Origin of the sequence: Hymenobacter setariae, from assembly GCF_007713685.1 — a bacterium.
Lineage (GTDB): Bacteria > Bacteroidota > Bacteroidia > Cytophagales > Hymenobacteraceae > Hymenobacter > Hymenobacter setariae.
On record NZ_VMRJ01000001.1, the window covers coordinates 478,129 to 535,799 of the forward strand.

The window sequence follows — 57,671 nt, forward strand, 5'->3', positions numbered from 1 at the left end:
CGGCTTCCTGCTTAGCTTGCAGGGCTCATTCCTACCCTTTTCTTTTCCTCCCGTGTCCTCCGTTACCCTGAAGCAGCTGGCTCAGCAGCTAGGTTTGGCTTCTTCTACCGTGTCGCGCGCGCTGCGCAACGGCGCCGACATCAGTGCCGAAACTAAGCGCCGCGTGCAGGCGATGGCGGCCGAGCTACACTTGCTTGGGGCGCGTGGGCGCGAGCTGGCCCAATACTAGGTCAGTTTGGCTAGCGCACGGGCACTGCGTAGCTAGCTCAGGGTGCGCTGCCTGACCTGATTGCGGCCTCGCAGCCACCAAGCAAGTCTGCGTAGCGCTGAGTCGGAGGTCTTTCCTAGTCAACAAACTTACGAGAGTAGCTGAAAAGAAGCGTAAGTCTAAGAGCGTGTTTGAATTTTGTAAAAACGGCCTCTTAAGCGTCGTGCTGAGCTTGTCAAAACATTTCTATCGCTTCTTTAAACAGCTCCAGATGCAGCGGTAGAGCTGCTTCGACAAGCTCAGCACGACAGTTTTATAAAATCCAGGCACGCTCTTAGACCTAGTAGCTCTAGCTTGCTGGCACATGCTCGCCTGCTACTACCTCCCTTTCCCAGAATAAGCAAGCTCTGCGCGTTACTCAAGCCGCAACGGGGAACATATACCTTCTAATTACGACTGGCTACGGCCATTGTTAAAAAAGATGCGTCAAAAATATTTATTCAAAAAACACAAATTAAGGACAGAACAAACCGATATTTAGGATTTTTACAAGATAAGTAGTGTATGAAATCGATTGCAGTGCATGCAGCGAAAGCAATGCTTAATGAAGAAAAGATTAAGTAAATTATGAAGTTATTAAAGTTATGCTCTTTATTAGCGGTCGTAAGTGCAAAGAATCTAACTGATACCAAAGAGTGCATGAGGAAACATTACACCCCTTTTTATGTGCAGAGCCTGCACAATCATAAGGCTGCTACAAACCCAGAGGTGGGATAATACCGATAGCGTAGGAGAGGATGCCGAAGGTTCGGCGTGCCCACTGATATTTAGGGGAATGTACTCGACTGCTACATGATAGCAGCAGGTACACGTGTGCTTCTTATGAGCAGAAGAGTAGCTACTGAGAAATAATCAGCTAGCAAGACCAACCTAGGCTATTCTTTCTCAGCTTTTTGCGGATATATTCAGCGCGCCCGCCCAGCTAAGCCATTAGCGATGGGCGACTCAAGTAGCTGCAGCAGAAGGAGAAGTGTAGGATAGCCAATGAGAAAGGGCTAGGCAGGAAAAAAGAAAGGGTGCGGTAATCAACACCTTATTTATTCAATAAATCACATTTCATATGAAGCACGCTTTACTATCCAGCGTTGTTTTGGTGTCAGCCCTCTCTACGCAGGCTTGGGCACAGAACAAGGCTCTGACAGGCCGAGTGACCGACGCCGCTACCGGTGAAGGATTGCCCGGGGTAACCGTCCGCCTCAAGGAAACGGCCACGGCGGCGCCAACCGATGAGCAGGGCAACTACCGCATCAGCGTGCCGGCTAGCGGAGGAACCCTGGTATTCTCTTTCATTGGCTACACCAATAAGGAGGTGACCGTGGGTAGCCAGTCCACTATCAACGTGAGCCTGGCAAGCGACGCCAAAAGCCTGAACGAAGTAGTGGTAGTGGCCTACGGTACAGCCGACCCCGCCACGTTCACCGGCTCTGTGGCCCAGATTGGAGCCGAGAAGCTCGCGCAACGGCCCGTCACCAACATCACCAATGCCATTGCCGGTCAAGCCCCTGGTGTGCAGGTGTCGGCGGGTTCCGGGCAGCCGGGCTCCGGCCCAGATATCCGCATCCGGGGGTTCAGTTCTGTGAACTACGCCAACGACCCACTGTATGTAGTGGACGGGGTGCCGTACACGGCCGGCTTATCGAACCTGAACGCGGAAGATATCGCGAGCATCTCGATTCTAAAAGACGCCGCTTCTACTGCTCTCTACGGCTCCCGGGCCACCAACGGGGTGGTGATGATTACCACCAAGCGGGGCAAAAAAGACCGGGTGCAGGTCAACGTCAGGGCGTTGCAGGGCGTTTCCTCACGCGCAATTCCCGAGTATGACCGCGTGAATGCGTATGAGTATTACCCGCTAATGTGGGAAGCCTACCGGAACAGCCTGATTAGCTCGACCGTGACCAGCGCGCAGGCGAGCCAACGGGCAACTGCTGACATCAAAGGACTATTGGGCTACAACCCATTCAATGTAGCGGACAACCAGATTGTCCGACCGGATGGCACCCTGAACCCGGATGCGCAGTTGCTGTGGGGAGATGACCTAGACTGGGAGAAGGCGTTGACCAGAAGCGGCTCCCGCTCCGATTATACCGTGAGCTTCAACGGAGGGTCCGAGAAGAGCGACTACTACGTATCGCTGGGCTACCTGAACGAGAAAGGCTATGTGATTAAGTCGGACTTCGAGCGATTTGCGGGCCGCATGAACGTCAATACCAACCTAACCAAGTGGTTCAAGGCGGGCGTGAACCTGAACTACACCCTCACCAATTCCAATCAGGCGAACACGGGCAGCGCCACGGGCTTTGTAAATCCGTTCTTCTTCAGCCGCGGCGTGGGTCCTATCTACCCCATCTACCAGCACGACCCCACCACGGGCGCCTACGTGCTCGACGCGAATGGCGAGCGGATATATGACCTAGGTGGCTCCTCCCCGACCATGACGCGCCCGGTGTACCCGGGCCGGCACATTGTGGCCGAAACCAATTGGAACAACTATCTCTACCGCCGCAATGTACTGGGTGGTAGAACCTACGGGGAAATCACTTTCTTGAAAGACTTCAAGTTTACGGCCAACTTCGCCGCGGACATCACCAACTACGAAGAGCAGACTTACGAAAACACCGTGGTGGGAGATGGCGCTCCAGCCGGGCGGGCGGGCCGCATTCTGTACAACCTGACGAGCTACACGGCCAACCAGCTGCTTAATTACACCCGGACGCTAGCCAACGTGCACGCTATAGATGTGCTGGTGGGCCACGAAAACTACAGCCGGAGCCGTGACTACCTGAACGGCACCAAGTCGGGGGAGATAGTGGCCGACAACACACAGCTGCAGAACTTTACCACCATCAATAGCTTCAACACCTATCTGCAGGAGCACAAGATAGAGTCTTATTTTGGGCGGGCGAACTATACGTACAACAACAAATACACTGTTTCCGCGTCGTACCGACGAGATGGCTCTTCGCGGTTCTATAAGGATGTACGTTGGGGAAGCTTCTGGTCGGTCGGGGGGTCCTGGCGCTTAGACCAAGAAACTTTCTTCACCAAGCCCAACTGGGTTGACATGGTGAAGCTTCGGTCGTCGTACGGGCAAGTGGGCAACGAAAACCTCGAAAACGCGGACGGCAGCCAATTCTATGCGTGGCAAGCGCTGTACACGCTAGGCCAGAACAACGCCGCCGAGCCCGGTTTTTCGCAGGCTACCCTAGGCAACCGGGGGCTGGTGTGGGAGAAAAACAACAGCCTCGACGCGGGGCTTGAATTCTCGTTGTTCAAAAACCGACTGAACGGTTCGGTAGAGTATTTCAAGCGGACATCAAAGGACCTGCTGTTTGAGGTGCAGTTGCCGCTTTCCAGCGGGGTAGCCAACCGGATTGAAAACGTAGGCGAGATGTACAACAAAGGCATCGAGGTCCGGCTGGCCGGTGATATCATCAGAACTAACGCCTTCACTTGGAACCTAGACGTAAACTGGACTACCTACAAAAACCAAATAACCCGCCTGCCTTATCCAGAGCTGGTATCGGGCACCAAAAAGCTGAAAGAAGGTGAAGATTTGCAGGCGTTCTGGCTACGCGAGTACTACGGTGTTGACCCAGACAACGGCAATGCCCTCTATCGCGCCATCAACTATACGGAGGCCAACAGCAAAATCATCGGGGCCGATACCGTGACCTGGAATGCTAACAACGCCCGATACCACTACGCCGGCTCGGCTATTCCTAAGTTCTCGGGCGGCTTCACTAATACCTTCTCCTTCAAAGGGTTCACCTTGTCGGCCCTGGTCACCTACTCGGTAGGCGGCAAGTTCTATGACAGCCAGTACGCGACCCTTATGAACCACGGCACCTACGGCGGCGCCATGCACAAGGACATGCTGAACCGGTGGCAGAACCCCGGGGATATCACGGATGTACCGAAGCTGCAAGTAGGCAACACGGCCAACCTGGCGGCCGCTTCCGACCGCTGGCTGATAGATGCCTCTTACCTGAACTTCCGGTCGGTGAGCCTGAGCTACAATATCCCGGCTCCGCTCACCACTAAGCTGAAGTTGCGCAACGTGAACATCTTCGCCACCGGCGAAAACCTGGCGCTGGTTTCCAAGCGCAAAGGCATGAACGTGGCGCAAGCCTTCTCCGGCACCACGTCGGCGGTGTACCTGCCCGCCCGGGTGCTTTCACTAGGAGTAAATCTTTCTTTGTAGCAACTGATTGGTCATGAAAAAGACGATATACAGCGCGTTGCTAGTCAGCGCAATGATTTTTTCCTCCTGCAAAAAGGAGTACCTGGAAACGACGCCCACTACTGCCGTGACGGAGGGCGACGTGCTGTCCAGCACCAAAAACGGGATGGCGGCGCTGAACGGCATCCACCGGATGCTGTATACCCAGCACAACGGGAGCCAGAACCAAGGCGGCGAAGGGTCCATGAAGATTATGATGGACGCCCTAGGAGAGGATTGGGTGCAGACGATAGGAACCAGTTGGTGGTCTGGGGAGCATAACTGGATTTCACACCGGAATGCTACCTCTACGACTACCTATAACCACGCCTGGTACTATTTCTACTACCGCATCATCGCTAATGCCAACGTGCTCATCAATGGGCTAGGCAACGCCACCGGCCCGGAAGCTGAAAAGCAGATGGTGATTGGGGAGGCCTTGGTGTACAGGGCCTGGGCTCATTTTCAATTGGTGCAGGCCTTCGGAGAGCGGTACGACGCTAGCAAAACCAACAGCCAGCTAGGGGTACCCCTAATGGTTACCAGTACCACGGAAGGCCAGCCGCGCGCCACCGTGGAAGCGGTCTATACCCAAATCAACGCGGATTTGGACGCGGCCATCGGGATGCTCACCGGCGCGGCCAACCGCCCGGCAAAATCGCATTTTAATGCGGCAGTGGCCAAAGGCATCAAAGCCCGGGTAGCCCTCACGATGCAAAACTGGCCCGTGGCCGCACGGCTTGCGCAGGAAGCCATCCAGCAGAGCGGCGCTACCCTCATGAGCCGGACGCAGTACACGAGCGGGTTCAACAGCGTAGACAACCCGGAGTGGCTGTGGGGCAGCAAGATGCAAGCTGACCAGACTAGCTATTTCTACTCCTTTTTTGCCTACATGTCGGCCAACTACAGCTCGACGGCCATCCGGCAAAACCCGAAGAAGATTAATTCGGTGCTCTACAACCAAATCCCCACCACTGATATTCGCAAGTCGCTCTGGGACCCGACTGGCGCCAGCATCCCGGCCCCGGCCACAGGCGTGAAAGCGCCGTATGGGCAGAAGAAATTTTTGGTGGCGGACCCCAATCTGAGCATTGGGGACGTGCCGCACATGCGCTTGGCCGAGCTGTATTTGATTCAGGCCGAAGCCGAAGCCCGGCAAGGGCTGACCTCCGCCGCGGGCAGTTTGTTTACGTTAGTGAGTGCACGAGACCCACAATACGTCCGGTCCACCCGCACGGGCCAAGCCTTGGTAGACGAAATCCTGATTCAGCGCCGGATAGAGCTGTGGGGCGAAGGCTTCCGGTTCCTGGATTTAAAACGCACTAACAGCGCGTTGGATAGAACGGGCAAAAACCACATTACGCAGTGGGCGTGGGCCCTCACGGGTGGCAACTTACAGGTTGCCCCAGGAGTCAAGGAGTGGCAGTTCCTTTTCCCGCAGGCCGAGCTCAATGTCAATAAAGCCATTGTGCAGAACCCACTGTAGAAACAAGGGTAGAAAAAACAAAGCAGAGAAAGGCCTGGTCTTTCTCTGCTTTGTTTTTTCTACCCTCTATTGTTGAGGGTAGTTGAAACCTACGGCGAACTATCATTTGATGCTCGTGCTGGAACTGGTGCTCGCACTTCAACACGAGATTCTGGACCTTAATACCTGCAGTATTTGCTGCTGCAAGAGCAGCTGGCGGCGAGTGGCATCAAAATGGGGCGCGACAAACGCCATCATCGCGTGCAAACGCACTCCTTTCTTATCTCTACCGAACCTGTGTATTGCAACAAGACCAGGGCTGCGGCTAGGGTAGATAAGCTAGTCCCATGCTAGTCAGTCAAGCTATACCCAACCTAGGCAGCGTACAAGTTTATCCCGGCTTCCTGCTTAGCTTGCAGGGCTCATTCCTACCCTTTTCTTTTCCTCCCGTGTCCTCCGTTACCCTGAAGCAGCTGGCTCAGCAGCTAGGTTTGGCTTCTTCTACCGTGTCGCGCGCGCTGCGCAACGGCGCCGACATCAGTGCCGAAACTAAGCGCCGCGTGCAGGCGATGGCGGCCGAGCTACACTACCAGCCCCACGCCTACGCCAGCGGGCTGCGCAACCAGCTTAGCCACACCATCGGCGTGGTAGTACCGGAGGTAAACGACCGTTTTTTCTCGCTGGCTATTGATGGCATTGAGGAAGTAGCCCGCCAAAACGGCTACCACATGCTCATTTGCCTCACCCATGACAGCTACGACCTCGAAGCCCAGGTAACGCGGCAGCTCACCCGGGGCCGGGTCGATGGCGTGCTCATCTCGCTGGCTGGCGAAACCCAGGGTCCCGCCCACTTCGAGCAGCTGAGCAGCCGGGGGGTGCCGCTGGTATTCTTCGACCGCGTGAGCGACGCCCTAGGTACGGCCACGGTCACGACCAATGACTTCGACGCGGCTTACCAGGCCACCGAGCACCTACTCAGCTCTGGCTGCCGCCGCGTGGCTTATTTGCTCATGTCGGGCAAACTCTCTATCGGCAACCAGCGGCAGCGGGGCTATGAGGCTGCCCTAGGGGCCCACGGCCTGAGCCTCGACCCCGACCTGCTGCTCGAAAGCAGCGGCTCGAACGATGAGAACACCGCGGCCATTAAGACCCTGCTGCAGCGGCGGCCCGATATCGATGGCTTATTTGCCTCCACGGGGCGGCTAGCCCTCAGCGCCTACCAAGCCTGCCAAGAGCTAGGCCGGGTCATCCCGCAGGATATCAAAGTCATTGGTTTTTCAAACCTAGAAATAGCCTCGCTACTGGCGCCGCCGCTGTCCACCGTCACGCAGCCGGCCTATGAGATTGGCCGCGAGGCCGCCCGCTTGCTTTTCAGCGCCATTATTGAGAAAAAGCCCTTGCTAGCCACGCAAAGCATGGAGCTGCCGGCCGAGCTTATCGTGCGGGGCTCTACGATGGGCAGCCCAGTGGTAAGCAAGACGGCCCCAGCTCAGCAGCTGGCCACCCCCTAGGGCTACTGCACCACGGCCATCGTGGCCGAGGCCTTGGCCACAAGTACGTCGTCGCACCACACTTCGGCTTCGCAGAAGTGCAGGCGCCGCCCGGCTTTTAGTACCCAGCCAATGGCCTTGAGGCGGGTGCCCACGCCGGGATTCAGGTAGCTCACTTTCAGGTCGGAAGTAACCACGCCCACTTCGTCGGGCACGAGAGTGACGGCCGCAAAGCCCGCCGCTAGGTCGGCCATAGTAGCCACTAAGCCGCCGTGGGCAAAGCCCCGCTGCTGCTGGTGCTGCTGCCCTAGGGCCAGCTCGGCCTCGATGCGGCCTGGCTCGATGCGGGTAAGGTCGGCCCCAATGAGGTGCATAAAGTGCTGGCGCTCCAGCTTGCGCCGAATACGGGTTTCTAGGTCAGCGGCGGGAGGCAGGGAAGAGTCGGACACGAACAACTAAAGAGAAATTATTTTGTGGCAAGCGGCTTAGCAGCCGGGCCGGTGATTTCATACAGGGTGCAGCTCTCGCGCTCGTCGACGAGGCGCACGGCATAGCGCTGCAACAAGCGCGTGCGCAGGTCGGGCAGGCACACTAGTACCTGAGCGCCGGGGGCGAGCCGCTGCGGCAGGCTGTCGGGGCCGCAGCAGCGCAGGTGCAGCCCGCGCGCGCCCAGCGTTTGCTGATAAAAGTGCAGGCTGCCAAAATAATTATCGTCGTAGTAAGCCAGGATATGCGCCGGGGTTTTGGCCGGGCGATAGTCGCGCACGTAGGCGCTGTAGGCCCGGTATTCGCCCCACACCTGGTAGCCCGAGCGCTCTTGCTTTATCCAGTAAAACGCCCGACCTATCGGAATGGCGACTAGGCCCATGGCTAGCGCGCCGCCCAGCAGCGGGCGCCACCAGGCGCGCTGCACCCAAGCTGGTAGCCAGCTTTGGGCCTTAGCGTAGGCTGCCCCCACCCCTAGGGCCAGCAACAAGGCCAGCGCCGGCAGCATAGGAGCCGTGTACCACTCAAACTTGGTCACGGAAAACGTGATAACGGCCAGCCACTCCACCAAAAACAGCCCGAGCAATACACCTAGCCGGCGGCTTGGCGAAGTGGGCCCTACGGCCAAAAAACCCACCAGTGGCAGTAGTGGCAGCCAGTAGCGGCACTGGTATTTCACAAGGTTAGTGACGTGAAATAGCAGCGGATGCGGGCCATATGACAAGTCGTGGGCGTAGCGCCCGCCTAGCTCGTTTTCCCACACCGCGGCGAGGTAGCCCGGCAGTGCCAGCTCACGCAGCAGGTAGTAGCCCACTGGGCCCGCCAGGCCCACCGCTACGGCCCCCCAAAAGGCAGGACGACGCAACGTAGCCACTAGCTTTTTTTCTACCAGCAGATACAGCGCCAAGCTAGGCAGGCCCAGCACCCCCGCCACGCCCTTGGTGAGCACGGCCCCGCCCACGGCCCCCGCCGCCCAGAATAGGTAGCGCCGCCGCCCAGTTTCGGTGTAGGCGAAGGTGGCTAGTAGCTGCCCCAGCACCCAGAAGCACAGCAGGGCGTCGTAGTCGCCGCTGCGAGCCAGGTGCGGACCACGGTAGCCGGGCATAGTCACGAGCAGTGCCCCGGCTAGCAGGCCCAGGCCTGGGCGGCCCATCCGGCGGCCCGCTAGGTATAGCAGCACCACTACTCCTAAGGAGGCCAGCAGCGATGGTATCCGCACTGCCACTTCAGTAGGCCCTAGCAAGCCTATACTCGTAGCTTGCAGCCAGATAAGCAATGGAGGCTTGGTATTCCAGAGGTCGGGGCGGTGGTCGAAGGTGGTAATGAGCCACTGCCCGCCCGAGCGCAGCATTTCTAAGGAATTAACCGCTTGGCGGGCTTCATCCCAGCTCTGAATGGGCAGGGCACCTAGGTCGAAAGCCAATGGCGACCCGATGAGCAGTAGGGCCAGGACAGTTAAAATTATCTCGTATTTTTTTAGCATAAATGCTTACGCACCAACCAGGCACCGGGCAAAGATAGCCGCCGCCTAGGGCGCCGGCCGGCCTATAGGCAAACCGCTAAGCCTCCCTACACGTTAGGGCAGGGCTACGCTTCCTGTCCTAGGCTTCGATAAGAAGCTTGGCCTGACTACAACTATGGTACAAACTGATGACTTACTGCGCCCCTACGCCGGGCAGGTGCGGGTGCGGGTAGGTGGCGTGCTGCTGCGCGAAGGCACGCTGCTGCTGGCTGCCCACCGCGGGCTACTGGCCAATGGCGCCCCTTTTTGGTCGCCGCCCGGCGGAGGTTGGGTATTTGGCGAATCGCTACGCGAGGCGGTGCGCCGCGAATTCTTAGAAGAAACCGGGCTGGCCGTACATGTGGGCCGGCTGCTGCACCTGCACGAGTTTAGGCAAGGTGAGCTGCAAGCCTTGGAAATCTTTTTTGAAGTGCAGCCCGACGACCCCACCGCTGTACCTCAGCTGGGCCACGACCCTGAGCATGGGTCCGAGCGCCAGCTACTCACAGAATTGGCTTGGTTTAGCCCACGCCAGCTACTGGCCTTGCCACCCGCGCAGGTGCACCCGGTGCTGCGTGGCCTGCTGAGCGTCGACGATGTTTTTGTGCCTCAGCAGCTGCTTAATTAGCTGTAGCTTAGCACCTAGCTAGTGCAGCACTTGTGACCAAGGCGGCACGCTGCGCGTATTGGTCGGGCCTGCATGCTACTTTTACCCTCGGCAGCCGCTAGCGGCTGCCGCTTTTGCCTGTGCCTGCTACCGCTATTCTTCCACCTTCATCGGCCTTGCCGCCCGCCCCTGTGGCGCAGCTGCATGATGAGGCTTTCGACCCTTCTCGCCTAGGTGCCTATCACCTCGATATACTGCTCACTGAGGGCCACTGCCGCCTAACCGTGCGTGAGGCAGCCCGCCAAAAAGTAGTGGTATTGGAAGACTGGACCTTGGCTGCCGCCTCGGCCCTACCAGCTCTGGCAGCCGGCCACGAGTTGCTAGGCCGCGCTGGCTGGGCCGGCGTGCGGCTGGCGGTGGGCGGCGGAGCTTTCACACTGCTGCCCGCTCCCTTGTTTCGGCCCGGCGACGAGGCTGCGTACCTAGGATTACACTACACCTTGGGTGCCACTGAGCAGGCCCTGGCTTATGCGCTGCCGCCCGGCTCGCCCGCCCACGAGCTAGTGAGCATTTTTGGTACCGAGGCGGCAGTGGCCGAGTGGCTGCAAGCTACCCACGGCCCCACGGCGCGCCTGCTGCACCACACCAGCGCGCTGGTAGCTGGCCTGCTGCACCAGCGCGGCCCAGCGGCTCCTACCCGGCAGCTCTACCTGCACCTAGCCGGCCCCGAGCTCACGCTGGTAGTGTTGGGCACCCAACTGGAGTTTTGCAACGTCTTCGCCATCAGCACGCCCGAAGATGCGGTGTACTACACTATTCTGGTGATGCAGGAGTTGGGGCTCAATCCCGACCAGGACACAGTAACTATTTGGGGCGACCTCACCAGCGAGTCAGCCATCTTCACGCTGCTGCGCACCTACGTGCGGCACCTGCGCTTTGGCAGTCGCCCCTTCGGCTTGCAATACAGCTACCGCCTCAACGAGCTAGCCGAGTGCCGCCACTTCGAGCTGTTTAGCCTGGCATTCTGCGATTAAGAGCTTATAACTAAGCACTATCATATTGCCTAATAGCTTGTGAGCCTAAGCAATACCGCACCTGCCGCTTGCTAATTAGTTACTATCAGGTCAAACAGACTGCTAAATGCTAGCCGCCAAATGAAAAAGATTGCCCTTTTTCCCGGTTCTTTCGACCCGTTTACCAACGGCCACCTCGATGTGGTGCGACGGGGTGCCGAGCTATTCGATGAAATTATCATCGCCATCGGCAACAATAGCAGCAAGCAGCGCTACCTACCCGTGGAGTGGATGGAGCAGCAGATAACCGAGCTATTTCGAGATGAGCCGCGCGTATCGGTGCGCAGCTACCGCGGCCTCACCGCCGATTTTGCCCGCGACACGGGAGCCCGCTACCTGCTACGCGGCTTGCGCAACACCACTGATTTTGAATACGAAAACACCATTGCTCAGGCCAATCGCCACGTCAACCCGGCCCTGGAAACAGTGTTTCTCATTACCTCGCCGCTACTGGCGGCTATTAGCAGCACCATCATTCGCGAGATTCATCGTTTCGGCGGCGACGTAAATCAGTTTGTGCCGTTTGCCCTACCTAGGGCGCAAGGATGAGGCTGATATAACTAAAAAGGCCCTGCTTTCTTGAAAGAAAGCAGGGCCTTTGCTATTGGACAATTGTGATATCCTAGCTCTCTTCCAGCATTTGCAGTGGGTTCGATACTTGTACTTTGTAGTACTGCATGGCCACTAGCGCGGTGATAACTCCGGTCATAGCACCCATCAGCACAATGGCGAGTAGGGCTACTACTACCGACAAATCGAAACCAAACAGATTTTCTACCTGCGTAAGGTCCATAGAGTTAGGCATTACTACCGTCAGGATTACGAAGAACAGACCTAAGACGATAGAGGCCACCAGTGCTGTGATAATGCCGGTGCCGTAGCCACCGAGGTAGGGCATATGGTCGCCGCGCACGTTGCGGAAATTGCGAATAGCCAGTACTGAGCCAATAATGAGAATCAGTACGTCGAGCGAGCCGGCCTCGATGCGCGAGAAAAAGCCTAGCAGCGCGGCCACTAGCGTGTAAGCGCAGAGCACAGCCGCCGTGATGAGGCCGTAGCGGAAACCGTTTCGTTCGGGGGTCAGAACAGGAGCAATGGAAGTGGAATGGGCAGCCATAAAAAGACAACTACATGAGGTGAGGAAGCAGCCAAGCCAGCTAGTGCGGCGGCCTAAGTTGCTATACTGCATTTAAGGGCTTGGCGTTGTGCCTAGGCTGCTTAAAAACTGTCAACTAATACCCTAAGCTGAACCATAGCAGTAGGCTGGTGGTCACTGCTAGCGGGCACAAATTGGCGGGCGGGGTTGTTAGATAACTTAAGGCTCAGAGGCACCCGTTCGGCAAACCCGAGGGGCGCTGTATTTTTGCAGGGCTATTTGTAGTTTTTATTCTGGCTTAGATGATTTCGACCACCAACGTGAGCTTGCGCTATGGCAAGCGGGTACTGTTTGAAGACGTAACGGTGAAGTTTCTGCCGGGCAACGTGTACGGCCTCATCGGGGCCAACGGGGCCGGCAAATCCACCTTTCTAAAAATCCTCTCGGGCGAGATTGAGCCTAACACGGGCTCGGTCGAAATGCCGGCTGGCCAGCGCTTGGCCGTGCTTAAGCAGAACCAGTTTGCTTACGACGACCAAGAAGTACTGAAAACCGTCATTCAGGGCCACCAGAAGCTGGCTGATGTGATGCGCGAGAAAGACGCGCTCTACGCCAAGTACGACGTGGGTACTGCCACCGACGCCGACGGCGAGCGCCTAGGTGTGCTGGAGGGCGAGTTTGCCGATATGGAAGGCTGGGATGCCGAGTATAAGGCAGCCGAATTGCTGAGCGGCCTCGGCATTACAGAAGACAAGCACTACTCGCTGATGTCCGACCTAGGGGCCAGTGAAAAGGTGCGCGTACTGCTGGCGCAGGCCTTATTTGGCAACCCCGACGTACTGCTGCTCGACGAACCGACCAACAACCTCGACGCTGAGAGTGTGCTTTGGCTCGAAAACTTCCTTGACAATTTCGAGAACACCGTTATCGTTGTCAGCCACGACCGGCACTTCTTGGACGCCGTGTGTAACTACATGGCCGACCTCGACTTCTCGAAAATCACGATGTACCCTGGCAACTACACTTTCTGGTATGAGAGCAGCCAGCTCGCGCTGCGCCAGCGCCAGGAAGTGAATAAGAAGACCGAGGACAAGCGTAAAGAACTCGAAGAGTTTGTGCGCCGCTTCTCGGCCAACGCCTCGAAGAGCAAGCAGGCCACCAGCCGCCAAAAGCTGCTGCAAAAGCTGACGCTAGAGGAAATTAAGCCTTCGTCGCGCCGCTACCCCTACATCGCCTTCAAGCCTGAGCGCGAAGCCGGCAACCAGCTACTAAGTGTGGAAGGCATCAGCAAATCGGTAGACGGCCACCCGGTGCTAAAAAATGTATCGTTCTCGCTTGACAAGGGCGATAAAGTAGCCATCGTGGGCCGCGACGACCGGGCTGCTTCTCTCCTATTCGACATCATCTTTGGCGAAGCCAAGGCCGACAAAGGTGACTACAAGTGGGGCACCACCATCACGCCGAGCTACTTCCCGAAGGAAAACAGTGCCTATTTCCAGGCCGATAATATGAACCTCGTGGACTGGCTGCGCCAGTACTCGATAGAAAAAGACGAGAGCTTTGTGCGCGGCTGGCTGGGCCGCATGCTGTTCTCGGGCGAGGAAAGCCAAAAGAAGCCTAACGTGCTGAGTGGCGGCGAGAAAGTGCGCTGCATGCTGAGCAAAATGATGCTCGAAAGCGGCAACGTACTGGTGCTCGACGACCCCACGAACCATTTGGATTTGGAAAGCATTCAGGCTCTAAACAACGGCCTCAAGGACTTCACGGGCTCGCTTATCTTCGCCTCGCACGACTTGCAGTTTATTGACACGGTCGCCAACCGCATTATCGAGCTCACGCCCGATGGCATCATTGACCGCCGCATGAACTACGAAGAGTACCTAGCCGACGAAACCCTGAAGGCGCAGCGCCAGAAGATGTATCAACTGGCGTAGTCGATTAAAAATTAGGAATTAAAAATAAAAATTGCTTCTTGACTAAGCCCGAGGAGCAATTTTTAGTCACTCCATTTTTAACCGCTGATTTCTAATTCTTAATTTTTAATTCTCTTCATGAAGCGCTTGCTTTTTTCGTCGCTGCTAGGTGCAGTGGCACTGCTGGCTCCTGGCCGCAGCTGGGCCCAAGACAAACCGGTGCTGAACACGGCCCCCGTAGTGGTGCCCGCTCCGGTCCCGGTGGTGCCGCCGGCCCCCGTGCCCGTGCCGCCCGCTACGCCGGTCGAGACCCCAGCCACCACCACGCCTACCCCTGCGCCCACTACCCCAGCCAACACTGACCTACCCCAGCCCGATACTTACAGCCCATCGGGCCTAGAGCTGCCCGAGCGCGAACAGAAGCGCAAGGCGCTGGAGCAGCACGCCGAGCAATACACCAAGATGTTTGTCTACTCGGGTATCGGGCTAGGCTACAGCTCGTACTACGGCCTAAGCAACTTTAACTTCAGCATATCGCCGGCCATCGGCTACCGTGTCAGCGACCGGTTCTCTATCGGCCCAGGCATCAGCTACGCCTACAACTACTACGGGGCCGACAACGGCTACGGTGGCACCACTAGCTTTAATACTAGCAGCTTAGGGGTTAAAGGGTTTGCCCAGTTTATGGTGTACAACCAGTTCTTCGTGCACGCCGAATATGAAGTAACCCGCGCCGAGCTACTGGCCGTTGACAACAACGGCTACCTCACTGGGGGCAAGGTAATTCGTTCGGTTCAGACGCCGCTGCTTGGGGCAGGCTACCGCTCGCAGATTAGCAATCGCGCCGCCGCTGATATCGTATTGCTTTACAACTTCCAGGACGACTACAACAGCATTTATCCTAACCCCGTCATCCGGTTTAACTTCTTGTTCAATATCGGGCGCTAGCCAAATAGTCTAGTCCATAAAAAAGCCTCCGCTACTTCACGTAGCGGAGGCTTTTTTTATATAGCGTTAGCTAGGCAGAATGCCTGCTTACACCGGGCGGCGGCCACTGATAACGCGCAGCAGAATAGCCACAATAGCGATTACCAGTAGAATATGAATTAGGCTATTGCCCTGGATGCCGGTGCCTAGGATGCCGAAGAAGCCGAGGGCCCATACAATGATGAGGATGACGGCGATGAGATACAGGAGGTTACCCATGAGTGAAAGGAGACGTGTTAAGATTGGAAGGGTGGTAAAAGGCTTTCTAGGCCTTCTGAGGCTTTGTACGACGTCGCCAAAAAAAAGATGAATTTGTTAGTATAATTTTGGCTATTGTGGGTGGCACCCCGGCTGCCGGAGGGCTGGCGAGTAATTTTGCGCGGTTCAATTAGTTCTTTTTCGCCTCTTACTAGCGCTCCCACCCATGCAAGTTGCCGTTATCGGTTCGGGTACTATGGGCAATGGCATTGCCCACGTGTTTGCCCAGCACGGCTTCGCCGTTTCGCTCATCGACATCAATCAGCCTGCCCTCGACCGAGGCATGGCCACCATCACGAAGAACCTAGACCGCCAAGTAGCCAAGGCTACCTTGAGCGAGGATGATAAAACCGCTACCCTAGGTCGGCTGCGCACCTTCACGAGCATTGAAGCGGGCGTGGCCGGCGCCGAGCTGGTAGTGGAGGCCGCCACCGAAAACGTGGACCTCAAGCTCCAGATTTTCCGCGACCTCGACCAGTACGCGCCCGCCGGGGCCATCCTGGCCAGCAATACTTCCTCAATTTCGATTACCAAAATTGCGGCCGTCACCAAGCGCCCGGCCCAGGTTATCGGCATGCACTTCATGAACCCCGTGCCGGTGATGAAGCTGGTGGAGGTTATTCGGGGCTACGCCACTTCCGACGAAGTGACGCAGCGCGTGATGGACTTGTCGCGCCAGCTCGGCAAGACGCCCACCGAGGTCAATGACTACCCCGGCTTCGTGGCCAACCGCATCCTGATGCCCATGATTAACGAGGCCATTATCAGCCTCTTTGAGGGCGTGGCCGGCGTAGAGGAAATTGACACCGTGATGAAGCTCGGCATGGCTCACCCCATGGGGCCCTTGCAACTGGCCGACTTCATTGGTCTCGATGTTTGTCTGGCCATCTTGCGCGTATTGCACGACGGCCTCGGCAACCCTAAGTACGCGCCTTGCCCGCTGCTGGTAAATATGGTGATGGCCGGCCGCCTAGGGGTGAAATCCGGTGAAGGGTTTTACCAATACACTGCCGGCTCGAAGGACCTCGTAGTGGCCGAGCGGTTCAAGAAGTAAGCAATCGTTACCGAACGGTATTGCTCTGTTTTACGTTAATTGGGTACGCTGCTACAGCAGGCAGCGCACTTTAGAAATTCAGCGCAGACCCTGCGATACTTTATGGAACATGCAACTTTCGGAGCCGGCTGCTTTTGGTGCGTCGAAGCCGTTTTTCAGAATTTAAAGGGGGTAGAGAAAGTGGTATCTGGCTACGCCGGGGGCCGCATCAAAAACCCTACTTACCGCGAGGTGTGCAGCGGCATGACTGGCCACGCCGAAGTGATTGATATCACCTATGACCCGGCCGTTATCAGCTACAAAGAGCTGCTAGAAATATTCTGGAAAACCCACGACCCCACGACGCTCAACCGCCAAGGGGCCGACGTGGGCACGCAGTACCGCTCGGTTATCTATTACCACAACGACGAGCAGAAACAGCTCGCCGAGGAATATAAGCAGAAGCTCAACGAAGGCCAAGCTTTCCCTAACCCCGTGGTAACGGAAATTACGGCCGCGCCTGAGTTTTACCCCGCCGAGGACTACCACCAGAATTACTTCAACATGCACGGCCATGAGCCCTACTGCCAGTTTGTGGCCAAGCCCAAAGTGGACAAGGTAAAGGCACTGTTTGGCGAGAAACTGAAGTCGGTAGCCGCGTAAAGATTGATTTTAAGTCTATAAAAAAAGCCCGCTGATTAGCGGGCTTTTTTTATAGACTACACCTGTCATGCTGAGTTTGCGAAGCATCTTATAACGCTAGCATAAAATACTCAATCGTGACAAGATGCTTCGCAAGCTCAGCATGACAGGTGTAGTTCAACAACTCTTATTTACACGCTCACGCCAAAATCACGCAGCGCGTCATTCAGGCTCGTTTTCAAGTCGGTGCTGGGCTTGCGCTGGCCGATAATGAGCGCGCAGGGCACTTGGTAGTCGCCGGCTGGGAAGCTCTTGGTGATAGAGCCGGGAATGACGACCGAGCGGGGCGGCACATAGCCCTTGTACTCCTTGGGCTCGTCGCCGGTCACGTCGATGATTTTGGTGCTGCCGGTGATAGTCACGCCTGCACCAATTACGGCCTCCTTGCCGATGCGGCAGCCTTCGACCAAGATGCTACGCGAGCCGATGAAGGCGCCATCCTCAATGATAACCGGGGCCGCCTGCACGGGCTCGAGCACGCCGCCTAGGCCTACGCCGCCGCTTAGGTGCACACCCTTGCCCACCTGGGCGCAGCTGCCCACGGTAGCCCAGGTGTCCACCATCGTGCCTTCGCCTACGTAGGCGCCAATATTGGTGTAGCTCGGCATCAAAATGACGCCGGGGGCTAGGTAGGCACCGTAGCGGGCCACGGCGGGCGGCACCACGCGCACTTTCTGGGTGGCGTAGTCAGTTTTGAGAGCCATCTTGTCGTGGTACTCGAAGGGACCGACTTCCTGCGTTTCCATTTTGCGAATGGGGAAGTAAAGAATAACTGCCTTCTTCACCCACTCGTTGATGGTCCATTCGCCGCCTTCTTCGGTGGGCGGCTCGGCTACGCGGAGTTTGCCTTTGTCAAGGTCCTCAATCACGTGCTCAATGGCAGTTTGGGTTTCGGGTTGGTCGAGCAGGGTGCGGTCGGCCCAGGCAGCTTCGATGGCCTCTTGGGCGGCAAAGCGGTCGAGCACGGGGCTGTGATGGCTGGTAGTATCCATGAAAAAGTGAAGTAAAACTGAGGGCAAAAATAGCCCCGCGCTTACGTCATTTTTTCAGAAAGAATAGGGTAGCACTACCACCTAGGTGCACAGCTGGCCGCCTACCGTGCCAAAAGCCTGCTACTCAGCTCAGCTACTGAGCGCTGGGCCAGCGGGCCGAAGTACTCACCGGCTTACTTATCTAGCGACTGTATCCAAGGCAGGGCGTCGGCCATCATGGGCAGGATGCTTGTGGCGTGCGTACCGTTAGGGATGGAAATAAACGAGACGTTGGTAGCACCCGCCGCCTGAAAACGGGCGTAGGTACTGGCCGATGTTTGGTAGAATACGCTCTCATCGGCGGTGCCGTGGTAGAGGCGCGTAGGACTGCGCGGCACCCAGTTGGCAAAGCTGTTGTCGGCCAGCTGCTGCTTTAGCGCCAACTCGCCGCTGGCGCTACCTAGGGCAGTGTAGAAGGTGGGCGTAAACAGCGCTACTGGGCTGGTGGTGAGCTGCGCATCGATGGTAGCTCGGTCTTTGGTACCGTCGAGCAGCGCCGGAATGCGAGTGGCGTAGGGCGCCTGGAAAAAGTCGGTTAAGGGTCGGTTCCAGCCGTAGGTGGTGTTGTAGCCTTGCAGCAAAAGCGCCAGAAACGACGGCGTAGCATAGGTAGGCGTAGTGGCAATGCCGCTGAGCATACCTGGCAGGTCGTAGCCGCCCGCACCCGCGGCAGCAGCCGTGAGCGTGAGCTGATGCACGGAATTAGTCTCAATTTCCTGCTGCGCGGCCATTGTGACATAGCCGCCTTCGGAGTAGCCTACCAAAAACAGGTTTTTATTGGTCGCAATGTTTTGCTGCTGCAAAAAATACTTGGCCGCCTTTAACATATCGACCACCGTGCTGGCCGAGGTAGCCTTGTCGAAGTATGGCTGCACCACATTGCTTGACGCACCTAGGCCGATAAAATCGGGGATAACCGTGACGAACCCGGCGCTCGCAAACAGCTCGAAGCCAGTGAAAGCACTGGGAAAGTTGGAGGGTGCATCGGCCTGCCGAAACATAGTTCCATGCTGCGCGCTGAGCAAAGCGGGCGGGACAGGTGTATTAAGCGGCACGCCCAGCAAGCCAGATACTTGAATGAGCTGGCCTTTATACGTCGTTTTGTATAAGAACTTGTAATACGCAGCGTCGTACTTGAGCTGCGGCACAAACGCCCCAAAGCCAGCCAGCGCGGCAAAGGTTTGCAGCTGTAGCTTGGGCACCGTGCCAATGGATTGCGCCGCTACAAATAGGTCTTGGCCGCTTGGCTGCGTAGGCTGCGGGTCTTCGGTAGTGCGGCGGCAACTACTTACAAACAAGCTGATTAGCAGTAGCCAACGCAGCGGGTAGAGGAGTGTTTTCATAGTGATGGAGAAGGGCAAAGCTGATTTAGCTACTCAGCAAGACTGCCGCTCCAGCACCACCAGCAATAATACTTAAGCAATATATACTAAAGTTATTCTATGATTTACTGATGATGCACTGAGCATCGTACCTAGGCGCCCGGCATCACCCTGGCCCTTGGCACTACAGCTACCAGGTGGCCACAATGCCAACTCTCAAGCAATCATCTAATGGACAATACATTACGCGTATTTCAACTGTGACTTAGCCTAATTATGACACGCCGCCGCCAGTTAGCATAGGTTATCTTTGCTACCTACTGCCCTCTGTCGGCTTTCACTTCAGCTGTTCTATTTCCGGCTTTTAGCAGCGGTTAGCGCGTGCTCTCTTCCGACTTCTCTAGTCCTGTCAATGCAGCTATCGTGCTGCTAGCCTCGGTGCTCAAGCCCCTGGATGACACCCGCATGCGAGGCAAGTTTGCCGAAACCCTGCTTCAGCGCCCCGACTTGCACCTGCACATAGCCGGGCGCGCTGCGAAAAGCTCAGCCGCCGCAGCTCCCCAACCACAGCTCCAGCAGCACGCTATTTTTCGGGGCTCGCGCCTGAGTCTGGGGCGGCTGGCCGCTCAGTGGCGCTATTGGCAGCTACTGCGCACGCTGCGGCCGGCGCTGGTAGTGGTGCATGCCCCCGAGCTGCTGCCGCTCACGCTGCTGTGGCAGCACTTAGGGCGCGGCCGGCAGTTTATTTACGACATCCAGGAAAACTTTGCGCTTAATATTCGTAGCCAGGGAGTGTACCCAGCTGTGGTGCGCCACGTGCTAGCTGCGCTGCTGCGCCAGGTAGAAACGGTAGCCGCCCGCCGCGCGGCCGCCGTAGTATTGGCCGAGGCCAGCTACGCCGACGAGCTACCCTACTTACCCGAGTTGCCGGCTGGCCGGGTGTTGCTGCTCGAAAACAAATACCAGCCACAGCCCGGCGAAGTGCTGCCCCGCACCGCCCGCCCGCTGCCCACCCGCACCGAGCCGCTGCGCCTCTTGTTTTCGGGCACCATTGCAGAGCTCACGGGGGTGCGCGAAGCTATTGAGCTGGCCCGGCACCTAGGGGCCGCCTGGCCGGGCGGGGCGCGGCTCACTGTCATTGGCTTTTGCCAGCAGCCGGCGCTGCTGGCCGAGTTGCAGCAGCTAGCGGCTGCCGAGGCCAGTTGGCTCACGCTTATCGGCGGAGCGGCGCTGGTGCCACACGCGCAGATAGTGGCCGCCATGGAGCACAGCCACCTAGGGCTGCTGCCCTACCGCCCGCATCCCAGCACCGAGCACTGCCGGCCTACCAAGCTGTTTGAATATTTGGCCCACGGCCTGCCGGTGCTAGTGCCGCCCAATCCGCTATGGGCAGCGCTGGTGCACGCGCACCAGGCGGGGCTGGTGGTTGATTTTGCGCAGCCCGCAACTGCGGCAGTGCAGGTAGTGGCGGCCCTCCCAACGGCCGCTTTTTACCCGGCTGGCCCGCCTACTGATGAAGTACTGTGGGTGGGCGAAGGCAAAAAATTACGGCATTTGCTGGATTGCCTGCTGCCACCCGCCACCTTTGTGCCCGCTTAGCGTAGCCCGGAGGAGGTAATTTTGGGTTTCTCTCCTTCTTACTTAGCTAGCGCAGGCTGGCTTATACCCTCCCCTCCCACCCCTTTTTCCGTTCATAGTCAATGGCTTCTCCTACTACCTTGCGCCGCGCCGAAATTGCGGGCGTGGGCCACTACGTGCCCGACCGCGTGGTCAAAAACGCGGACCTCGAAGAAATGATGGCTACCTCCGACGCCTGGATTCAGGAGCGCACCGGCATTCAGGAGCGTCGTTGGTTTGAGGAAGGCAAGGACACGACCGCCGGCATGGGCGCCGAGGCTTCGCGCCGCGCGCTAGCCGCCGCTGGCCTACAGCCCGACGACGTGCAGCTCATTGTGTTTGCCACGCTCTCGCCCGATTATTTCTTTCCTGGCTCGGGCGTACTCATGCAGCGCGAGCTGGGTATGACCAATAATTGCCCTGCCCTCGATGTGCGCAACCAGTGCTCGGGCTTTATCTATGCGCTGTCGGTGGCCGACCAGTTCATTCGCACCGGCATGTACGACAACGTGCTGGTGGTAGGCTCCGAAATCCACTCCTCTGGCCTCGACAAGTCGACCCGCGGCCGGGCAGTATCCGTCATTTTCGGCGATGGCGCGGGCGCGGTGGTACTGCGGCCATCAAGCCAGGAAGGCCACGGCATCTTGAGCACGCACTTGCACGCGCAGGGCGAGTTTGCGGAGGAGCTGATTGTGAAAGAGCCTGGTGCTAACCGCGACAACCGCACCGACTACGTAGCCGACAACCGCGAAGGCATGTACCCTTACATGAACGGCCAAAACGTGTTCAAGCACGCCGTGGTACGCTTTCCGCAGGTTATTAAGGAGGCACTCGACCAGAACGGCCACCAGCCTCAAGACATCGACCTGCTCATTCCGCACCAAGCCAACCTGCGCATTACGCAGTATGTGCAGCAGAAAATAGGCCTAGGCGACGATAAAGTATTCAGCAACATTCAGCGCTACGGTAACACTACCGCCGCCAGCATTCCGATTGCACTCAGCGAAGCCGTGCAAGAAGGTCGGGTGAAACGCGGTGACCTCGTGTGCCTAGCCGCTTTCGGCTCGGGCTTCACCTGGGCTTCGGCGCTGATTAAATGGTAGTTGGCAATGAGCAATTAACGATAAGCCATAAGCAGTTCGCTGCGAATTAGCGCTTCTGTTACCTGCTCATTGCTCATTGTTAATTGCTCATTGAAAGCAATGCCCTCACACACCGAAGAAAATTATTTAAAAACCATCTATAAGCTGGCCGAGGCCGAGCCAGGGCAAGACGTGAGCACCAACCGCATTGCGGCGGCGCTCACTACCCGGGCGGCCTCCGTGACGGATATGCTGCGCCGCTTGGCAGAGAAAGAGCTGCTGCACTACGAAAAGTACCGTGGCGTGCAGCTCACACCCGAGGGCCGGCGACTGGCATTGCTCACGGTGCGCAAGCACCGGTTGTGGGAAGTATTTCTGGTGCAGCAGTTGGGCTTCAACTGGGACGAGGTACACGAAGTGGCCGAGGAGCTGGAACATGTGCAGTCGCCGCTGCTAATGCGCCGGCTCGATGAGTTTCTGAATTACCCCACCCTCGACCCCCACGGCGACCCTATTCCGGCCGAGGATGGGGCCATGCGCCGCCCCACCCAGCGCCTGCTAGCCGAATTGGAAGTAGGCGACCGCGGTACCCTAGCGGCCGTTAAAGACACCTCTGCTCCCTTCCTCCAATACCTTGATAAGGTAGGTCTTCCCCTAGGTGCCCAGGTTAAAGTGCTAGATAAAGTAGCCTTCGATAACTCTCTAGAGCTCCGCATCAACCGCGAGCGCACTATTTTGATTTCAGCCGAAGTCGGGCGTAATCTGTTTATCACCTAGGGCGTCGAGTGCTAGCCTCGCCTGCGCGATGGCATACTTACCGGCTGCGTAGCCACGCCCGCCTATTACCTCCGACTAATCCGCTAAATCCGACTAATTCGTGGTCCAGACATTATCTGATACTATCGTGGCCTTGTCCACGCCGCCTGGTGCAGGCGCACTGGCCGTGGTACGCCTTTCGGGGCCCGATGCGGTAGCTATTACGCAGACACTGTTTTCGAAGAAAAACCTGGCTATCCAGCCCGGCCATACCCTACACTACGGCACCCTGCGCGACCCCGCTAGTGGCCAGATTCTGGACGAAGTAGTGGCGGCTCTTTACCGTGCGCCGCGCTCCTACACCCGCGAAGATGTGGTGGAGCTGTCGGGCCACGGCTCCGATTTTATTGTGCGCCAAATACTGGCCGCGCTGCTACGCCAGGGCGCTCGCCTAGCTGAAGCGGGCGAGTTTACCAAGCGCGCTTTCCTAAACGGCGCCCTCGACCTAGCGCAGGCCGAAGCCGTGGCCGACCTTATTGCAGCCGACTCGGCGCTCTCGCACCAAGTGGCGCTAAACCAGCTGCGCGGTGGTTTTTCTAACGAGCTACGCGAATTGCGAGCACAGCTCATCAAGTTTGCCGCGCTGCTCGAGCTAGAGCTGGACTTTGGCGAAGAAGATGTGGAGTTTGCCGACCGCAGCGGCCTCACGCGCCTGCTTAGCGAGGTGCAAGGCGTGGTAAGCGGGCTGCTGCGCTCCTTCGAGCTCGGCAACGTGATTAAGAATGGCATCACGACCGTTATTGCAGGGCGGCCCAACGCGGGCAAGTCTACACTGCTCAACGCCTTATTGCGCGAAGAACGCGCCATCGTATCCGCCATTCCGGGCACTACTCGCGACTTTATTGAGGATGAGGTAAGTATCGACGGGCTGCGCTTCCGCTTCGTGGATACGGCCGGCCTGCGTGACAACCCTGCCGACGAGGTAGAGGCTATTGGGGTGCAGCGTACGCGCCAACGCATTGGGCAGGCAGCTTTATTACTGTACCTCTTCGACTTAACGGAGATGACGCCGGCCGAGGTGCAGGCCGACCTAGGCGAACTGACGGCCGCGCATCCTAAGCTGCCCGTGCTGGTAGTAGGCAACAAGCAGGACGCGGCCACGCCCGCGCAGCTCGCCGCTTTTGCCCAGCATTCTACGCAAGGCCTTACAATTCATACTATTGCCGCGGCGCCGCGCCAGGGGATTACGGAGTTGCAAGAAGCACTGCTGGCCCAGGTGCGCGGCGCAGGCCTAGCTACCACTGGCGCTGCCACTATCGTCACCAATGTGCGCCACGCCCGCGCTCTGGAGGCCGCGGTGCAGCACCTAGGGGCCGTACAGCAGGGCCTAGCTACCGGCCGGGGCACCGAGCTACTCGCCGCCGACTTGCGCCATGGCCTCGGCGCGCTAGGCGAAATCACGGGTGATATCTCGTCAGATGACCTGCTGACGAGCATTTTCACTCAGTTTTGCATCGGAAAATAACCTATTTGCTAGTTAGGCCCTCGCAATTAGTGCAAACGTTACCGGCTGGCTTGTAGCCTCAGAAAAGGCCAGTTAGCAAAACCTAAGTTCGCGTTCGGCTGTAGTAAGTGAGTGCTCGCCCGGTTAGAAATTTCCCGGCTTACAGCCTAGGCCTTAGCTTCGCGCCTAGATTATTCCCTGACGTTAACCACCCACTCTCCCCTAGTACAATGGCAGAAACTGCTGACCTCACCCTCGATGGCAAGACAATTAGCTTGCCCGTTATCGAAGGCACCGAGCACGAAAAGGCCTTCGACATCGGCAAGCTACGCGACCAAACCGGCTACGTTACCTACGACCCAGGCTATAAGAACACCGGCGCCACCAAAAGCGCCATCACGTTCCTCGACGGGGAGGAAGGCATTCTGCGCTACCGGGGCTATCCCATCGAGCAACTCGCCGAGCAGGCCAGCTTCCTGGAAGTAGCTTACCTACTGATTTACGGCACCTTGCCTACGCAAGCCGAGTTCGATGCGTTTCGCTACGAGATTACGCAGCACTCGCTGGTGCACGAAGACATCCGCAAGATTCTCGACGGCTTCCCGTCGTCGGCCCACCCCATGGGCATTCTGGCGTCTATCGTGTGTTCGCTCACGGCCTTCTACCCTAAGAGCATCGCGCCCGAGCTGAGCAAGGAAGAGCTGAATCTGAACATCGTGCGCCTCATCGCCAAGCTGCCGACCATTGCAGCTTGGAGCTACAAAAACTCGGTGGGCCACCCCTTTGTGTACCCTCGCAACGAGCTCGACTACACGGCCAACTTCCTCTACATGATGTTCAGCTACCCCACGGAGCAGTATGAGCAAAACTCTGTAGTGGTGAGCGCCTTGAATAAACTCCTCATCCTGCACGCCGACCACGAGCAAAACTGCTCGACCAGCACCGTGCGCCTAGTAGGCTCTAGCAATGCCAGCCTTTACGGCTCGGTATCGGCTGGCATCAACGCGCTGTGGGGCCCGCTGCACGGTGGTGCTAACCAAGAGGTTATCGAAATGCTCGAAGCCATCGAGCGCGACGGCGGTGATACCAGCAAGTTCATTGCCAAGGCCAAGGACAAGAACGACTCGTTCCGCCTCATGGGCTTTGGCCACCGGGTGTATAAGAACTTCGACCCGCGCGCCAAAATCATCAAGAAGGCTGCCGACGAGGTATTGCAGGCCCTAGGTGTGCAAGACAGCCCGCTGCTGAAAATAGCTAAGGAGCTAGAAGAAGCCGCCCTCACTGACCAGTATTTCGTGGACCGCAAGCTGTACCCGAACGTAGACTTCTACTCGGGCATCATCTACAAGGCAATGGGTATTCCGACCGAAATGTTCACCGTGCTCTTCGCCATCGGCCGCCTCCCCGGCTGGATTGCCCAGTGGAAAGAGCTGCGCGAAAACAAAGAGCCCATCGGCCGCCCGCGCCAGATTTATACCGGCGAGACCGAGCGCAACTACGTGCCCATGGCCGAGCGCGCCTAGGTAGCTACTTACCGACCTAGTAAAAAGCCCCACCTGCTGGTAGCAGGTGGGGCTTTTTACTAGGTCGCTTCTCTCCTCTCCTACTGTGGCGGTCAGCTGCGCAAGCTTCCAGCTTGTGTTGCTACTGTATTTCTCGCTTGAGGGTGATAAGGAAACTGGCTGCGGTGCCAGCTGTGGTCACGCTTACCATCGCCACCATCTCCCACCCTAGGGCGCCCAGCTGGTTGAGGTGCTCATTAAGTTGCTTGTAGTCGAAGCCGCTAAAAAAGCCACTTCTAGTATCTAGCAATTTGTACTCAAATTTCTTCATATAACAACCCGCGTGTTTCGACCGCCGCCGATTTAGACTCAAGCTATATCGGCGGCAGCCCGAAAGCATTACAGCCGGTGGGCCGTCATATTGGCCCGTAGTTGCTGGTAAGCCAGGCGCTGCTCGGGCCGAAGCAGGGTGGCAAGGGCGTGCTCGTAACGGCGCTGGTAGTCGGCCAGCTGCTCGTCTCGCTCGGCGGCGGGAGCCTCGGCCAGGTTCAGCTCAAACTCTAGCTGGCGGCGCTCCTCGAGATAGCGCAGGTGCAGCTGCTTCACTTGTACATACTGGCCCTCGTCGAAGTGGATGCGCTGGGCCAAGGCCTGCGTGAGGGCGGTAGCGTGGATGGTAACCGACTTTGGAAAGGTTTTGGGTTCGTCGCCAGGACCGTGGGCGGGGCGGGCACTGGTGAGGCCTGACAGCAGGCAGGCGGCAGCTACTAGGTTTTTCATGGGTAAAAAAGGTAGAGGTTGGAAAAAGATGATGTTGTATAAAAAGCCACTAGGGATATTGCCTAAGTGGCCGGGGTAACTGATTCCAAACCTACACGCTTTTTATTTTTTGGACAAAATCGGGTGACTATGGCACTTTTTTAATTGGCCCGTTTTTTACAAAAAGCATAACAGCCTCATTATACAACATTTATTCCGAATTGAAAAAGCTAAACTTGAGGCATAAAAAATGCCCGCACAAGGGCGGGCACTACATTTTATTCGAACAATCCTAGTAAATTTTCATCTTCTTAAAGCCTTGCTTTAAGTCTGTATCACAAAATTCGCAGCTCAATGCGCCGGTTCTGGGCACGGTGAGTTTCTGTATCATTGGCCGCCAATGGACGAGTTTCGCCATAGCCTTTGGCTCGTAGGCGGCTGGCGGGCACTCCTTGGCTGGTGAGATAGTCTAATACGGCCTGCGCACGGCGCTGCGAGAGGCTGAGGTTGGCGGCGGGTGTACCCACATTGTCGGTATAGCCGGCCACTTCTACGCGCAGGCTGGGGTCTTGGCGCAGGAACTCGACCAAGCGGCTCAGCTCGGTGCGCGAGCGGGGCTTGAGGGTGGCCTTGTTGGAGTCGAAGAACAGATTATTGAGCACCGCACTCCGGCCGCTTTTGGCTGGGTCGAGGTAGATGTCCAACGTCAGGGGGTCAAATTTTTGCTGGCTCGAATAGTCGAAGCTTAAGCTTTTGAGCAAGTAGCCAGGGGCGGCGGCGTACATAGCGTAGGCGCGGCCCTCGTTGAGCACGGCGGTGTACTCACCAGTTTCGCCATCCGAATACACTTGCTGCGTCAGAGCATTCGTATTTAGGTCAAACAGCTGCACCACGGCCTCGATGGGCTTCTTGGTCACGGCGTCGAATACGCGGCCCTGGGTGTAGGTGCTGGTTTCGCGGGCGCGGGCGCTGGCCGGCACCTCACTGCCGTAAAGCAAGATGGCAGGTGGTAGGCCCGGCGCATCGCCCGACTGCGGCCGCTCGGTGCGGGTGTAGTAAGCGCGCTTATTATCGGAACTGATGAAGAGCGACGCCTCGTTGGCAAACGTGTTAAGCGGGTACCCTACGTTGAGCGGCTCGCCCCACTGGCCCTTCTCGTCGAGGTAAGAGCGGAAGATGTCAGAGCTACCTAGGCCCACCCGGCCATTGGTACTATAGTACAGCGTAGTACCGCTGGCGTGGATGAAGGGCGCTAGGTCGTCGCGCGTAGTATTGATGGGCACGCCTAGGTTGCGGGCAGCGCCCCAGTTGCCATCGGCCCCGATGGTAGTCACGTAAATATCGTAGCCGCCCACACCACCGCCGCGGTTGGAGGAAAAATAGAGCGTGCGCCCATCGGCCGATAGCGAGGGCTGCGAGTCCCAAGCCTTGGAGTTGACCAGCACGCCTAGGTTGCGCGGGGCTGTCCACTGGTTGCCACGCCGATGCGAGATGTACAGGTCGCAGTTGCCGAGGCCACCCGCCCGGCCGCAGCTAGTGAAGACCAGCGTTTTGCCATCGCCGGAGATAGTAGCCGCACCCTCGTTTTCGGGCGAGTTGATGACCTGCGAAATCGACTGCGGCGCGCCAAACTTGCCGCTGGCATCAACGGCGCTGATGAGCAGGTCCTCGTTTTCCTGGCCCTGTTTCTCCGGGTTGCGGCGCACCGTGAACACTAGGAAGCGGTTATCGGCCGTGAGTACTGGAAAGTACTGATTGCGAAATTGATTGAGCGGCGCGGCCAACTGCTCGGGCGGCGGCCCGGTGGGGTGCGCCATGGCCTCGGCCGCAAAATCGCAGTTTTGCAATTGCAGCTTGGCCGTTTCTACCTGCGCTTTATTGGTAGGATTGGTTTTCAGATAGTTGGTGAAGGCTGTGCGCACGGCGGCGTAGTCGCCTACCTCACCAGCCAGGCGGCCCATCACGAAGTAATCGGCCGCACGGGCGGGCTCCACGGGCAGCTTGCTGAGGCCCGCCTGGTAGGCTTCGAGCGCCCTAGGGTGGTCGCCGAGGGTCAGCAGCAGCGAAGCCTTACGCAGGTACGGCTCGCCGTAGTCGGGGTACTTGTCTGTAAGCTGCTGCCACACAGCCAGCGCCTGCTGGGGCTGGCGGTCGCGCTGAAAGAGCTGCTGCGCCTTTTCGTAGAGGCTACGGGCTTTGTTGTCGGTGATGCTGGCGGGCACTTGCGCCAGGGCGGGCGCCGTGGCCAAGCCAACCAGCAGGCTGGCAGAAAACAGGAATTTGGGCAGCATAGAGCAGAAAAGACGCAAACAAGGACCCTAGGCAGGGTATTCTGACCAACCTAACGGCACAAGCCGCCGGACCGTTCAGCTACCATTCACCCAAGGGCCACAAAGATGCGGCTTCTGCCGGCTCGCTACGGGATGTCGAGGTACTTGTGCGTTTGCAGCGACACCTGCCAGCGCGGGTTGGCCTTCACGTACTCAATGAGGGCGGGCGTCATGCGAGCGGCGCGGCTCCACTCGGGCTGCAGGTAGAGGCGCGTGGTACTTGGCACCAAGGCCGCGTGCTCTTCGGCCCACTTGAAATCACTATCGTTGAAAACGATGATTTTCAACTCGTCGGCGTGGGCTAGCACTTCAGGCAGTGGAGCCTTAAACTTCTTGGGCGACACGCATATCCAATCCCAGTTGCCCGAGAGCGGGTGCGCGCCGCTGGTTTCAATCCAAGTCTTGAAGCCGGCCTCCTGCAAGGCCTTAGTCAGCGGCAGGCAGTCGTGCATCAGCGGCTCGCCGCCCGTGACAACGACGTTACGGCCAGGGTGTTCGCTGGCCGAAGCTACTAGGTCAGCGATAGCATAGCGCGGGTGAGCATCTGCGTCCCACGACTCTTTCACGTCGCACCATACGCAGCCCACATCGCAGCCACCTAGGCGGATAAAGTAGGCCGCCCGGCCCGTATTAAAACCCTCGCCCTGAATGGTATAGAACTGCTCCATCACGGGCAGCGCCGCAGCGGGCTCGCTGGACGAAAGAATGGGCAGGGCAGCAAAAAAATCGGTAACGGCAGACATAAGCAACTAAAAAAGGGCGCGACTTACGTCAACGCCCGCGGCGCGGCCGGGGGTTCCGGCCGCTCAAATTTACGAAAGAAAGTAGCTTGGCCTTGACCGGCCGAGCGCTGGCGCAACTCGCATCTGGCACCTAGGTCAGTTATTCAGAACCAGAACACCACAGATGCTCGCCACGCGAGCGCTCGGCCGGCCAAGGCCAAGCTACTTTATTACTTCTTCGGGTAGATTTCGCCCTTGGCTGCGCGCAGCGTGTTCAGCAGCAGCATGGCAATGGTCATGGGCCCTACGCCACCCGGCACGGGCGTAATGCGCGAGGCTAGCGGCGCTACTTCGGCGAAGTTCACGTCGCCCTTCAGGCTGAAACCGCTCTTCTTATTGGCGTCGGTCACGCGGGTCGTACCTACGTCAATTACTACTGCGCCGGGCTTCACCATGTCGGCCGTCACAAACTCGGGCCGGCCGATGGCGGCCACAATAATATCGGCCTGGCGCACGATTTCGGGCAGGTTCTTAGTGCGCGAGTGGCATAAAGTAACCGTGCAGTTGGCCGTTTCTAAGTTCTTAGCTAACAAGATACTAACTGGTGTACCTACGATATTCGAGCGACCAATCACTACGGCGTGCTGGCCGCTGGTTTTGATGCCAGCGCGGGCCATCAGCTCCACGATACCCGAGGGCGTGGCGGGCAGCAGTGCGGGCAAGCCGGCCACCATGCGGCCTAGGTTGGTGGGGTGAAAGCCATCCACATCCTTCTCGGGGCGAATGGCCTCAATCACCTTCTCCGCATCGATGTGCTTGGGCAACGGCAGCTGCACGATGAAGCCGTCGATGTCAGCATCGTCATTCAGTTGCTGCACCTGGGCTAGTAGTTCGGCCTCAGTAATGTCATCCTCGAAGCGCAGCAGCGTGCTGCCAAAGCCTACGCGCTCGCAGGCCAGCACTTTGTTGCGCACGTAGGTTTCGGAGCCGCCGTCGTGGCCTACCAGGATGGCGGCCAAGTGCGGTACTTTCTGGCCAGCCTCTTTGAGGCGAGCTACTTCGGCGGCGATTTCTACCTTGATGTCCTCGGCGGTTTGCTTGCCGTCGATGAGATGGGGGGCGTTTTCGGGCATGGTGTTGCGCGGACTTTGTAGTCCGCGATTGGTTGAGAAAATTCTTTTCAAGTAGGCGGGCCACAGCTGGCAACCAGCGTGGCTACAGTCCGCACAGCTTCTTACCGCATGGCAATACCCGCCGCCGTGAGGCGCTGGTAGATGCCAGCCAGCAGTTCGCTTTTAAGTACGTCTTCCTGGCGAATGTTATTTATCCAGAACTGCACCTTCAAGTCGTAGCCGCTGGTGGTGATGCTGCTAAGTAGAATTTCGGGCGCAATGCGGTGCAGCGTGTTCGGGTTGGCCATAATCTCCTCGCCGATGAGGCGCCGGGCTTCGGCTAAGTCGATATCAGGACCTAGGGCCAGGGCCAGCTCGGTGCGAATGTGGCTGTTGCTGAGCGTCCAGTTGATGACGTGGTTGCTGAGCAGGTCACCGTTGGGCAGAATGATTTCGGAGCCGGCCTGCGACGTGAGCTTGCTAGCCCGGATGCCGATGTCCTTTACTCGGCCCGTCTGGCCCTTCACCTCAATGTAGTCGCCCACCTGAAACGGCCGCTCGAAAATCAAAATCACGCCCGACACGAGGTTATTGATGATGTTCTGCAAGCCTAAGCCAATACCAACACCTAGGGCGCCCAGCACGATGGCAATCTTATCGACCGGCAGGCCCGAGGCGATGGTAGCCAGAAACAAGCCTACAGCTAGAATCGCCAGCCGCACCGCCACCATCCAGGAGCCCTTGCGGTTGGCGTCGGCGTTAAAGTCGTCGTCGGTTTCGCCGAAGAAGTACCCCACGTACTTCTGTAACTGAATGGTCAGCAGCACGATGCCCACGAATAGCAGAATATTACCTAGGGTAAACGTGGTGCTGCCAAGCTGGTGCGGCGCCGTGAGTGCGTGCTCAATAAGGCGGTAAAAGAGGTTGTACAGGTTCAGGTTGGAAGTGAACAGCATGAGCCAGAGCACACCTACCACTACCACTAGCGCCTTGCGCAGGCCACTCTCAATTTTGCCAAAACTGAGCCGTGCCGACATGCCACCGGCCAACCGGCTACGCTTGACTTGCAGAAAAAACGCCTCGGTGGCGACCCGTACAAAGGCCGAGAGCGCTACTATCTGGGTCAGCCCAAAGATGGCCGTGGTGCTGAACATCTTAGCCAAACTTACCCGCCCGAAGGCGTTAGCTAGAATGGCCAGGGCATTTAGAAAAACGAAGAGGAGCGCCACGGGCCGCACAAAGCCCGCGATGAGGTGGCGCTGCCGCAGGTAGCGCCAGAAAGCCAACCCCAGCACGCCGGCGCCCACGTTGAGCAGCACCTCCACCCAGCGCATACCGAGGCCTGGCGCCCGCACTGCGTAGGCAAACGTGAGCGCAAAAAACGCCCCCACGATGCCGAGCCAGTACCAAAACAGCGGCCGCGGCCAGCTGCGCCAGCCCAGCACCGTGAGCGTGAGCAGCAGCAATAGCTGTAGCAAATCGGTGTAGGCAGCGGGCGCGTGCAGGTCGAAGAACGGCGCTAGGCTGAACACCACCAGCAGCGAGGCCGCCACTGGCACCGGGCCTAGGTAGCGCAGGCGGTGCTCAGGTATTTCGGCCAGAGTAACGGCACCCGTGGCAGGCGCCTGGGCCGCCAAGCGTAGGGCCCGGAAATTCTGGAATACCCAGCCAAAGAAAGCCAGCGCGAGAATGGCCATCCACACCCAATAATCCCAGTTTTCGGCAAAGTAATAGCCTGTAAGCGAGCGCTGAGCGGCGTACGACTGGCGCACTAGGTCGCTGGTTTGCTCATCGGCCCGGATGCGGCTGGGGTGCCACAGCGGTGGCAGCTCAGCCTGGCGGTTGCGGCCATTGAAGCGGCCCATTTGCTCGCGCACCACGTCTTGTAGCTCCAGCACCTGGATGTAGCCGTCCGACACCCGGGTTTGCAGGCCGGTCACGGTTTGGCGGCTGCGGCGCAGCAGCGCGGTAGCCTGGTCTTCCTTGCCCTGCAGGCGACCTAGGGCCCGGCCCACGGGGGTGGTGGCGGGCGGGCGAGAGGCAGCAGGCGGCAGTTGTGCGCTCAGCGTGTCGAGCCGCGCCTGCATGGCGGCGAGCTGCTTGCTGCCATCGGCCAAGGTGGTGCGCCAGCGGCCCAGCTTCTCCTGCATGTCGGCCAGCAGCACGCGGTACATCTGCAATTGCTTCACGTCTACCACGTTGCCATACTGGTCGAGGTTCTCCCGAATGATGTCGAGATTGTCCTCCACCGTGGGCAGGTCGTCGCTGAGGTCTTCGGTATTAGTAGCGCGGCGGGCCGTGCCGTTGATACGGCTCAATACAAAGTACGCCCGCTCGACACGCTGGGCCAGCGAATCGGGCAGCACGGGCGGCGGCTGGCGGCGAGCTGACGTCTTGGCTTTGACAGCTGGCTTTTGCGGCGCGGGGGCGGCTTGCAACTGGCCTAGCTTAGTAGCAAGTACACATGTTAGTAATGCCCATATTATAAAGAAGAAACTCGATACCCTCATTTAATCAATAGTATTGAAATAAATACCTGCCTAAAATTCAGTTATTAATTATTCAACTTCTCAAAGGTCTCGTCGGGCGGAGACTGAAACCCCTATGCAGAGCCTTTACCAAGCCATTTGGCAGTGGTCTATATACAGTATCAAAAGTGGATACTTCCCAAGTAATGTATTGCTGTCCTGTATATTCTGATATAGCAGAGCCATTGACAATCAATTCTTGGCTATCAGTAAACATGATTAGCAAATCGAAATTAGATTTGATAACTATGGTTGAAATTTTCTTCCGCAATAAAGAAGCGAGTGAGGGCCCACGTCTAATAGGCCCAAGTGCGAAGGAAAATATATCAGACCGACTTATTTCTTTGCTACCCTTAATAATACGCCAATCATTACCTAGACCTATATCGAATTCAAAATCATACTCTATAATCTCTACCCAAAATTCTGTATCTACCTCAACCTCTATTGTCTGACTACCACCTAGTCTAATCCCAATAAAAGGTTTGCCCACTACGGCTTGACTCACTTCCATACCAAGTACTTGAAGAAGTACATGTCGGAACTCATCTTGCGTTATTTCTTGACCCGAAGCCATAAGGTGAGAAACAAAAAGCGCGGCCCCTTCCGGAACCGCGCTTTCGCTGTTAGTCAATTTTGAGCACCGCCAGAAACGCTTCTTGTGGAATCTCTACCGAGCCCACCGAGCGCATCCGCTTTTTGCCTTCTTTCTGCTTTTCGAGCAGCTTGCGCTTACGCGAAATATCGCCGCCGTAGCACTTAGCAATTACGTTTTTGCGCAGGGCCTTCACCGTTTCGCGGGCGATAATCTTCTGGCCGATAGACGCCTGAATGGCGATGTCGAACATTTGGCGGGGCAGTAGTTCGCGCAGCTTTTCGCAGAGGCGCTTGCCCCACTCGTAGCTCTTCGAGCGGTGCACGATGGCCGAGAGAGCGTCCACCTTCTCGCCGTTCAGCATCACGTCGAGCTTCACCATGTCCGACTCGCGGTAGCCAATCAGCTCGTAGTCGAGCGAGGCGTAGCCGCGGCTGATGGTTTTGAGCTTGTCGAAGAAGTCGAATACAATCTCCGACAGCGGCAGCTCAAAGTTCATCTCCACGCGCTCCGAGGTCAGGTAGCTCTGGCCTTTGATGATGCCGCGCTTTTCCATGCAGAGCGTGATAATCGGCCCCACGTACTCGGCGGCGGTGATAATCTGCGCCTTGATATAAGGCTCCTCGATGAGCTTAATCAAGTTCGGCTCCGGCATTTCGGACGGCGCGTTGATGATAAGCTCTTGGTCTTTACTACCTAGGGCATGAAACTGCACACTGGGCACGGTGGTAATCACCGTCATGTTGAACTCGCGCTCGAGGCGCTCCTGCACGATTTCCATGTGCAGCATCCCGAGGAAGCCGCAGCGGAAACCGAAGCCTAGGGCCACCGACGTTTCGGGCTCCCACACAAGCGAGGCGTCGTTGAGCTGGAGCTTTTCCATGCTGCTGCGCAACTCTTCGTACTCGGTGGTATCGACCGGGTAGATGCCGGCAAATACCATCGGCTTCACATCGGCAAAGCCCTGGATGGCCTCCGGCGTGGGGTTACCCACGGTCGTGATGGTGTCGCCCACTTTTACCTCGCGGGCTTCTTTGATGCCCGAGATGAGGTAGCCCACGTTGCCGGCGCTCATTTCGGTGCGCGCCTCCTGGTTGAGCTTGAGCACGCCGATTTCGTCGGCGCCGTACTCCTTGCCGGTGGCCATGAAGCGCAGCTTGTCACCCTTGCGCATGGTGCCGTTCTTGATGCGGAACAGAACCTCAATGCCTCGGTACGAGTTGAATACCGAGTCGAAAATGAGCGCTTGGAGCGGAGCCTCCGGGTCGCCCTGCGGCGCAGGAATGCGGTCGCAAATGGCATTTAGGATGTCCTCGATGCCAATGCCAGCCTTGCCCGAGGCGTGGATAATATCTTCTGGCTTGCAGCCAATGAGGTCTACAATTTCGTCGGTCACTTCCTCCGGCATGGCGTGCGGAAGGTCAATTTTATTGAGCACCGGAATAATTTCCAAGTCGGCCCCGATAGCGAGGTACAAGTTGGAAATAGTTTGAGCCTCAATACCTTGCGAAGCATCCACAATCAACAGCGCGCCTTCGCAGGCGGCGATGCTGCGGCTTACCTCGTAGCTAAAATCGACGTGGCCGGGGGTATCAATCAGGTTGAGCGTGTACAGCTCCCCTTTGTAGGGAAACTGCATCTGGATGGCGTGGCTCTTGATGGTGATGCCGCGCTCGCGCTCTAGGTCCATGTTATCGAGCAGTTGGGCCTGCATGTCGCGCTTGGCCACGGTGCTCGTGAACTCGAGAAGCCGGTCGGCCAGCGTGCTTTTGCCGTGGTCGATGTGGGCAATAATGCAAAAATTACGGATATTCTTCAACGGAGGGCGGTTTTATCGCACACGAAGATACGGCCGATTTGCCCCCGGTTGTATGTTTGGGTATGGACCCACGCGCTACTATTACTGCTCAGCTACCGCCCGCTAGTGCCCCTAGGGCCAGCGCGGCCCGCGTGGCGCACGGCAAGTTTCTGAAAGTATTTTTCAACGCCACGGCCTGCTACTTACTCGCGTACCAGCTCGTGAGCCTAGTACACCAGGCGAGCACGGTGCTGGTGGCGCGGCGGGCCAATGTGCCCGGCTTCTGGAACCTAAGCGGCGTGCGGTTTGAGCTGAGCGACAGTGGCTGGCGGCGCGACATGGTGCTGGACATCTACGGTACGGGCCCTGCACTGGTGCTGCTGCTAGGTGGGCTCAGCTTCCTATTGTTTTGGTTGCGGCGCCAGCAGCCGGGCCTCGGCAAGCTGCTACTGCTGTGGGTGGCCCTGCATGCCACTAATACCGTGCTCGGCGGTCTGCTCGCCGATACGGTGACGCAATCGGGCTCGTGGTACGTGCCCAACTGGCTGCTAGGGCTGAGCAGCACGTGGCCCAGCACAGTGCTGGGGCTGCTCTTTGCTGCTGGGCAGGTGGTGCTGGGCATAGTGGCAGCCGGGCCGTTTTTGCAAGCGCAAGACTCGCGCACGATTTTGCAGTTCGACCGGCGGGCGCACCTCGTGGTGTACGCCCTGGTGGGGCCTTGGCTAGTGGGCTCCCTTTTGCTAGCGCTCAGCAAAGTGCCGCACCTAGGGGTAAATGAAGCACTGCACTACACCACGATGGGCTTATTGCTGATTCCGCTGGCTATGGGCTGCCAGCGCGAATTTGTCAGCGAGCGTGAGTTGCTGCCCCGCCCTACTCGCGTGGCCTGGGGCTTGGTAGGGCTAGCGCTACTGGCCTTGCTAGGGTGGCGGCTGGCACTAGGCACAGGGATAGCTTTTCAATAAGCCGGCTTATGCAGAGGCGGCTACTGTCCAGTTTGTATTATTCTGGTAGCGTGCGCCAGCTATGTTTTTGGCAACCAGCACCACCCAATTGGAGTTAAGTAGGAAACTAATAAGTAGCCAGCTTCTTTTTCCTCTCTCCACTCATGGGTATCTCCCTCGAACAGGCACAAGCCGCCATCCAAGCCGCCCACCAGAAATCGCTTGACCTAGGCGTGAAAATGAACATCGCTATCGTCGATGCCGGCGCCAACCTCGTGGCCTTCGCCCGTATGGACGATGCGTGGCTAGGCTCGCTCGATATCTCAATTAAGAAAGCCAAAACGGCGCGCTTCTTCGACATGCCCACCGGCGACCTCGGCAAAGCGTCGCAGCCCGGTGGCTCGCTCTTTAATATTGAAGTGTCGAACGGCGGCCTCATCACCTTCCCCGGCGGCCTGCCCATCAAGGATGGCAGCGGCAAAGTCATCGGCGCCATAGGCGTATCGGGCGACTCGGTCGAGAACGACCACACCGTCGCCGAAGCGGGCCTGCAGGCCGTGGCTGGTAAATAGCCAGAAAATTTGATAGAATGGCAGTTGCCTAGGTGGCTGCCTACTAGCGTTATCAGCCGGACCGCCCAAGCAGGTGGCCCGGCTGTTTTCGTTTGCTTTTTGCAAAATGGCCGTGCTTACAACTTGCCGAACAAAGACACATGACGTAGCGCAAATGAAGAACAGAGCGGTTGCGCTGCAACCCTAGGGCGCCCGTAGGGGCTCTGCACGAGTATTGGCGCCATGTTGGGGCCGTAACTTCTGCCTTATGATGCGTCGTTTTAGTGGTCTTTTTTTGGTAGGAAGCGCAGTAGCTGGGGCTGCATTAGCTGCACAAGGCCCCCTCAACCAGCCCACAGTGCGAGTGGTAGATGGCCAGCGCAAGCAGCCCATTCCGTATGCCTCAGTGGGCGTAGCAGGCCGGCCCCTAGGTACTGTGGCCGACGCCCAAGGCGGCTTTGTGCTAGCGCGGGTGGGCGCCGCGGATACCGATACAGTAGTGGTTTCGTGCGTGGGCTATCAGTCGCGCCGGCTGCTGGTGGCCGACCTAAGCAAGCTGCCCGAACTGGCGCTGACGCCCCAGGCCGCCGCGCTCCAAGAAGTGCAGGTGCACGCCGATACTTGGAAGCGCCGCAACGTCGGCCGCGAGGGGTCGGGCGGCTTTACGTTTTATAACTTCCACTTGCAAGCCGACAAAGAGCCCGCCAACAAGCTGGGCCGCGAAGTGGGCGCCATCCTAGGCATGAAACCCAATAGCTTCGTGGAGGAAGCTTACGTGTATATCCGGCAGCGCAGCTTTCGGCACTTGCGCTTCCGGCTCAACGTGCGCGCCCTCGATAGCCAGGACCACCCGGCCGCCAGCCTACTTACCCAAGATGTGCAGTTCGCCGTGGCCGACTCTACCGCCAGTTGGCAGCACCTCGACCTCAAGCCCTACAACATCAACGTAGGCCCGCAAAGCCGCATCGCCGTGACGCTGGAGTGGCTCGACGGCACCCCGACCAAACAACAAGACTGGTACAGCGTTTCGATTCCGGCCGCGCTCTCGGCCACGCACCGTATGGTGTTTCGAGATAAGTCAGAAGACCAGTGGAAAGTGCAGCCCATTAACCTAAGCTTGTATATTACTACTGTTAGCCCAGATTAATATAAGCTGTCTACATGCCTGACTTCACCCTTTGGCTTGAATTCGAAGAGTTTCACTTTTCGTCTAGCCACGATTTTGCAACTAGTCAGCTTGAAATACATGACTGGAATTATAAGAATGACTTCTGCAACATACATGTTACGCTCGTTGATGGGCGGCGCTATGGTATCAACGTGTGGACATTTGACTTTTTTGCAACTACCGTCAGCCAAGACAAAGCAAGCGGCGAGAACCTAGGTGGTATTTACCAAATACCACCTGACTTATTCGTGCATGAGCTTACCCGCGAGTGCATTGAGGTCACTATCGCAGACCTTCTAAAACGCGGCAACTTAGAGACTGTATTGAATCCATCAATTATCGATTCCACTTTAGCTGAAGACGAAGGATAGAATACGCGCCCCGGCCGACCTCGCCGGGGCTTTTTCGTACCTTTATCGCACCCAAACACGGTGCGCTTAGTTGAATAGACTAGCTAAACGTGCCCTGAATCTTCGCCCTACCCCTACCCCATGCATCCCACCCCAGTTGCCCCCTACAAGCCCAAAAACCACGTTCGCATCGTCACGGCCGCCGCGCTGTTTGATGGGCACGACGCGGCTATCAATATCATGCGCCGCATCATCCAGAGCAGCGGCGCCGAAGTTATTCACCTAGGGCACAACCGCTCGGTGCAGGAAATCGTGGACTGCGCTATTCAGGAAGATGCCCAAGCCATTGCCATTACCAGCTACCAAGGCGGGCACAACGAGTACTTCAAGTACATGTATGACCTCTTGAAGGAGCGCGGCGCGGGCCACATCCGCATCTTCGGCGGTGGCGGCGGCGTTATTCTGCCCTCCGAAATCGAGGAGTTGCAAGGCTACGGCATCACGCGCCTCTACTCGCCCGATGATGGCCGCTCGCTGGGCCTGCAAGGCATGATTAACGACTTGCTGGAAAAGAGTGATTTTCCGACCGGTCAGAAGCTCAATAGCGAGGTTTCGCATATAAAGGAGAAGGATGCCCGCAGCATCGGCCGGCTGATTTCAGCGGCCGAGAACTTCCCCGAGGAGTTTGAGCGGGTGAAAGGCCAACTGGTGGCCGACTTTCAGCAGCAGGAAGATGATGCCTCTCAGCTACTGAACCCAACAGCTAAGCCCACGGCACCCATCCTCGGCATCACGGGCACGGGTGGCGCGGGCAAGTCGTCGCTGGTCGATGAGCTGGTGCGGCGCTTTCTGCTTGACTTCCCCGAAAAGACCCTAGCCATCATTTCGGTGGACCCCAGCAAGCGCAAAACCGGCGGGGCGCTGCTCGGCGACCGCATTCGGATGAACGCCATCAACTCGCCGCGGGTGTACATGCGCTCACTGGCCACGCGCCAGAGCAACCTGGCGCTGAGCCGCTACGTGCAGGATGCAGTGGACGTGGTGAAGGCCGCCGACTTCGACCTGATTATTCTGGAAACTAGCGGCATCGGCCAATCCGACACCGAAATCATCGAGCACTCCGACGTGAGTCTCTACGTGATGACGCCCGAGTACGGCGCGGCCACGCAGCTCGAAAAGATTGACATGCTGGACTTTGCCGATGTTATTGCGCTCAACAAGTTTGACAAACGCGGCGGCCTCGACGCCCTGCGCGACGTGCGCAAGCAGTACCAGCGCAACCACCAGCGCTGGGATTCGCCGCTGGAGGAAATGCCGGTGTTTGGCACCATCGCCTCGCAGTTCAACGACCCCGGCATGAACCGGCTCTACCGGGCCATCCTCAGCACGCTGGAGGAAAAGACGGGCGCGCAGTTTGCCTCGCAGCTCGAAACCAGCGCCGAGCAGTCGGAAAAGGTCTACATCATTCCGCCGAGCCGCACGCGCTACCTCTCCGAAATCGCCGAAACCAACCGCGCCTACGACAAGCGCGTGAGCGAGCAGGTGGCCATTGCCGAGGTAGCGGGCTCGTTTGCGACCCTAGCCAAGCATTATCAGGATGCGCCGGCTAGCCCCGAAACCGCTGGGCTAGACTTTGCCAAAAACGTGCAAACCCAGCTGCGCCGCCTCGACGCCGACGCCCAGGCCATTCTGGAAAACTGGGAGGCTACCCTCCAAAACTACCGCAACCCCGAGTACGTGTACAAGGTGCGCGACAAGGAAATCCGGGTCAAGACGCACACTACGTCGCTGTCGGGCAATGCGATACCGAAGGTAGCCGTGCCGCGCTACCTAGGCTGGGGCGACCGCCTGCGCTGGGCCATGCAGGAGAATTTCCCCGGCGAGTTTCCCTACACGGCGGGCGTGTTTCCGTTCAAGCGCGAGGGCGAAGACCCGACCCGTATGTTTGCGGGCGAAGGCGGACCGGAGCGCACCAACCGGCGCTTCCATTACGTGAGCAAAGGCTTGCCCGCCAAGCGCTTGAGCACTGCCTTCGACTCGGTGACGCTCTACGGCGAAGACCCCGACCACCGGCCCGACATCTACGGCAAAATCGGCAACGCGGGCGTCAGCATCGCCTGCCTCGACGATGCCAAGAAGCTCTACTCGGGCTTCGACCTCTCGCACCCGGCCACCTCGGTGAGCATGACCATCAACGGCCCGGCGGCCACGCTGGCAGCGTTTTTCATGAACGCGGCCATCGACCAGAACTGCGAGAAGCACATTCACCAAAACGGCCTCGAAGCTGAGGTGGACGCCAAAATCGACCAGATTTTTGCCGCCAAGCAGCAGCCCCGCCCCCGCTACCAGGGCGAGTTGCCCGAGGGCAACAACGGCCTAGGGCTGCTGCTACTCGGCGTGACGGGCGAAGACGTGCTGCCCGCCGACGTGTACCAGCAAATCAAGGCCACGACCCTGACCCAGGTACGCGGCACCGTGCAGGCCGACATCCTGAAGGAAGACCAGGCCCAGAATACCTGCATTTTCAGCACCGAGTTTGCGCTGCGCCTGATGGGCGACGTGCAGGAGTATTTCATCACCGAAAAGGTGCGTAACTTCTACTCGGTCAGCATCTCGGGCTACCACATTGCCGAGGCCGGCGCCAACCCGATTACCCAGTTGGCGCTCACGCTCTCCAACGGCTTCACCTTCGTGGAGTACTACGTGAGCCGGGGCATGAACGTCAACGACTTCGCGCCCAACCTGTCGTTCTTCTTCTCCAACGGCATCGACCCCGAGTACGCCGTGATTGGGCGGGTGGCGCGCCGCATCTGGGCTAAGGCCATGAAGCTGAAGTACGGCGCCAACGCCCGCAGCCAGATGTTGAAGTACCACATCCAGACCTCGGGCCGCTCGCTGCACGCCCAGGAAATCGACTTCAACGACATCCGCACCACGTTGCAGGCGCTCTACGCCATCTACGACAACTGCAACTCACTGCATACCAATGCCTACGACGAGGCCATCACTACCCCCACCGAGGAGAGTGTGCGCCGCGCCATGGCCATTCAGCTCATCATCAACCGCGAGCTAGGCCTAGCCAAAAACGAAAACCCGCTGCAAGGCTCCTTCATCATTGAGGAGCTGACCGACCTAGTCGAGGAAGCGGTGCTGCTTGAATTTGACCGCATCACGGAGCGCGGCGGCGTGCTCGGCGCCATGGAAACCATGTACCAGCGCGGCAAAATCCAGGAGGAAAGCCTGCACTACGAGATGCTAAAGCACACCGGCGAATACCCGATTATCGGCGTCAATACCTTCCTCTCGTCCAAGGGCTCGCCCACGGTCATCCCGGCCGAAGTCATCCGCGCCACGGAGGAGGAAAAGCAGTACCAGATTACGATGCTCGAAGCCCTGCACGCTCGCAACGCCGCCGCTACCCCCGCCGCCCTGAAGCGCTTGCAGCAAATCGCCGTGCAGAATGGCAACCTCTTCGCGGAGCTAATGGAAACGGTGAAAACCTGCTCCCTAGGTCAGATTACGAACGCGCTATTTGAGGTAGGCGGGCAGTATCGGCGGAATATGTAATTCTCGTGGAAATAGAAGAGACAATGGCTTCATCAGATTCTGTCTCTGATGAGGACTTACGGGAGTTGTGGCGAGTGAGGTGGAAGGCTTCTATTGAAGAACTCACCTCACTCGAACACCAACACGAGACTTCGCTGAACACATCGAAATCGAGCGTGCACTACTCTTTCGTGGAGTTTATGTGCTGCTATTTCGATGATTTGCTTTGTGGCTTAAATTATGGTCAGCTTGCTGAGAATAGCTATGTCAGCGAACAAGAAAAAGATATCCTACTTGAATGGCATACCGCTCTTGAAGACTACAATTCTCCTCAAAGTAATGGTTATTACGATATTACAATCTGGAATAACCCTGAATGGCAGCGGATTGTAGATTTAGGAGCCATAGCTTGGGAAAAGCTCAAATTGCTTTAAGTATGTACAACAAAGTATTCTTAAACAATCTTGACCTAAGCGGTCCTAATTATCCATCGTATGACTCTATCACAGAAGAAATTTGGCAAAACCTTCTTATCAATTTAGTATTCAAAGTTGCAGATAGCTTTGCTTTCATGGGTGTATCTAAGAAAGCAGATTTATTTCCAGATGGCCTAATCTATTTTGATAATTGGACACTCGAAACCATCAATCTTGTTGAGGTTGACGATGATATAGTTTGCAAGTTTCGGCTTAATCAGAACTGTAAATCAAAGCTTTTGGAATATGGATTTGCTGTCCATAGTTTCAAAAGCAAGCGCTTCAATAACTATTATGAATTTGACCAACTATATTTTTTTAGTGGCGAACGATTAATTGTCAATTACATCAATCACGAGGACATGCTTAATTTTATCGAGCTTAGCGAAGATGAAGTAAAGCTTATCGAGAATTTAGAGCCAAACCTAAGAAATTCTTTCATTGATTCTGTGACTCTTATAGCAGCTTATGAATCAAGAAGACAAACCTGATTCTAAACTGGCTTAAACTGGCGCGAGTTTAGGCGCAGCCGTAACTCGTGACTAGATATGAGTAGAAGGTATACCTTACACTGAAGCGCTAGCGGCACCAGCAACTAGCGCTTCTTACTTTACCACCAAATCCTGTGGCCCGCAATCCTGTTCAATTCAAAGACTTCAACTTTAAGTTGGCGGTAATCGAGGTTTTGATGTACGAAGAAGCAGTGCTAGAACCCCAATTCTCAGTCCACGACTTTGCGGCTAGCTATACTGGGCGCCGCATCGACATTGAAAAAGAGGGCTATGCCGTCATCCCGGAAGTCAGGCAGTATTTTGAGGAATTAGAAATTCCAGCGGAGTTATTGAGCCAAGTCGAAGAGATAAATCAGGATGGTGGCGATATCATCTACCATCAACTGTACCCTTTTTGGGATGGGGAAGACAACCAGTTTGCTATCACTTCGACCGACGACCTAGTTTTGCTGCCCAACCTGCGTAAGATTACCCTATTCTATGATGAGGAGGAAGAGCTAGCCGCACAGTTCATAGCAAAAGGCATAGACGCTGACTATTTATAAAAGGAAGTTATCCATACGGCCTAACCTGGTACGGCCCCTAGCTCGACAACGCCAAGCCCTGCGTAGAGTTGGCCTGGGCGGGCAGTTCGGTGCGCACCGTAGGCTGCTGATGCAGGGAGCGCCAGTGCAGCGCGCCTAGGCCGAGGGCTAGCACACCTTGCACCAGCACTGTGTTTTGCACGCCGATGTGCTGCGCTGCTACCCCCACCAGCAGGCTACCTAGGGGCACCATGCCCGTGTAGGCCAGCACGTAGAAGCTGATGACCCGCCCGCGCATGGCGGGGTCGGCGGTGGTTTGCAGCAGGGTGTTGCTGATGGTGATTTGCGACATCATGCCGAACGCGCCTACCGCAATGAACGCGAGGGCCAGTGGGTACCACGGGGTGTGCGAAAACAGGATGAGTCCGGCCCCAAAAATGAGGGTGTTGGTTGCCAGTATCCGGTGCAGGTTGGTCCCCGGCGGGCGCGAGGCCAGGTACAGCGCCCCGATAAACGCCCCCAGGCCGATGGAGCTGTCGATGAGCCCGAACGTGGTAGCCGTGCCGTGGAAAATATCTTTGGCGTACACCGGCATTAGGGTGGTGAAGGGCAATACCATCAAGCTTACCGCCGCTAGCATCAGGATGATATACCGAATATCGGGGGTGGTGCGCACGTACTGAAACCCTTCTTTCAGCTCGCCTAGGATGTTTTTGGCGTGCGGCTTGGCCACGTAGGCCGGCCGCTTGATGGCCAGCAGCGAGCCAATGACGGCCACAAAGCTCAGCGTATTGAGGGCGAAGCAGGTGGTGGCGCCCAGGGCCTCGATGGCTAGCCCGGCCACGGCGGGCCCTATCAGCTTCGAGAGGTTGACCATGGACGAATTGAGGGCCAAGGCGTTGGGCAAGTCCTGCTTGTCCTCCACCAGTTCGTGCACCAGCGATTGCCGGGCTGGCACGTCGAAGCCGTTAATGATGCCCAGCACCACGCTCAGCCCCAGGATGCCCCACACCGCGCCCGGGCGGCCAAACACCAGCAGCGTGAGTAGCGCGGCCTGCACCATCGAGAGCACCTGCGTGGTGAGCAGCACCCGGTAGCGATTGTAGCGGTCGGCCACGCCGCCGCCCACCAGCGAAAACGCCGCCGCCGGAAACATGGTGGCAAACACGCTCAGCCCAAGCATGAACTTGGAATTGGTTTGGGCATAAATGACCCAGCTCACGGCCGTTTTTTGCATCCAGGTGCCCAGCAGCGAGAGGGCCTGCCCCGTGAAGTAAAGGCGAAAATTGCGGCTTCGCAGCGCGCGAAAAGTGCTTGTATTCATAGTAGGTATAAACGGGAGACCTAGGGGCACTCCCACTAGTTATTCGCTGGCAACCAGCTTGGTGAGCACCGGCAGTGCCTGCTGCAAGGCTGCTAGCTCGGCGGCCGAGCAGTGCTGGGTGAGGGTGGCGTGCAGCCACTCGTCGCGCTCCTGGCGGGCGGTTTGCAGCAGCTGGCGGCCGGCATCGGAAATGGCGATGTGCACCTTCCGGCGGTCGGTGGCCGAGGGCCGGCGCTCGATGTAGCCGCCCTCGGCCAAGTGACGCAGTATCTGCGACATCGACTGGGTGGTGACTTTCTCCATCTCGGCCAGCTCGCTGGGCAGCAGGTGCGGGTGCTGGTCGAGCAGGCGCACCACCGAGCGCTCGGTAAGCGACAGCTTTTCGCGGGTGGGCGAGTGCGCCCGCAGCTTTTTCACCAGCCGCGTTACCACGGTGCGCAGCTCGGTGGCCAGGTGCTGGGCGTCGTCGGGGGCAGGAGCTTGAGTAGCCATAGTTGCCAAGTAAACTTGTTAAGTAAGCTTACTATTATTTAACTCTCCAACTCCGGTAAAAGTTTGCGCAATGCCTCATTCGTGCGCCACCTCCTATATAAGAGACTATACTCACCGCCGCTTTGCTGCTTGCTATGCAGGGCCTTGCCTACCTAGGCGACTTGCAGGGGGCGTATTTGTTAGGTAATGAAGTAGCGCTTGGTACGCCGAAAGGCCACAGCAACGAGTGCACTTGGCCTGCGCCGTCATAAAAGCGCCCTAGCCAGCAACCAGCCGCGTTTTGCCTACACAATTCCCCAATTAGCTTACAATCGCCGCCTAGGCCGCCGGCAAACTTTGCAGTGTTATCAACGCAACCAACTACCTCATGGCACAGCAACAAACAGCCGGCAGTGGCACCGCCACCACGCCGGGCAAAGTATGGTTTATTACGGGCGCCTCGCGCGGCTTTGGCCGCATCTGGACCGAGGCCGCCCTGCAACGGGGGGATAAAGTGGCCGCCACCGCTCGCTCGCTGGCTAGCCTGGCCGACCTCCAGGCAACCTACGGGGCCAACGTCTTAACGCTGGCGATGGACGTCACCCAGCCCGACCAAGTGACGGCGGCCGTGGCGCAGGCGCACGCCCACTTCGGCCGGCTCGATGTGGTGCTCAACAATGCCGGCTACTCGCTGGTCGGCACCATTGAGGAAGCCAGCGCGGCGGACGTGCGAGCGCTCTACGAAACGAATATTTTCGGTACGCTGGCCGTCATCCAGGCTGCGCTGCCGCTGCTGCGGGCGCAGGGCCACGGGCATATTATCGGCATTTCGAGCGGCCTAGGCTTGGTGAGCCTGCCGCTGATTGGCTACTACTGCTCTTCTAAGTGGGCCTTCGAGGCAATCCACGATAGCCTAGCCACCGAAATCAAGCCGTTTGGCTTACACGTCACGCTGGTAGAGCCGGGCGCCTACGCCACCGAGTTTGGCAGCGACAACTCCTTGAAATTTGCCCCTGGCATGGATGTCTACGCTGATTTCCGGACCGGCTTTATGAATCGTCTCAAAGAGTCAGAAGGTGGCGACCCACAAGCCACGCCCCCGGCGCTATTCGCTGTTGTGGATGCGGCCGAGCCGCCGCTCCGCTTTTTCCTAGGTAGCCAAAATCTGCCCTGGGTGCGGGCCGCCTATGCCGAGCGGCTCGCCACCTGGGAGCAGTGGGCCCCCGTGTCGGATGCCGCCCAAGGCACTACGGGCAAGGCGCACTAACGAGCCGGCCGGTAGCCCTGCTGCCCAATTATCTACTACACCCTAACTTACCCGTGCAGCCACCAGCGACGTGAGGCTTTCCTGCCCGGCGCTGGTGGCTTTCGGCTGCCCCATGAAAAAATCAGAAACCAGTCCGCTGCGGTTTAACTCCCTCGCCGAGGCCCACCAAGCGCTGGGCCTGCCCCAGCCCCAGCACCCGCTCATCAGCCTGCTCGACGCCGCGGCCCACCCGGTGCAGGGAGCAGCAACGCAGGAGCCCCACGTGCTCAGCTTTTATAAGATTGCCCTCAAAACCGGGGCCGGCCAACTGGCTTACGGCCAGGGCCACTACGACTTTACGGAGGGCAGCTTGCTGCTGGCAGCCCCCAACCAGCTCCTGGGCAGCGCGCAGGATAGCGGCTGCCAAAGCGGCACGGTGCTGCTAGTTCACCCCGACTTTCTCCTGGGCTACCCGCTGGCCAAAACCATCAAGCAGCATGGCTTCTTTTCCTACGCCACCAACGAAGCCTTGCACCTCTCCGACAAGGAGAAAGCCACCCTAGTGGCCCTGTTTGCCAGCATGGAGGAAGAGCTAAGCAACCGGCTCGACGACCTGAGCCAGGAAGTACTACTAGCGCAGCTCGACCTGCTGCTAACCTATGCCCAGCGCTTTTACCAGCGGCAGTTCCTGACCCGGCGCCCGGCCAACCGCCTGCTGCTCCAGCAGATTGATGAGCTGCTAGATGCCTATTTCGAGGCCCAGCAACCACTCGTGCAGGGCCTGCCCACCGTGCACTACCTAGCGGCGCAAGTAAACCTGACCCCGAGCTACCTAAGCGACATGCTACGCTCGCTGACCGGCCAGAACGCCCAGCAACACATCCACCACCGGCTGATTGAGCGGGCGAAGGAGCGCCTAGCCGTCACTAGCCTGTCGGTAGGCGAGATTGCCTACGAACTGGGGTTTGAACATGCCCAGTCGTTTAGCCAGCTGTTCAAGGCCAAAACGAATACCACTCCCCTCGCCTTTCGGCGGTCGTTTGCCCCTCGGCGGTAGCAGTGGTGGTAACCTCTGGTAAGCTGTCCAAATTCGGCCGACTGCCGGTCAGCGCTGCTGGCCGTTGGCACGGCAATGCAGCAACCTTTAAGGCCCGCGGCGGTTTGCCGCAGGCCCTCATACACTTTCCTACTACCTTATTATCTGGCAATACTTGCAAGCCTTATCTGCTCTCAAATTCTGCTATATCCTTAGTAGCCTGGGTTTTGCTCGGCCTGGCGCTCGGTGGCGCTCAGGGGCTGGCCGTTGCGGGAGATGCGCTCTAGGTGCGTTTGCGGAATGGGGCGCAGCTTGTGGAAGGGCTGGATGGCTACGGCATCGGGGTTGAGGTAGCGGGTGCGGACCACCAGCGTTTCGGTGCGGGCTAGGTCCTCCCAGCGGTGCAGCTCGCCGAGTAGCTCGCGGGTGCGCTCGTTCAGGATGAAGTGAATAAAGCGCTCGGCCGTAGAACCCACCGAGGGCGGGTACATCTCCTTGGGGTCGTTGGTGGTGAAGCTGGCCTGGGTGGCCGTGAGGGCCGGGTAGGTGCTGCTCACATCGCCGCGCACGCCGCCTTCAAAGCGGTAGTTGGCGTTGGGGCGCACCTCGCCGGCCTTGTAGGCGGCGCGTTGGCGCACGATGTTCACGTACTGCAAGGCTTTATTGTAATCGCCCTTGCGGCCGTAGGCCTCCGCAGCAATCAGGTAAGTTTCCGCGAAGCGGGCTAGGATACCGTCCTTGGTACCGGCCTCATCGGCGGCGCTGGTGCGGAAAGGGTCGGTGTACTTGATAAGCTGCGGAAACTTGTTGCGCAACCCTACCGCGCCGGTGGGGTCGTAGCCGAGCACCACGGTGCCGGCGGCATTGCGCACGTAGCGGGCAAAGATGCCGTAGCGCGAGGCGTTTATTTGGGACTGCGGCACAGGATTTTGCGGCGTATTCACGATGACCGCAAACGCCGTATCGCCCACCGCAAACTTCGGCTGGCCCACTAGCGCGGGCGTGGGTGCGTTGGCAGCGGTCCACTTGGGCAGGTTGGTGGCGCTGTTGGCAATCCAGGCCGTTTTCATTGTCTTATAAAACCGCGAATCGTTGCGGCGGTCGAAGATGTCTAGGGCATAGTTGGTGGGCATAATGCGCCGAAACGGACGGTCGTTGAGCAGGTCGCGGGCCATGCCGGGCTCGGTGTCGTACTGCAAGGTGAAGTACGAGTGCACCCGGTTGCCGAAGCGCCCGGCCAGGGCGGGCACGTTCACAAACTGCGACGAGAAGATAATTTCCTTGCTGGTTTGGGCGGCCACACTGTTAGTGTAGCTCGATATATCGAACAGCTTGGCGTAGTCGCTTTCCAGCGTGTAGCGGCCGCCGCTAATGACTTGGTCGGCGTAATAAGCCGCGCTGTCGATGTCGGTAGGTCGCTGCCCGCGCACGTCGGTGATGGCGCTGCCACGGGTCAGGTACACCTTAGCTAGGTAGTGCTGGGCCGCGCCCTGGGTGGCCCGCCCAAAGTCGCTGGTGGTTGGCCCTAGGTTGGTAGCGGCAAAGCGCAAGTCGCTGATAATGGCGCGGTACACATCGGACACGGGGGCGCGGGTGTACTCGAGCTGCACGCCCTCGGTGGGCTGCAGCACCAACGGAATGGCCCCGTACTGCTGCACTAACTGAAAGTAGTAGTAGGCGCGCAAAAAGCGCAGTTCGCCTAGGCGCTGATTTTTCTGGGCATCGGTGCGCAGCGTAGTAGTGCCCTGAATGCCCGGGATGCGCGCAATGCCAATATTGCAGCGGTTGATGCCGTCGTAGTCGGCTGTCCACACGCCGTCCACGAAGCCATCGGAGGAGTTGAGGCGGCTATCGTAAATATCCCACCAGTAGTAGTTTATCTGGTCGGCGTAGGTTAGCTCATCTACCCCAAAGTTGAACATGGCGTAGGAGTGCTCGTTGGCAAACTTGTAGCGAGTTTGCTCATAGCTCGACTTCACTAGGTCTTCCAGCCCCTGCTCGGTACTGAAGTAGTCGTTGGTGAGCGTCGAAACCAGTTCTTCTTTCAGGTAGTCTTTGCACGAGCCCAGGCCCAGCCCAAGCAGCGCCGTAAAGCCCAGAGTACGAAAAGTACGGGTAATTTTCATGAGAGATAGCAGCGGAGTGGGTGGGAATTAGAAGCCGAGGCGTAGGCCCACGATGAGGCTTTTGGTACCTAGGTTGCGGGCCTGGGCCAGTTCGCCCGAGGTAGAGCCAATGTCGCTGGCTTCGGGGTCGAGGCCCCGGAACTTGGTGAACAGGAAGGGGTTGACTGCGTTGACGTAAATGGCTAGGTTGTTTGCCCGAATCTTGGTGCTGATGGCCGGCGGCACGGTGTAGGTGAGCGAGATGTTGCGCACCCGCACAAAACTGCCGCTCACGAAGGGGTAGCCCGAGTTGTTTTTGGCCGCATCCTGCCCGATGGCCGGGCGCGGGTTCTCGTTGCTGGGGTTGGTGGGCGTCCAGTAGTCCACGGCCAGGCCGGGGTAGCGCCCGCCTAGGCCCGGCGAGTAGCCAGTAGCCACCAGCTGCCCTACCCTAGCATACACCAGGAAGCTCAGCTCAAAGGCTTTATACGTCAGCGTGTTGTTGAGGCTGCCGCTCCACTTGGGGCGGTTCGAGCCAAGTATCACAAAGTCGTTGGCGTTGATGATGCTGTTGCCATCCTGGTCCACTACCTTAATTTCGCCAGGCTTGGCACCGTACACCTTGGCTTGGTCGGCCTCCGAGGTTTGCCAGATGCCGTTGTTCTGGTAGTTGTAGTACACGCCCAGCGGCTGGCCGATAAACCAGCGGTTGCCCACGTCGCTCACCGCGCCCGAGGCCAGGCTCACAAACTCCTCTTTGTTGCGGGTAAATACGTAGTCGGTGCTCCAGCGGAAGTTTTTCGTTTCCACGTTCACCGTCGTCAGGCCCACCTCAACGCCGCTGTTGCGGGTGGCACCTACGTTTTGCAAAATGCTCACCACGCCGCTCACCGCGGGCAGGGCGCGCGGCAGCAGCAGGTCGGTGGTGTTGGCGCGGTACACTTCAACTGAGCCAGTGATGCGGTTTTTGAAGAAGCCAAAATCCACCCCTAGGTTCAGGGTCGAGGTGCGCTCCCAACGCAGGTTGGGGTTGGGCAGGCCTCCTAGGGTATTGGGCAGCGTGCCGGGCGTGGGCGAGTAGCCGTAGGCGGGCGTTTCGTTGAAGGCGTAGGCCGACTGCTGCAAGGTGCCGCCCGTGGTGTAGGGGTCTACCGAGGCCTGGCCCACGGTGCCGTAGCCGCCGCGCAGCTTCAGCTCGCTCACCACGGCCACGTTGCGCAAGAAGTTCTCCTGCTGCACTTTCCAGGCCACGGCCACCGATGGGAAGAAGCTCCATTTATTGCCCGGCGCCAGCACCGACGCGCCATCCGCGCGCCCGGTCAGCGTCAGCAAGTAGCGGTCGAGGTAGCCATAGTTGATGCGGCCCATCCACGAGGCCAGCGACCGCGCCGTGTAGTAGCTGCTGAAGCCGTTGGCCGCCGCCTTGTAGGTCGAGCTCAGGTTGTACCACTTCTGGCTGTCGTAGGGCAGGTCCAGCGCGTTCACCGACGAGCCTTCGCCGCGGTCGGACTGCACGCTTTGCAGCGCCGTGAGGCTCAGCGAGTGCTTGTCGCCAAACTGCCGGTCGTAGAACAGCAGGTTTTCCACTACATAAGTAAAATTCTGCCCCTGGTCGTATTGCCCATACGATATCGAGTTGGGCCCGCCCGCATCGCGGGCAATGGCCCGCGCCGACTGGAAAATGCCCGTGCGGTTGTTGCGAAAGTCAGGCCCCACGTTCAGGCGGTAGCGCAGGCCCTTCACGAAGGGCAGCTGCACATCGGCGTAAAAGCTGCCGAAGAAACGCGTTACGCGCCGCTCGTTGAAGGCATTGCTTTGCTCGCGCAGCGGATTGAAAATCAGCGGGTCACCGCCAGGGTTGGTGATAAATGCACCATCAGGCGTGTAGGGCACGGCGTAGGGCAGCTGCCCCACGGCCCGGCCGTAGATGTCGGGGCCGTAGTTCTGCACCGATAGGCTGGCATTGGTCGAGGCCCCTAGGGTCACGATGGGGTTCACCTTGAAGTCGAGGGTAGCGCGGGCGTTGTAGCGCGCAAAATCCTGGCCTAGCTGAATGCCGTTCTGCTTGAGATACCCCACTGACATGGAAGCCCGCAGCTTGTCGGTGCCGCCGCTGGCGCTGAGCTGGTGGTTTTGGGTGAGGGCCGTGCGCAGGGCCAGGTTCTGCCAGTCGGTGGTGCGCACCTTGCTGGCGTCATAAATCGGAATCTGCGTCACGCTGGCTCCGTAGAGCGCCTTTTCGGCGTCGGTGGTGGGGCGGGCAGCCACCACGCGGTTGGCGCGGTCTACCCACTCGTAGCCGTCGGCGATGCCCTCCCAGGCGTTCAAATCCTTGGCGCCGAACAACGCAAAGTCGCGGGCCGGGTCGGCGTAAAGCGGCGCATAGGTGCCGTTGGCGCGATTGGCCTCGCGCTGCACTTCTAGGAAGCCGCCACCGTCAAACAAATCTAGCGTGCGCGAGGCGCGGTCGGCGCTGAAGTAAGTGTTGTAGTTAATCGAAAACTTGCCTTCCTGCCCGCGTTTGGTGGTCACAATCACAACCCCGTTGGCCCCGCGCGAGCCGTAGATGGCCGTGGCCGAAGCGTCTTTCAGGATTTCGACCGATTGGATATCCTGCGGGTTAAAATCGTTTAGGCCAGTACCTTGCGCCAACGGAATGCCATCGACCACGTACAGCGGCTCGTTGGAAGCCCGCACCGAGCGGTTGCCCCGAATGCGAATGGCCGGCACCTCGCCGGGCCGGAAATTGCCCCCGGCTACGTCTACCCCCGCCGCCCGGCCTTGCAGCGCCTGCGTGATGTTCTGGGTTTGCACCTGCTGGATTTCCTTGGCCGACACCGACGAGAGGGCGCCGGTCACGTCGCTCTTTTTCTGCGAGCCGTAGCCGACCACCACTACTTCGTCAAGGCCTTTGGCCTCGCCCTGTAGGCCTAGGTTAATGACCGACTGCCCGGCAATCTGCACTTCCTGGGTGGCGTAGCCCACGTAGGAGAAGATGAGCACCCCGCCCCCACCGGCCGGCACTTGCAGGCTGTAGCTGCCATCGGGGCCGGTACCGGTGCCGTTACTTGTGCCTTTTAGTAAGACGGTTACGCCGGGCAAGGCTTCTTTGCCATCGGCCGACGTGACCTTGCCCGTAATGGTTACGCGTTGGGCTTGGGCCTGGGTTTGCGCCTGAGCAAAGGCGGCGGGCACACTTAGGCCGGGCAGTAGCCAGAGCAAGCGGCTAATTTGGTAGAAGTTACGCATACTACGAGCGGGGTGGGCAGATGAAAAGGTTAGTAAGTGCTTACTCGGCTGAGTGCCGAAAAGTACTGTCATCATTTTGACGTACTTGCCTGTACTTACCTGTTCTTCATCTTTCCCTCCTGCCTAGTCGGCAATGGGCCTTCTGGCACTTCCACGGGTAGTTGCCTTAGCTGCCCTAGGCCACTCGATTACCGACCTAGGGCAGCTGGCGGCGTTATTGCTTCTGGCCGCACTCGTTGCAAAACCGCTGGTCGGCTTTGATGCTGCTGCCACAGCCACTGCAAAACTTACCCGCGGCCGACGCCGACGCGGCGGCCGTGCCGCACGAGCTGCAGAATTTTTGGCCGGGGCTGAGCTTGGAATGGCAATTAGCGCACTGCGAAATGCCCCCGCGGTTCAAGAAATCAATGTTTTGGGTGTAGTCCTGCGCGCGGGTTTTGGTGTAAATCTGCTCGCTGGTGGCGCGGGCCTGCTGGGCCGATAGCTCCTCCTGCTCGTCGGGGGCGCAGCTTTCACAGAGGCCAGCCTGATGGTTCCAACACACTTCGGGGCACACCCACTGGCCGCAGCGGGTGCATTGCTTGAAGTGCTGCTTACCCTCCTGCACTGCCACGGCCAGGGCCTCATCGTGGGCTTTGCCGCCCACGGCCCGCTGCATCTGGTAAGCGGCGTTGCCGGCTTCGTTGAAGAAGCCGCCGAAAATGCTGCCCGCTGCATTCAACAAGCTGCCCGCCATGCCGATGGTGCTGGTTTGGTAGCGCGACATGTAGCCATTGCGGCACTTATCGCAGTGAAACTTAAACTGGTAGCCTTTGTCCGTAGACAGGTCATCGTAGTTGGCAACGAATTGCAGCAGGTTGCTCATGGCGTAAAGGAAGGAATAGCGTGCGGTTGAGTAAGGTAATTTGGGGCAGAAAAATACTAGCTAATCCACCAACGCAAGCAGGCCTGAAATCAAACTTAACAAGCGGCGGAAGGCCAAAATTGGTCTCTTCGGACTAGCGCTCCTTCTATCGCTACTCAGCGCCAAGCATTACACCGCGCCGCTACTTACTAGTGCATCACTCAGCAGCATATATAGGAAAGCGCTGAACCTAGGCGAGTCGTCGTGACCGACTGCTGTGTAGCAGTGACAGCCTTTTTGCTCAATGGTAGCACCGGGCGCTAGCCGAACTGGCGCCAAGTTGAGCGACGGCTCTTACGCTCACCCCATTTATTTCGGCTTAGGTTTACTGCTTCATCGCAACCTCACCTAGCAAAGCCCCGAAGCCTATGCAACTTACTTATTCTACAGTTCTGGCTCTAGCCGGCCTCCTACTGCTGGGCAGTTGCGCTGAACATAAAGCCCCCGACACGGCAACTGCTACCGCACCCACGGCCAGCCTTAGTGCGGCGGCCGATACCGCCCGCGTAAGCGGCCGGCCCTGCGACATCAAGCTGGCTGGCATTCACTTTACTAAGGCTGTAAATGGGGCCGATACCTTGACTAAGACCGATGCCCAAGGCCGGATGGCGTTTCGGGTGGGTGCAAAAAAGGACTTTTTCTGCGACCCCAACGATAACAAGCTTTCTAACAACACCGCCCCTATCCTGCTGGCAAAAGTCGATAATACTAAGCCCTTTACGCTGGTGGCTAAAGTAACGCCCGGCTTCACGGCCAAGGGTCTTTACAACGCGGGCGTGCTCTACGTGTACGTAAACGACCGGCGCTGGCAAAAGCACTGCTTCGAGCAAGACGAGCGTGGCAATCACCGCATCGTGTCGGTGCGCACCCTAGGTACCTCCGACGACAACAACCACGACATTGTAAAAACCCCGACGGCGTACCTGAAAATCTCATCGGATACGCATACCGTGGCTAGCTACTACTCGCTTGATAAGAAAACCTGGCAACTGGTGCGCCTCTACAAAAATGACTATCCCGCCGAGCTGTGGGCCGGCGTTAGCTCGCAGTGCCCCATCGACACAGGCACCACTAACTACTTCGAAGACATTAGCCTGACGCAAAACAGCGTAACCGACTTCCGACTGGGCAACTAGCGGCTGGCCCGTGCTGGCGGCACCTAGACGCACACCAGCACGGGTTTCTGGCCAGTACCCGCAGGAGCTGCCGCCGCCGCCGACCCCGTTTCGCGCAGCAGCAAACTCGCCAAAATGGCTAGGCTGGTGCACGCTATCCAAAACAGGCCGCCCTCCTGGAAGTGCGCGCTGGGGTCAGCCGTATGGCCCAGGCTCTGGCCGTAGAAGCGGGCAAAGAGCGGCCCCAGCAGCGCCGATACGCCGAAGGTCAGGAAGTTCATGGCCCCGGTGGCGCTGCCTTTCACGTGGTCGGGGTTGGCTTCTTTGATGATGGAATACGGAATCATGGCCGCGCCTGAGGCGACGCCAAACAGCAGCAAACTGAGGTAGAGCGGCAGCAGCGTGGGCAGAAAAAGTTGCTGCAAGCCTATCAGGACCATACCACTGGCTCCTAGCAGCAGCGCCGGCTTGCGGCGGCCTAGGCGGTCGGCGAGCCACCCTAGGGCAGGGCAGCCCACTACCCAGCCCAGCGGCACCATCGAGCAGGCCCAGGTGGCGGCGGCGTAGCTCATTTGCTGGTCTTGCTGCAAGGCGGCCACGCCCCAGTTCATGGCAAAAATGGTGGTGGGCGCAAACAGCAGGCCCGCTACCAACCCGCACAAATACGACTGCGGATTGCTAAACACGATTTTGTAGGGTGCCAGCAGGCCGCCTTGCGCCGCGGGCTGCTGGGCCTGGGTGCGGGCATCGTTGGGGGTAATGAAGTACAGCGCCATGCCAGTGGCTAGGTTGGCCAGGCCCATCAGCACCCAAAACAGGCGCACATCGAACCCGTGGTGAATGAGTGGGCCCACCGCCGACTGGCCCAGCGCGCCGCCCAGCATACCTAGGCACTGCGTGGCGCCGATGGCCGTGGCCAACGACCGCGCCTGAAACCCGCGCGAAGCCAGATACACCGAGCCCGTGAAGGCAAACGCCGAGCCCGCGCCTTGTAGCAGCCGGCCGCTGTTGCCGGCCGTCGCGCCGGGCAGCGCAAATAGCAGGCAGCCCAGCGCCACAATAGCAATGCCGGCCGGCAGCGCGTACTTGGCGCCGGTGCGGTCGAGCGCAACGCCGGCTACTAGCCCCGCTACCGAATAAGTGTAGTAGTACGTGCCTAGAATGGCCCCCACCCCCACCGTATCGACCCCAAACGTGCGCGCCAGCTCGGGTATCATCACCGCCGGCCCCGACCGCACCGCATACTCCAGAAAGTAAAAAAGGAGCGAAAACACCCACGCGATTACGTAGGGCCGGGTGCGGGCAGCGCTAGTGCTATTTTCCATTTTGAGCAGGCTTATAAGTTACCAGAACTGCCGACGCACGCTAAAGGTTGGCCTGACCAATGCGGCACTCTATGTTGGCCGGGCTTATACGTAGCCGCATTTAGGGGCCCTAGGGCGCCTAAACTGGCGCGGTGGGCCGAGCGCCCCGCTCGCGCTAGCCGGCTTACTCGCAGTTCTCTGCCTAAGTTCGCCTATGCGTCTTACTACCCACCTAGCCCTCGCCACTACCCTCCTACTCGGCCACCGCACTGCCACCGCCCAAACCAGCCCTGCGGCGGTGTGGAACAACAAGCAATGCGCCGTGGTGCTCACCTACGACGATGCCGTAGATGTAGACCTAGACAATGCCGTGCCAGCCCTAGACTCCCTCCACCTGCGGGGCACCTTTTACCTCATCGGCTCGGCACCGGCCCTGAGCAAGCGCCTGCCCGAGTGGCGCAAGGCCGCCCAGCGCGGGCACGAGCTCGGCAACCACGCCCTGATACACCCCTGCGACGGTAGCCTGCCCGGCCGCAGCTTCGTGACGCCCGACAACGACCTCAGCAAGTACACGGTGAGCCGGGCCGTGAGTGAAATCCGCGCCATGAATACGCTGCTCAACGCCATCGACGGCAAAACGGCGCGCACCTTCGCCTACCCCTGCGGCGACCGCCAGATTGGCGGCGTCCGTTTCTACGACCAGCTCAAAACTGACTTCGTGGCCGCCCGCGGCGTCACGAGCGGCTTGCAAACGGCCGCGCAGGTGCAGCTCGACAATGTGGACAGCTACATGATTAATGGCCAAAACGGCAAATACTTGATTGACCTCGTGAAGCAGGCGCAGCAATCGCACACGCTGCTGGTGTTTCTGTTTCACGGCGTAGGCGGCGGCCATTCGCTCAACGTGGACCTAGGCGCGCACCGCCAGCTGCTACGCTACCTCAAGGCGCACGAAAAAGACATCTACATCGCGCCGATGGTGGAGGTAGCGCAAAAAATCAGGGCGGCCCAGCAGGGGAAGTAGCCGGGCTTTTGGCACCACCTAGGGCAGCAAATCGAGCACTTCGGCCAAGTGGCTTATTTTCTG

The 57,671-nt window shown here is 58.3% G+C and carries 49 protein-coding genes (1 of these 49 running past the window's edge); 28 read left to right on the top strand and 21 right to left on the bottom strand.

What is annotated here, in order from left to right; genetic code table 11:
- From FNT36_RS02030 to FNT36_RS02045, 4 genes are all read left to right on the top strand, one after another.
- Positions 1-229: LacI family DNA-binding transcriptional regulator (locus tag FNT36_RS02030; RefSeq protein ID WP_233635605.1), on the top strand; the 229-nt coding region annotated here is incomplete at its 5' end.
- A gap of 1,099 nt (positions 230-1,328) precedes the next feature.
- Positions 1,329-4,472: a SusC/RagA family TonB-linked outer membrane protein gene (locus FNT36_RS02035; protein ID WP_144843612.1), complete on the top strand. Its 3,144-nt coding sequence runs from the start codon at positions 1,329-1,331 to the stop codon at positions 4,470-4,472.
- A gap of 52 nt (positions 4,473-4,524) precedes the next feature.
- Positions 4,525-5,976 (top strand): RagB/SusD family nutrient uptake outer membrane protein, encoded by a 1,452-nt coding sequence (locus FNT36_RS02040; RefSeq protein ID WP_233635606.1) that lies wholly within the window; start codon positions 4,525-4,527, stop codon positions 5,974-5,976.
- Positions 5,977-6,404: 428 nt separating this feature from the next.
- Entirely contained in the window at positions 6,405-7,466 is a 1,062-nt protein-coding gene (locus tag FNT36_RS02045) for a LacI family DNA-binding transcriptional regulator (protein WP_233635607.1), read from the top strand.
- Between the two features lie 2 nt (positions 7,467-7,468).
- Here FNT36_RS02045 and FNT36_RS02050 read toward each other — a convergent pair whose 3' ends face one another.
- Positions 7,469-7,894, bottom strand: a complete 426-nt coding sequence (locus FNT36_RS02050; RefSeq protein WP_233635608.1) for a PaaI family thioesterase — start codon at positions 7,892-7,894, stop codon at positions 7,469-7,471.
- A 17-nt stretch (positions 7,895-7,911) separates the two neighbouring features.
- Positions 7,912-9,414, bottom strand: coding sequence for an ArnT family glycosyltransferase (locus FNT36_RS02055; protein ID WP_144843622.1), 1,503 nt, complete (start codon positions 9,412-9,414; stop codon positions 7,912-7,914).
- Positions 9,415-9,568: 154 nt separating this feature from the next.
- Here FNT36_RS02055 and FNT36_RS02060 point away from each other — a divergent pair, with 154 nt between their 5' ends.
- The 3 genes from FNT36_RS02060 (at position 9,569) to coaD (ending at position 11,661) form a co-directional block, all read left to right on the top strand.
- A complete protein-coding gene (locus tag FNT36_RS02060) occupies positions 9,569-10,060 on the top strand; it encodes an NUDIX domain-containing protein (protein WP_144843625.1) in 492 nt (163 codons plus the stop codon).
- Between the two features lie 119 nt (positions 10,061-10,179).
- Positions 10,180-11,073 (top strand): DUF3822 family protein, encoded by an 894-nt coding sequence (locus FNT36_RS02065; protein ID WP_233635609.1) that lies wholly within the window; start codon positions 10,180-10,182, stop codon positions 11,071-11,073.
- A 120-nt stretch (positions 11,074-11,193) separates the two neighbouring features.
- Positions 11,194-11,661, top strand: a complete 468-nt coding sequence (gene coaD, locus FNT36_RS02070) for a pantetheine-phosphate adenylyltransferase (RefSeq protein ID WP_144843631.1) — start codon at positions 11,194-11,196, stop codon at positions 11,659-11,661.
- 73 nt (positions 11,662-11,734) lie between these two features.
- Here the strand turns inward: coaD and FNT36_RS02075 are convergent, their stop codons facing one another.
- Positions 11,735-12,229 (bottom strand): DUF4199 domain-containing protein, encoded by a 495-nt coding sequence (locus FNT36_RS02075; protein WP_233635610.1) that lies wholly within the window; start codon positions 12,227-12,229, stop codon positions 11,735-11,737.
- A 281-nt stretch (positions 12,230-12,510) separates the two neighbouring features.
- Between FNT36_RS02075 and FNT36_RS02080 the strand changes: the two genes are divergently transcribed.
- Together FNT36_RS02080 and FNT36_RS02085 are read left to right on the top strand one after the other, a co-directional pair.
- Complete coding sequence (locus FNT36_RS02080; protein WP_144843637.1) at positions 12,511-14,142, top strand: ABC-F family ATP-binding cassette domain-containing protein; 1,632 nt, start codon at positions 12,511-12,513, stop codon at positions 14,140-14,142.
- Positions 14,143-14,259: 117 nt separating this feature from the next.
- Positions 14,260-15,069, top strand: a complete 810-nt coding sequence (locus FNT36_RS02085) for a hypothetical protein (protein ID WP_144843639.1) — start codon at positions 14,260-14,262, stop codon at positions 15,067-15,069.
- Positions 15,070-15,156: 87 nt separating this feature from the next.
- Here the strand turns inward: FNT36_RS02085 and FNT36_RS02090 are convergent, their stop codons facing one another.
- The gene (locus FNT36_RS02090) at positions 15,157-15,327 is read right to left on the bottom strand and encodes a lmo0937 family membrane protein (protein WP_144843642.1); all 171 of its coding nucleotides are present in this window, start codon (positions 15,325-15,327) and stop codon (positions 15,157-15,159) included.
- A gap of 205 nt (positions 15,328-15,532) precedes the next feature.
- Here FNT36_RS02090 and FNT36_RS02095 point away from each other — a divergent pair, with 205 nt between their 5' ends.
- Entirely contained in the window at positions 15,533-16,420 is an 888-nt protein-coding gene (locus FNT36_RS02095) for a 3-hydroxyacyl-CoA dehydrogenase family protein (protein WP_144843645.1), read from the top strand.
- Positions 16,421-16,522: 102 nt separating this feature from the next.
- Positions 16,523-17,062: a peptide-methionine (S)-S-oxide reductase MsrA gene (gene msrA, locus FNT36_RS02100; RefSeq protein ID WP_144843648.1), complete on the top strand. Its 540-nt coding sequence runs from the start codon at positions 16,523-16,525 to the stop codon at positions 17,060-17,062.
- Positions 17,063-17,232: 170 nt separating this feature from the next.
- On the opposite strand, the gene FNT36_RS02105 is transcribed toward msrA, so the two are convergent.
- Positions 17,233-18,093, bottom strand: coding sequence for a 2,3,4,5-tetrahydropyridine-2,6-dicarboxylate N-succinyltransferase (locus FNT36_RS02105; RefSeq protein ID WP_144843651.1), 861 nt, complete (start codon positions 18,091-18,093; stop codon positions 17,233-17,235).
- A gap of 173 nt (positions 18,094-18,266) precedes the next feature.
- Positions 18,267-19,475: an alpha/beta hydrolase family protein gene (locus tag FNT36_RS02110; protein WP_144843654.1), complete on the bottom strand. Its 1,209-nt coding sequence runs from the start codon at positions 19,473-19,475 to the stop codon at positions 18,267-18,269.
- Between the two features lie 360 nt (positions 19,476-19,835).
- On the opposite strand from FNT36_RS02110, the gene FNT36_RS02115 reads away from it, so the two are divergent.
- From FNT36_RS02115 to FNT36_RS02135, 5 genes are all read left to right on the top strand, one after another.
- On the top strand, positions 19,836-21,053 hold the full coding sequence (locus FNT36_RS02115) for a glycosyltransferase family protein (protein WP_144843657.1): 1,218 nt from the start codon (positions 19,836-19,838) through the stop codon (positions 21,051-21,053).
- A gap of 101 nt (positions 21,054-21,154) precedes the next feature.
- The gene (locus FNT36_RS02120; protein ID WP_394348933.1) at positions 21,155-22,174 is read left to right on the top strand and encodes a 3-oxoacyl-ACP synthase III family protein; all 1,020 of its coding nucleotides are present in this window, start codon (positions 21,155-21,157) and stop codon (positions 22,172-22,174) included.
- A gap of 99 nt (positions 22,175-22,273) precedes the next feature.
- Positions 22,274-22,930, top strand: a complete 657-nt coding sequence (locus FNT36_RS02125) for a metal-dependent transcriptional regulator (protein ID WP_144843660.1) — start codon at positions 22,274-22,276, stop codon at positions 22,928-22,930.
- A gap of 100 nt (positions 22,931-23,030) precedes the next feature.
- Entirely contained in the window at positions 23,031-24,434 is a 1,404-nt protein-coding gene (mnmE, locus tag FNT36_RS02130; protein ID WP_144843663.1) for a tRNA uridine-5-carboxymethylaminomethyl(34) synthesis GTPase MnmE, read from the top strand.
- 209 nt (positions 24,435-24,643) lie between these two features.
- Complete coding sequence (locus FNT36_RS02135) at positions 24,644-25,936, top strand: citrate synthase (protein ID WP_144843666.1); 1,293 nt, start codon at positions 24,644-24,646, stop codon at positions 25,934-25,936.
- Positions 25,937-26,057: 121 nt separating this feature from the next.
- Here the strand turns inward: FNT36_RS02135 and FNT36_RS02140 are convergent, their stop codons facing one another.
- The 8 genes from FNT36_RS02140 to lepA form a co-directional block, all read right to left on the bottom strand.
- On the bottom strand, positions 26,058-26,246 hold the full coding sequence (locus FNT36_RS02140) for a DUF4177 domain-containing protein (RefSeq protein WP_233635611.1): 189 nt from the start codon (positions 26,244-26,246) through the stop codon (positions 26,058-26,060).
- A gap of 68 nt (positions 26,247-26,314) precedes the next feature.
- The gene (locus FNT36_RS02145; protein WP_144843672.1) at positions 26,315-26,695 is read right to left on the bottom strand and encodes a hypothetical protein; all 381 of its coding nucleotides are present in this window, start codon (positions 26,693-26,695) and stop codon (positions 26,315-26,317) included.
- 314 nt (positions 26,696-27,009) lie between these two features.
- Positions 27,010-28,965, bottom strand: coding sequence for an OmpA family protein (locus tag FNT36_RS02150; RefSeq protein ID WP_144843675.1), 1,956 nt, complete (start codon positions 28,963-28,965; stop codon positions 27,010-27,012).
- Between the two features lie 125 nt (positions 28,966-29,090).
- Positions 29,091-29,747: a 7-carboxy-7-deazaguanine synthase QueE gene (locus FNT36_RS02155; protein ID WP_394348934.1), complete on the bottom strand. Its 657-nt coding sequence runs from the start codon at positions 29,745-29,747 to the stop codon at positions 29,091-29,093.
- Between the two features lie 209 nt (positions 29,748-29,956).
- Positions 29,957-30,859 carry a bifunctional 5,10-methylenetetrahydrofolate dehydrogenase/5,10-methenyltetrahydrofolate cyclohydrolase gene (locus tag FNT36_RS02160; protein WP_144843678.1) on the bottom strand — a complete coding sequence of 301 codons (903 nt, stop codon included), beginning with the start codon at positions 30,857-30,859 and terminating at the stop codon, positions 29,957-29,959.
- 101 nt (positions 30,860-30,960) lie between these two features.
- Positions 30,961-33,276: a mechanosensitive ion channel family protein gene (locus FNT36_RS02165; RefSeq protein WP_144843682.1), complete on the bottom strand. Its 2,316-nt coding sequence runs from the start codon at positions 33,274-33,276 to the stop codon at positions 30,961-30,963.
- Positions 33,277-33,400: 124 nt separating this feature from the next.
- Positions 33,401-33,943 carry a hypothetical protein gene (locus FNT36_RS02170; RefSeq protein ID WP_144843685.1) on the bottom strand — a complete coding sequence of 181 codons (543 nt, stop codon included), beginning with the start codon at positions 33,941-33,943 and terminating at the stop codon, positions 33,401-33,403.
- 49 nt (positions 33,944-33,992) lie between these two features.
- Positions 33,993-35,780, bottom strand: a complete 1,788-nt coding sequence (lepA, locus tag FNT36_RS02175; RefSeq protein ID WP_144843688.1) for a translation elongation factor 4 — start codon at positions 35,778-35,780, stop codon at positions 33,993-33,995.
- A 62-nt stretch (positions 35,781-35,842) separates the two neighbouring features.
- On the opposite strand from lepA, the gene FNT36_RS02180 reads away from it, so the two are divergent.
- From FNT36_RS02180 to FNT36_RS02215, 8 genes are all read left to right on the top strand, one after another.
- Entirely contained in the window at positions 35,843-36,724 is an 882-nt protein-coding gene (locus FNT36_RS02180; protein WP_144843691.1) for a hypothetical protein, read from the top strand.
- A gap of 143 nt (positions 36,725-36,867) precedes the next feature.
- Complete coding sequence (locus FNT36_RS02185; RefSeq protein ID WP_144843694.1) at positions 36,868-37,275, top strand: GlcG/HbpS family heme-binding protein; 408 nt, start codon at positions 36,868-36,870, stop codon at positions 37,273-37,275.
- Positions 37,276-37,522: 247 nt separating this feature from the next.
- Complete coding sequence (locus FNT36_RS02190; protein WP_144843697.1) at positions 37,523-38,401, top strand: carboxypeptidase-like regulatory domain-containing protein; 879 nt, start codon at positions 37,523-37,525, stop codon at positions 38,399-38,401.
- 14 nt (positions 38,402-38,415) lie between these two features.
- Positions 38,416-38,793: a hypothetical protein gene (locus tag FNT36_RS02195; protein WP_144843700.1), complete on the top strand. Its 378-nt coding sequence runs from the start codon at positions 38,416-38,418 to the stop codon at positions 38,791-38,793.
- A gap of 120 nt (positions 38,794-38,913) precedes the next feature.
- Positions 38,914-42,339: a methylmalonyl-CoA mutase family protein gene (locus tag FNT36_RS02200; protein WP_144843702.1), complete on the top strand. Its 3,426-nt coding sequence runs from the start codon at positions 38,914-38,916 to the stop codon at positions 42,337-42,339.
- Positions 42,340-42,344: 5 nt separating this feature from the next.
- Positions 42,345-42,752: a hypothetical protein gene (locus tag FNT36_RS02205; RefSeq protein ID WP_144843705.1), complete on the top strand. Its 408-nt coding sequence runs from the start codon at positions 42,345-42,347 to the stop codon at positions 42,750-42,752.
- Between the two features lie 2 nt (positions 42,753-42,754).
- Positions 42,755-43,285: a hypothetical protein gene (locus FNT36_RS02210; RefSeq protein ID WP_144843708.1), complete on the top strand. Its 531-nt coding sequence runs from the start codon at positions 42,755-42,757 to the stop codon at positions 43,283-43,285.
- A gap of 134 nt (positions 43,286-43,419) precedes the next feature.
- Complete coding sequence (locus FNT36_RS02215) at positions 43,420-43,851, top strand: DUF6892 domain-containing protein (RefSeq protein WP_144843711.1); 432 nt, start codon at positions 43,420-43,422, stop codon at positions 43,849-43,851.
- 37 nt (positions 43,852-43,888) lie between these two features.
- On the opposite strand, the gene FNT36_RS02220 is transcribed toward FNT36_RS02215, so the two are convergent.
- Positions 43,889-45,154 (bottom strand): MFS transporter, encoded by a 1,266-nt coding sequence (locus FNT36_RS02220; RefSeq protein ID WP_144843714.1) that lies wholly within the window; start codon positions 45,152-45,154, stop codon positions 43,889-43,891.
- Positions 45,155-45,193: 39 nt separating this feature from the next.
- Complete coding sequence (locus FNT36_RS02225) at positions 45,194-45,646, bottom strand: MarR family winged helix-turn-helix transcriptional regulator (RefSeq protein ID WP_144843717.1); 453 nt, start codon at positions 45,644-45,646, stop codon at positions 45,194-45,196.
- Positions 45,647-46,013: 367 nt separating this feature from the next.
- On the opposite strand from FNT36_RS02225, the gene FNT36_RS02230 reads away from it, so the two are divergent.
- Positions 46,014-46,892 carry an SDR family NAD(P)-dependent oxidoreductase gene (locus tag FNT36_RS02230; RefSeq protein WP_144843720.1) on the top strand — a complete coding sequence of 293 codons (879 nt, stop codon included), beginning with the start codon at positions 46,014-46,016 and terminating at the stop codon, positions 46,890-46,892.
- A 112-nt stretch (positions 46,893-47,004) separates the two neighbouring features.
- A complete protein-coding gene (locus FNT36_RS02235; protein WP_144843723.1) occupies positions 47,005-47,928 on the top strand; it encodes a helix-turn-helix domain-containing protein in 924 nt (307 codons plus the stop codon).
- 191 nt (positions 47,929-48,119) lie between these two features.
- On the opposite strand, the gene FNT36_RS02240 is transcribed toward FNT36_RS02235, so the two are convergent.
- The 3 genes from FNT36_RS02240 to FNT36_RS02250 all read right to left on the bottom strand — a co-directional run bounded on the left by FNT36_RS02240 (position 48,120) and on the right by FNT36_RS02250 (position 54,126).
- Positions 48,120-50,033, bottom strand: coding sequence for a RagB/SusD family nutrient uptake outer membrane protein (locus tag FNT36_RS02240; RefSeq protein ID WP_144843725.1), 1,914 nt, complete (start codon positions 50,031-50,033; stop codon positions 48,120-48,122).
- Positions 50,034-50,060: 27 nt separating this feature from the next.
- Positions 50,061-53,261 carry a SusC/RagA family TonB-linked outer membrane protein gene (locus tag FNT36_RS02245; protein ID WP_233635612.1) on the bottom strand — a complete coding sequence of 1,067 codons (3,201 nt, stop codon included), beginning with the start codon at positions 53,259-53,261 and terminating at the stop codon, positions 50,061-50,063.
- A gap of 214 nt (positions 53,262-53,475) precedes the next feature.
- Positions 53,476-54,126 carry a zinc ribbon domain-containing protein gene (locus FNT36_RS02250; protein ID WP_144843731.1) on the bottom strand — a complete coding sequence of 217 codons (651 nt, stop codon included), beginning with the start codon at positions 54,124-54,126 and terminating at the stop codon, positions 53,476-53,478.
- Positions 54,127-54,533: 407 nt separating this feature from the next.
- On the opposite strand from FNT36_RS02250, the gene FNT36_RS02255 reads away from it, so the two are divergent.
- On the top strand, positions 54,534-55,301 hold the full coding sequence (locus FNT36_RS02255; RefSeq protein WP_144843734.1) for a DUF1349 domain-containing protein: 768 nt from the start codon (positions 54,534-54,536) through the stop codon (positions 55,299-55,301).
- A gap of 23 nt (positions 55,302-55,324) precedes the next feature.
- On the opposite strand, the gene FNT36_RS02260 is transcribed toward FNT36_RS02255, so the two are convergent.
- Complete coding sequence (locus FNT36_RS02260; protein WP_144843737.1) at positions 55,325-56,605, bottom strand: MFS transporter; 1,281 nt, start codon at positions 56,603-56,605, stop codon at positions 55,325-55,327.
- Positions 56,606-56,798: 193 nt separating this feature from the next.
- Here FNT36_RS02260 and FNT36_RS02265 point away from each other — a divergent pair, with 193 nt between their 5' ends.
- Positions 56,799-57,608: a polysaccharide deacetylase family protein gene (locus tag FNT36_RS02265; RefSeq protein WP_144843740.1), complete on the top strand. Its 810-nt coding sequence runs from the start codon at positions 56,799-56,801 to the stop codon at positions 57,606-57,608.
- An 18-nt stretch (positions 57,609-57,626) separates the two neighbouring features.
- Here FNT36_RS02265 and FNT36_RS02270 read toward each other — a convergent pair whose 3' ends face one another.
- Positions 57,627-57,671: the end of an HAD family hydrolase gene (locus FNT36_RS02270; protein ID WP_144843743.1), read on the bottom strand. Its footprint extends 639 nt past the window's final position; the window shows 45 of its 684 coding nt (coding positions 640-684); its start codon lies off the right edge, out of view; the stop codon is at positions 57,627-57,629.

What these genes read in the sequence shown, in the direction of transcription:
- FNT36_RS02225 (WP_144843717.1), bottom strand. Translation starts at nt 45,646, where the DNA reads ATGGCTACTCAAGCTCCTGCCCCCGACGACGCCCAGCACCTGGCCACC.
- FNT36_RS02155 (WP_394348934.1), bottom strand. Translation starts at nt 29,747, where the DNA reads ATGTCTGCCGTTACCGATTTTTTTGCTGCCCTGCCCATTCTTTCGTCC.
- FNT36_RS02255 (WP_144843734.1), top strand. Translation starts at nt 54,534, where the DNA reads ATGCAACTTACTTATTCTACAGTTCTGGCTCTAGCCGGCCTCCTACTG.
- FNT36_RS02145 (WP_144843672.1), bottom strand. Translation starts at nt 26,695, where the DNA reads ATGAAAAACCTAGTAGCTGCCGCCTGCCTGCTGTCAGGCCTCACCAGT.
- FNT36_RS02245 (WP_233635612.1), bottom strand. Translation starts at nt 53,261, where the DNA reads ATGCGTAACTTCTACCAAATTAGCCGCTTGCTCTGGCTACTGCCCGGC.
- FNT36_RS02250 (WP_144843731.1), bottom strand. Translation starts at nt 54,126, where the DNA reads ATGAGCAACCTGCTGCAATTCGTTGCCAACTACGATGACCTGTCTACG.
- FNT36_RS02170 (WP_144843685.1), bottom strand. Translation starts at nt 33,943, where the DNA reads ATGGCTTCGGGTCAAGAAATAACGCAAGATGAGTTCCGACATGTACTT.
- FNT36_RS02135 (WP_144843666.1), top strand. Translation starts at nt 24,644, where the DNA reads ATGGCAGAAACTGCTGACCTCACCCTCGATGGCAAGACAATTAGCTTG.
- FNT36_RS02055 (WP_144843622.1), bottom strand. Translation starts at nt 9,414, where the DNA reads ATGCTAAAAAAATACGAGATAATTTTAACTGTCCTGGCCCTACTGCTC.
- FNT36_RS02060 (WP_144843625.1), top strand. Translation starts at nt 9,569, where the DNA reads ATGGTACAAACTGATGACTTACTGCGCCCCTACGCCGGGCAGGTGCGG.
- FNT36_RS02195 (WP_144843700.1), top strand. Translation starts at nt 38,416, where the DNA reads ATGCCTGACTTCACCCTTTGGCTTGAATTCGAAGAGTTTCACTTTTCG.
- FNT36_RS02190 (WP_144843697.1), top strand. Translation starts at nt 37,523, where the DNA reads ATGATGCGTCGTTTTAGTGGTCTTTTTTTGGTAGGAAGCGCAGTAGCT.
- FNT36_RS02090 (WP_144843642.1), bottom strand. Translation starts at nt 15,327, where the DNA reads ATGGGTAACCTCCTGTATCTCATCGCCGTCATCCTCATCATTGTATGG.
- FNT36_RS02040 (WP_233635606.1), top strand. Translation starts at nt 4,525, where the DNA reads ATGATTTTTTCCTCCTGCAAAAAGGAGTACCTGGAAACGACGCCCACT.
- FNT36_RS02210 (WP_144843708.1), top strand. Translation starts at nt 42,755, where the DNA reads ATGTACAACAAAGTATTCTTAAACAATCTTGACCTAAGCGGTCCTAAT.
- FNT36_RS02185 (WP_144843694.1), top strand. Translation starts at nt 36,868, where the DNA reads ATGGGTATCTCCCTCGAACAGGCACAAGCCGCCATCCAAGCCGCCCAC.
- msrA (WP_144843648.1), top strand. Translation starts at nt 16,523, where the DNA reads ATGGAACATGCAACTTTCGGAGCCGGCTGCTTTTGGTGCGTCGAAGCC.
- FNT36_RS02080 (WP_144843637.1), top strand. Translation starts at nt 12,511, where the DNA reads ATGATTTCGACCACCAACGTGAGCTTGCGCTATGGCAAGCGGGTACTG.
- FNT36_RS02240 (WP_144843725.1), bottom strand. Translation starts at nt 50,033, where the DNA reads ATGAAAATTACCCGTACTTTTCGTACTCTGGGCTTTACGGCGCTGCTT.
- FNT36_RS02110 (WP_144843654.1), bottom strand. Translation starts at nt 19,475, where the DNA reads ATGAAAACACTCCTCTACCCGCTGCGTTGGCTACTGCTAATCAGCTTG.
- FNT36_RS02220 (WP_144843714.1), bottom strand. Translation starts at nt 45,154, where the DNA reads ATGAATACAAGCACTTTTCGCGCGCTGCGAAGCCGCAATTTTCGCCTT.
- FNT36_RS02160 (WP_144843678.1), bottom strand. Translation starts at nt 30,859, where the DNA reads ATGCCCGAAAACGCCCCCCATCTCATCGACGGCAAGCAAACCGCCGAG.
- FNT36_RS02140 (WP_233635611.1), bottom strand. Translation starts at nt 26,246, where the DNA reads ATGAAGAAATTTGAGTACAAATTGCTAGATACTAGAAGTGGCTTTTTT.
- FNT36_RS02260 (WP_144843737.1), bottom strand. Translation starts at nt 56,605, where the DNA reads ATGGAAAATAGCACTAGCGCTGCCCGCACCCGGCCCTACGTAATCGCG.
- FNT36_RS02150 (WP_144843675.1), bottom strand. Translation starts at nt 28,965, where the DNA reads ATGCTGCCCAAATTCCTGTTTTCTGCCAGCCTGCTGGTTGGCTTGGCC.
- FNT36_RS02200 (WP_144843702.1), top strand. Translation starts at nt 38,914, where the DNA reads ATGCATCCCACCCCAGTTGCCCCCTACAAGCCCAAAAACCACGTTCGC.
- FNT36_RS02235 (WP_144843723.1), top strand. Translation starts at nt 47,005, where the DNA reads ATGAAAAAATCAGAAACCAGTCCGCTGCGGTTTAACTCCCTCGCCGAG.
- FNT36_RS02105 (WP_144843651.1), bottom strand. Translation starts at nt 18,093, where the DNA reads ATGGATACTACCAGCCATCACAGCCCCGTGCTCGACCGCTTTGCCGCC.
- FNT36_RS02120 (WP_394348933.1), top strand. Translation starts at nt 21,155, where the DNA reads ATGGCTTCTCCTACTACCTTGCGCCGCGCCGAAATTGCGGGCGTGGGC.
- FNT36_RS02035 (WP_144843612.1), top strand. Translation starts at nt 1,329, where the DNA reads ATGAAGCACGCTTTACTATCCAGCGTTGTTTTGGTGTCAGCCCTCTCT.
- FNT36_RS02125 (WP_144843660.1), top strand. Translation starts at nt 22,274, where the DNA reads ATGCCCTCACACACCGAAGAAAATTATTTAAAAACCATCTATAAGCTG.
- FNT36_RS02230 (WP_144843720.1), top strand. Translation starts at nt 46,014, where the DNA reads ATGGCACAGCAACAAACAGCCGGCAGTGGCACCGCCACCACGCCGGGC.
- FNT36_RS02180 (WP_144843691.1), top strand. Translation starts at nt 35,843, where the DNA reads ATGGACCCACGCGCTACTATTACTGCTCAGCTACCGCCCGCTAGTGCC.
- FNT36_RS02085 (WP_144843639.1), top strand. Translation starts at nt 14,260, where the DNA reads ATGAAGCGCTTGCTTTTTTCGTCGCTGCTAGGTGCAGTGGCACTGCTG.
- FNT36_RS02075 (WP_233635610.1), bottom strand. Translation starts at nt 12,229, where the DNA reads ATGGCTGCCCATTCCACTTCCATTGCTCCTGTTCTGACCCCCGAACGA.
- coaD (WP_144843631.1), top strand. Translation starts at nt 11,194, where the DNA reads ATGAAAAAGATTGCCCTTTTTCCCGGTTCTTTCGACCCGTTTACCAAC.
- FNT36_RS02265 (WP_144843740.1), top strand. Translation starts at nt 56,799, where the DNA reads ATGCGTCTTACTACCCACCTAGCCCTCGCCACTACCCTCCTACTCGGC.
- FNT36_RS02095 (WP_144843645.1), top strand. Translation starts at nt 15,533, where the DNA reads ATGCAAGTTGCCGTTATCGGTTCGGGTACTATGGGCAATGGCATTGCC.